General features: G+C 72.0%; 46 protein-coding genes (2 of these 46 running past the window's edge). 18 read left to right on the forward strand and 28 right to left on the reverse strand.

Annotated features, from left to right (window positions below):
• From ACWEPX_RS24550 to ACWEPX_RS24570, 5 genes are all read right to left on the reverse strand, one after another.
• Window positions 1-1079, reverse strand: the 5' portion of a protein-coding gene (locus ACWEPX_RS24550) for an FAD-dependent oxidoreductase (RefSeq protein WP_451899578.1). It extends 583 nt beyond the left edge of the window; only the first 1079 of its 1662 coding nucleotides appear in the window; it begins with the start codon at window positions 1077-1079; the stop codon falls past the left edge of the window.
• Entirely contained in the window at window positions 1076-1633 is a 558-nt protein-coding gene (locus ACWEPX_RS24555) for a DUF5987 family protein (protein ID WP_451899579.1), read from the reverse strand. The genes ACWEPX_RS24550 and ACWEPX_RS24555 overlap by 4 nt, the downstream gene beginning before the upstream one ends.
• Before the next feature lie 121 nt (window positions 1634-1754).
• On the reverse strand, window positions 1755-2405 hold the full coding sequence (locus ACWEPX_RS24560; protein WP_451899580.1) for a winged helix-turn-helix transcriptional regulator: 651 nt from the start codon (window positions 2403-2405) through the stop codon (window positions 1755-1757).
• On the reverse strand, window positions 2402-3754 hold the full coding sequence (locus tag ACWEPX_RS24565) for a sensor histidine kinase (RefSeq protein WP_451899581.1): 1353 nt from the start codon (window positions 3752-3754) through the stop codon (window positions 2402-2404). Before ACWEPX_RS24565 ends, ACWEPX_RS24560 begins: the two co-directional genes overlap by 4 nt.
• Complete coding sequence (locus ACWEPX_RS24570) at window positions 3744-4451, reverse strand: response regulator (RefSeq protein WP_451899582.1); 708 nt, start codon at window positions 4449-4451, stop codon at window positions 3744-3746. The genes ACWEPX_RS24565 and ACWEPX_RS24570 overlap by 11 nt, the downstream gene beginning before the upstream one ends.
• 104 nt (window positions 4452-4555) lie before the next feature.
• Here ACWEPX_RS24570 and ACWEPX_RS24575 point away from each other — a divergent pair, with 104 nt between their 5' ends.
• The 5 genes from ACWEPX_RS24575 to ACWEPX_RS24595 all read left to right on the forward strand — a co-directional run bounded on the left by ACWEPX_RS24575 (window position 4556) and on the right by ACWEPX_RS24595 (window position 7685).
• Window positions 4556-5050 (forward strand): hypothetical protein, encoded by a 495-nt coding sequence (locus ACWEPX_RS24575; RefSeq protein ID WP_451899583.1) that lies wholly within the window; start codon window positions 4556-4558, stop codon window positions 5048-5050.
• Window positions 5047-5430 (forward strand): SPW repeat domain-containing protein, encoded by a 384-nt coding sequence (locus tag ACWEPX_RS24580; protein WP_451899584.1) that lies wholly within the window; start codon window positions 5047-5049, stop codon window positions 5428-5430. Before ACWEPX_RS24575 ends, ACWEPX_RS24580 begins: the two co-directional genes overlap by 4 nt.
• 67 nt (window positions 5431-5497) lie before the next feature.
• Window positions 5498-5821: an STAS domain-containing protein gene (locus ACWEPX_RS24585; protein WP_451899585.1), complete on the forward strand. Its 324-nt coding sequence runs from the start codon at window positions 5498-5500 to the stop codon at window positions 5819-5821.
• Window positions 5822-5874: 53 nt separating this feature from the next.
• Complete coding sequence (locus ACWEPX_RS24590) at window positions 5875-6114, forward strand: hypothetical protein (protein WP_451899586.1); 240 nt, start codon at window positions 5875-5877, stop codon at window positions 6112-6114.
• Window positions 6115-6164: 50 nt separating this feature from the next.
• Complete coding sequence (locus ACWEPX_RS24595; protein ID WP_451899587.1) at window positions 6165-7685, forward strand: ATP-binding protein; 1521 nt, start codon at window positions 6165-6167, stop codon at window positions 7683-7685.
• 35 nt (window positions 7686-7720) lie between these two features.
• Here ACWEPX_RS24595 and ACWEPX_RS24600 read toward each other — a convergent pair whose 3' ends face one another.
• Window positions 7721-8107, reverse strand: coding sequence for a VOC family protein (locus tag ACWEPX_RS24600; RefSeq protein WP_451899588.1), 387 nt, complete (start codon window positions 8105-8107; stop codon window positions 7721-7723).
• Between the two features lie 188 nt (window positions 8108-8295).
• On the opposite strand from ACWEPX_RS24600, the gene ACWEPX_RS24605 reads away from it, so the two are divergent.
• The 8 genes from ACWEPX_RS24605 to ACWEPX_RS24640 are packed head-to-tail and all read left to right on the forward strand — an operon-like array spanning window position 8296 to window position 17586.
• A complete protein-coding gene (locus ACWEPX_RS24605; protein ID WP_451899589.1) occupies window positions 8296-9399 on the forward strand; it encodes an ROK family protein in 1104 nt (367 codons plus the stop codon).
• Window positions 9400-9422: 23 nt separating this feature from the next.
• Window positions 9423-10829 carry an N-acetylglucosamine/diacetylchitobiose ABC transporter substrate-binding protein gene (gene ngcE / locus ACWEPX_RS24610; protein WP_451899590.1) on the forward strand — a complete coding sequence of 469 codons (1407 nt, stop codon included), beginning with the start codon at window positions 9423-9425 and terminating at the stop codon, window positions 10827-10829.
• Between the two features lie 3 nt (window positions 10830-10832).
• The gene (locus ACWEPX_RS24615; RefSeq protein ID WP_451899591.1) at window positions 10833-11738 is read left to right on the forward strand and encodes a carbohydrate ABC transporter permease; all 906 of its coding nucleotides are present in this window, start codon (window positions 10833-10835) and stop codon (window positions 11736-11738) included.
• Window positions 11735-12574: a carbohydrate ABC transporter permease gene (locus ACWEPX_RS24620; protein WP_451899592.1), complete on the forward strand. Its 840-nt coding sequence runs from the start codon at window positions 11735-11737 to the stop codon at window positions 12572-12574. The genes ACWEPX_RS24615 and ACWEPX_RS24620 overlap by 4 nt, the downstream gene beginning before the upstream one ends.
• Window positions 12571-13824 (forward strand): family 4 glycosyl hydrolase, encoded by a 1254-nt coding sequence (locus ACWEPX_RS24625; RefSeq protein ID WP_451899593.1) that lies wholly within the window; start codon window positions 12571-12573, stop codon window positions 13822-13824. Before ACWEPX_RS24620 ends, ACWEPX_RS24625 begins: the two co-directional genes overlap by 4 nt.
• On the forward strand, window positions 13821-14768 hold the full coding sequence (locus tag ACWEPX_RS24630; protein ID WP_451899594.1) for an N-acetylglucosamine kinase: 948 nt from the start codon (window positions 13821-13823) through the stop codon (window positions 14766-14768). Before ACWEPX_RS24625 ends, ACWEPX_RS24630 begins: the two co-directional genes overlap by 4 nt.
• Window positions 14769-14825: 57 nt before the next feature.
• Window positions 14826-16025 (forward strand): sugar efflux transporter, encoded by a 1200-nt coding sequence (locus ACWEPX_RS24635; RefSeq protein WP_451899595.1) that lies wholly within the window; start codon window positions 14826-14828, stop codon window positions 16023-16025.
• Window positions 16018-17586 carry an alkaline phosphatase D family protein gene (locus ACWEPX_RS24640; protein ID WP_451899596.1) on the forward strand — a complete coding sequence of 523 codons (1569 nt, stop codon included), beginning with the start codon at window positions 16018-16020 and terminating at the stop codon, window positions 17584-17586. The genes ACWEPX_RS24635 and ACWEPX_RS24640 overlap by 8 nt, the downstream gene beginning before the upstream one ends.
• Here ACWEPX_RS24640 and ACWEPX_RS24645 read toward each other — a convergent pair.
• From ACWEPX_RS24645 to ACWEPX_RS24655, 3 genes are all read right to left on the reverse strand, one after another.
• Window positions 17583-17849, reverse strand: coding sequence for a hypothetical protein (locus tag ACWEPX_RS24645; RefSeq protein ID WP_451899597.1), 267 nt, complete (start codon window positions 17847-17849; stop codon window positions 17583-17585). The genes ACWEPX_RS24640 and ACWEPX_RS24645 overlap by 4 nt on opposite strands.
• Window positions 17850-17954: 105 nt before the next feature.
• Window positions 17955-18986 carry a LacI family DNA-binding transcriptional regulator gene (locus tag ACWEPX_RS24650; protein WP_451899598.1) on the reverse strand — a complete coding sequence of 344 codons (1032 nt, stop codon included), beginning with the start codon at window positions 18984-18986 and terminating at the stop codon, window positions 17955-17957.
• Window positions 18986-20533 (reverse strand): glycoside hydrolase family 13 protein, encoded by a 1548-nt coding sequence (locus ACWEPX_RS24655; protein ID WP_451899599.1) that lies wholly within the window; start codon window positions 20531-20533, stop codon window positions 18986-18988. The genes ACWEPX_RS24650 and ACWEPX_RS24655 overlap by 1 nt, the downstream gene beginning before the upstream one ends.
• Window positions 20534-20738: 205 nt before the next feature.
• Between ACWEPX_RS24655 and ACWEPX_RS24660 the strand changes: the two genes are divergently transcribed.
• From ACWEPX_RS24660 to ACWEPX_RS24675, 4 genes are all read left to right on the forward strand, one after another.
• A complete protein-coding gene (locus ACWEPX_RS24660; protein WP_451899600.1) occupies window positions 20739-22442 on the forward strand; it encodes a carbohydrate-binding module family 20 domain-containing protein in 1704 nt (567 codons plus the stop codon).
• A gap of 218 nt (window positions 22443-22660) precedes the next feature.
• Window positions 22661-23032: a hypothetical protein gene (locus ACWEPX_RS24665; RefSeq protein WP_451899601.1), complete on the forward strand. Its 372-nt coding sequence runs from the start codon at window positions 22661-22663 to the stop codon at window positions 23030-23032.
• A gap of 86 nt (window positions 23033-23118) precedes the next feature.
• Window positions 23119-23454: an immunity protein TriTu family protein gene (locus ACWEPX_RS24670; protein WP_451899602.1), complete on the forward strand. Its 336-nt coding sequence runs from the start codon at window positions 23119-23121 to the stop codon at window positions 23452-23454.
• A gap of 126 nt (window positions 23455-23580) precedes the next feature.
• A complete protein-coding gene (locus tag ACWEPX_RS24675) occupies window positions 23581-26607 on the forward strand; it encodes an ATP-binding protein (protein WP_451899603.1) in 3027 nt (1008 codons plus the stop codon).
• A 44-nt stretch (window positions 26608-26651) separates the two neighbouring features.
• On the opposite strand, the gene ACWEPX_RS24680 is transcribed toward ACWEPX_RS24675, so the two are convergent.
• From ACWEPX_RS24680 to ACWEPX_RS24695, 4 genes are all read right to left on the reverse strand, one after another.
• Window positions 26652-27500 (reverse strand): ABC transporter permease, encoded by an 849-nt coding sequence (locus ACWEPX_RS24680; RefSeq protein WP_451899604.1) that lies wholly within the window; start codon window positions 27498-27500, stop codon window positions 26652-26654.
• Window positions 27497-28471 (reverse strand): ATP-binding cassette domain-containing protein, encoded by a 975-nt coding sequence (locus ACWEPX_RS24685; RefSeq protein ID WP_451899605.1) that lies wholly within the window; start codon window positions 28469-28471, stop codon window positions 27497-27499. The genes ACWEPX_RS24680 and ACWEPX_RS24685 overlap by 4 nt, the downstream gene beginning before the upstream one ends.
• A 119-nt stretch (window positions 28472-28590) precedes the next feature.
• Complete coding sequence (locus ACWEPX_RS24690) at window positions 28591-29766, reverse strand: cytochrome P450 (protein ID WP_451899606.1); 1176 nt, start codon at window positions 29764-29766, stop codon at window positions 28591-28593.
• 110 nt (window positions 29767-29876) lie between these two features.
• Window positions 29877-30431: a TetR family transcriptional regulator gene (locus ACWEPX_RS24695; RefSeq protein WP_451899607.1), complete on the reverse strand. Its 555-nt coding sequence runs from the start codon at window positions 30429-30431 to the stop codon at window positions 29877-29879.
• A gap of 45 nt (window positions 30432-30476) precedes the next feature.
• On the opposite strand from ACWEPX_RS24695, the gene ACWEPX_RS24700 reads away from it, so the two are divergent.
• The gene (locus tag ACWEPX_RS24700) at window positions 30477-31013 is read left to right on the forward strand and encodes a DinB family protein (RefSeq protein ID WP_451899661.1); all 537 of its coding nucleotides are present in this window, start codon (window positions 30477-30479) and stop codon (window positions 31011-31013) included.
• Between the two features lie 15 nt (window positions 31014-31028).
• Here ACWEPX_RS24700 and dpdD read toward each other — a convergent pair whose 3' ends face one another.
• From dpdD to ACWEPX_RS24775, 15 genes are all read right to left on the reverse strand, one after another.
• On the reverse strand, window positions 31029-33230 hold the full coding sequence (dpdD, locus tag ACWEPX_RS24705; protein ID WP_451899608.1) for a protein DpdD: 2202 nt from the start codon (window positions 33228-33230) through the stop codon (window positions 31029-31031).
• Entirely contained in the window at window positions 33227-33763 is a 537-nt protein-coding gene (gene dpdK, locus ACWEPX_RS24710; protein ID WP_451899609.1) for a phospholipase D-like domain-containing protein DpdK, read from the reverse strand. The genes dpdD and dpdK overlap by 4 nt, the downstream gene beginning before the upstream one ends.
• Window positions 33760-38181 carry a protein DpdJ gene (gene dpdJ, locus ACWEPX_RS24715; protein WP_451899610.1) on the reverse strand — a complete coding sequence of 1474 codons (4422 nt, stop codon included), beginning with the start codon at window positions 38179-38181 and terminating at the stop codon, window positions 33760-33762. Before dpdJ ends, dpdK begins: the two co-directional genes overlap by 4 nt.
• A complete protein-coding gene (locus tag ACWEPX_RS24720) occupies window positions 38178-38933 on the reverse strand; it encodes a hypothetical protein (RefSeq protein ID WP_451899611.1) in 756 nt (251 codons plus the stop codon). Before ACWEPX_RS24720 ends, dpdJ begins: the two co-directional genes overlap by 4 nt.
• A gap of 2 nt (window positions 38934-38935) precedes the next feature.
• Window positions 38936-41899 (reverse strand): AAA family ATPase, encoded by a 2964-nt coding sequence (locus ACWEPX_RS24725; RefSeq protein WP_451899612.1) that lies wholly within the window; start codon window positions 41897-41899, stop codon window positions 38936-38938.
• On the reverse strand, window positions 41896-42891 hold the full coding sequence (locus ACWEPX_RS24730; protein WP_451899613.1) for a hypothetical protein: 996 nt from the start codon (window positions 42889-42891) through the stop codon (window positions 41896-41898). The genes ACWEPX_RS24725 and ACWEPX_RS24730 overlap by 4 nt, the downstream gene beginning before the upstream one ends.
• Before the next feature lie 3 nt (window positions 42892-42894).
• Window positions 42895-45336 carry a protein DpdF gene (gene dpdF, locus ACWEPX_RS24735; protein WP_451899614.1) on the reverse strand — a complete coding sequence of 814 codons (2442 nt, stop codon included), beginning with the start codon at window positions 45334-45336 and terminating at the stop codon, window positions 42895-42897.
• Window positions 45333-48596 carry a protein DpdE gene (gene dpdE / locus ACWEPX_RS24740; protein WP_451899615.1) on the reverse strand — a complete coding sequence of 1088 codons (3264 nt, stop codon included), beginning with the start codon at window positions 48594-48596 and terminating at the stop codon, window positions 45333-45335. Before dpdE ends, dpdF begins: the two co-directional genes overlap by 4 nt.
• Before the next feature lie 456 nt (window positions 48597-49052).
• Window positions 49053-51350 (reverse strand): chitinase C-terminal domain-containing protein, encoded by a 2298-nt coding sequence (locus ACWEPX_RS24745; protein ID WP_451899616.1) that lies wholly within the window; start codon window positions 51348-51350, stop codon window positions 49053-49055.
• Between the two features lie 1263 nt (window positions 51351-52613).
• Window positions 52614-53456 carry an aldo/keto reductase gene (locus tag ACWEPX_RS24750; protein WP_451899617.1) on the reverse strand — a complete coding sequence of 281 codons (843 nt, stop codon included), beginning with the start codon at window positions 53454-53456 and terminating at the stop codon, window positions 52614-52616.
• Window positions 53457-53476: 20 nt separating this feature from the next.
• Complete coding sequence (locus ACWEPX_RS24755; protein WP_451899618.1) at window positions 53477-53842, reverse strand: hypothetical protein; 366 nt, start codon at window positions 53840-53842, stop codon at window positions 53477-53479.
• Window positions 53839-56532, reverse strand: coding sequence for an FtsK/SpoIIIE domain-containing protein (locus ACWEPX_RS24760; protein WP_451899619.1), 2694 nt, complete (start codon window positions 56530-56532; stop codon window positions 53839-53841). The genes ACWEPX_RS24755 and ACWEPX_RS24760 overlap by 4 nt, the downstream gene beginning before the upstream one ends.
• Complete coding sequence (locus ACWEPX_RS24765; RefSeq protein WP_451899620.1) at window positions 56533-56778, reverse strand: hypothetical protein; 246 nt, start codon at window positions 56776-56778, stop codon at window positions 56533-56535.
• A gap of 93 nt (window positions 56779-56871) precedes the next feature.
• A complete protein-coding gene (locus tag ACWEPX_RS24770) occupies window positions 56872-57132 on the reverse strand; it encodes a hypothetical protein (RefSeq protein ID WP_451899621.1) in 261 nt (86 codons plus the stop codon).
• A 109-nt stretch (window positions 57133-57241) separates the two neighbouring features.
• Window positions 57242-57671 carry the 3' end of a precorrin-2 C(20)-methyltransferase gene (locus ACWEPX_RS24775; protein WP_451899622.1) on the reverse strand. It continues 1091 nt past the right edge of the window, so only the last 430 of its 1521 coding nucleotides appear in the window; its start codon lies beyond the right edge, outside the window; the stop codon is at window positions 57242-57244.

Consider the following 57671-nt stretch of genomic DNA (forward strand, 5'->3'; position numbering starts at 1 on the left):
CCGTGCGCCTGGGCGAGGAAGGTGCCCAGGCCGACCGGGAAGTACAGCTGCTCGAGGGAGAACCGGCTGTACTCCGGCAGCGAGCCGTCCAGCTTGTCCCAGCTGGCCACGACCGGGCCGCGGCCGATCTGGTAGGCGTCGTAGGCCGGGTTGCCCGGGCCGCGGTCGATGCCGAGCACCTCGCGGACGCGGTCGTCGTTGATGATCGCGGTGTTGAGCCGCTCGCCGTTGCCGGAGAAGTAGCGGCCCACCGCGTGCGGCATCGTGCCCAGCTCGGGCTCCGAGCGCTGCAGGATGCACGGCGTCGCTCCCGCGCCCGCGGCCAGCACGACGATCTTGGCCTCGATCTGCCCGCCGCCGCGGGTGATCCGGTAGTCCTCTTCGTCGATGTGCAGGTAGTGCACGACGTAGTTGCCCTCGTCGGTGCGCGAGATGCGCTGCACCTCGTGCAGCGGCCGGATCTCCGCGCCGTGGGCGACCGCGCCGGGCAGGTAGTTCAGCAGCATCGACTGCTTGGCGTCGAAGCGGCAACCCGCCATCATCCAGTTGCAGTTGGTGCACTTGGCGGTGTCGATGCCCACCGGGACCGGGTTGGCGGTGCGGCCCGCGTGGTTGCACGCCGCCGCCCACAGCCCGCCCGCGTAGGTCACGTCGTCCCAGGTCTGCTGCTCGACCGGGAACACCTGGGAAACCCGGTCGTACCACGGGTCGAGCGTCTCGCGGCTGATGCTCTTGGGCCACATCCGGCGGCCGATGCTGCCCTGGCGCTCGAAGACGAACCACGGCGCCCGCGGCAGCGCGGCGAAGTAGACGACGCTGCCGCCGCCGACGCAGTTGCCGCCGAGCACGCTCATCCCGTCGCCGGAGACGAAGTCGAAGATCCTGGTGTAGCTCGACCCGAGCAGGTAGTCGTGGTCGAAGCCCTTGGCGTCCAGCCACGGGCCGCGCTCCAGCACGGTCACCTTCGCCCCGCCTGCGGCGAGGTGGTAGGCGGCGATCGAGCCGCCGAAGCCGCTGCCGACGACGAGGACGTCGGTCTTCTCGATGGCGGCCGAGCCGCCGTTGGCCGCAGTGGTCACGCCGGGCTCCCGGATTCGGTGGTGTCGGGGTGGGTCTTGGCCAGCTCCTGGTGGTACCCGTAGTCCTTGAACCGCCAGATGCCGTCGCTGTCGGGCTTCTTGAAGCCCAGGGTGATCAGGCCGGGGTGGCCTTCCTTGAGCGCCTTGACGGTGCTCTTGTGCGGGGCCGAGTCGAAGGCCATGTTGCTGAACAGGGCCAGCATGACCCAGCCCGCCTGCTCGGGGTGGCCCAGCGCGGTCAGCCTGCCGACGAGGGCGTACCGGTGGTCGTAGTCCAAGGCGACGAAGGGCGGGACCGTGTCGTCGAGTTCGAGCCCGTGCTCTTCGGCGTAGTTGGTGGCGTGCTGGTTGAGCATGGCGACCAGCGACGGCAGGCCCGCGGCGATGCCCGGCGCGGAGTGGTGCATCAGCTCCAGCGCTCCCGCTTGGACGCTGCCCGGCCCATCGACGATCCCCGCGATCGCGCGGTCGTCCGGAGACCGCTTCTCGCCCGGGACGATGGTGTCGGCGTACGCCTCCAGCGTCAGCGTGTAGACCGGGTCTTCGGAGTCCACAGTGGTCCCTCCCTTGGCTCGCCTGCGAACCATGGTCGGGTCGGGCGCGCCGGCGCGGCATCTCCGCCGATGCCGCGGTGGCGGGGGCAGCACGCGCGGAGACGGCCCGTCTCCGGTGTTGCTACGCCTGGGCGGCGTAGCGGCTGACGCCGATCCAGGAGACCGCCGAGCGCACCGCGGAGCGCTCGCCGATGAGCTGCAGGCTCTCGTCGGCCAGCGCGTCCAGCCACTTGCGGTGGCCCAGCCAGATGCCCGCCAGCGTCGCGGGGGAGCAGCGGATCGTCACCGCGATCGGCAGGCCGGGGTCGCGGTCGCCCGCGGAGGCCCGCGGCTTGCTCAGGGTCAGCCACCAGCGCCGCGGCGGCGGCCCGTCGGTGAACTCCACCAGCAGCGCGACCGGCCGCGGCGGCAGCGCCTCGGGGTCGATGTTGCGCCCGATGTCGTAGAGCAGCAGGCCGGGGTCGAGGTCGCGCGGGCCCGGCGCGGGCAGCCACCGGCCGCTCCACGAGCCCAGCAGGTCGACCACCGCGCGCAGCTCCCGGCCCGCCTCGGTCAGCCGGAACCGGCCGGACTCCCGCGCCACCAGCCCGGCCGAGCGCAGCGCCCGCAGCCGGGTGAGCAGCGTCGAGACCGTCAGCCCGGGCAGGCCCCTGGCCACGGTGTCGATGTCGGCGGGCCCGTGCAGCAGCTCGCGGACGATCAGCAGCGTCCACGGCTGGGTGACGACCTCGGCGGCGCGGGCGACGGGGCAGTGCTGTTCGTAGCGTTTCACCGGGGCTCCCCCACGGGGAGGGTCACGGTGAACCGCGCCCCTCCGGTCGGACTCTCTCCACAGTGGACGTTCCCGCCGTGCGCGGCCACCGTCTCGGCGACCAGGGCCAGGCCCAGGCCGGTGCCCGCCGACGAGCCGCGCGCGCCGCGGCCGGTGGCGAAGCGGGCGAAGACCCGGTCGCGCTCCTCCGGCGGCACGCCGGGGCCGTCGTCGTCGACCTCGATGGCGGCGCGGTTGCCGGTCGCGTGCAGGCGCAGCGCGGTGGCCCCGCCGCCGTGGCGGTCGGCGTTGTCCAGCAGGTTCGTCATGGCGCGGACGATGGCCAGCTTGCGGCCGGGCACGACCACCTCGGCCGGGGCGTCGAGCAGCTCGGCCGGGCGGCCGGTGGCGGCCAGCACGTTGGCCAGCAGCTCGCGCAGCCGCAGCTCCTCCACCTCGCCCGCGTGCAGCCCGGCCTCGGCCCTGGCCAGGTCCAGCAGGTCCTCCAGCATGCCGCGCAGGTGGTCCAGCTCGCTGGTGACCAGCGCCAGCGCCCGCCGGGACCGCTCGGGCAGCTCGTCGGCGTGCCGCTGCATCACCTGCACGCTGGTCACCAGCGTCGTCAGCGGGGTCCGCAGCTCGTGGGTCACGTCGCCGACGAAGCGGCGCTCGCGGGCGATGCGGCTCTGCAGGGAGTCGACCATCGCGTTGAACGAGCGGACCATCGGGCTCAGGTCGCGGTCCTCGCCCTCGGGCAGCCGCGAGCCCAGGTTGCCCGAGGCGATGCTCGACGCCGTGCCCGACAGCGCCCGCAGTGGGGCCAGCACCCGCCCGCTGGCCCACCGGCCGAGCAGGGCGGCCCCGCCCGTGGCCGCCAGCGCGCTCAGGATCAGCACCGTGCCCAGCACCCGGATCGTGGCCTGCAATTCGGCGGCGGGGGTGAACTCGTAGTAGGCCGACCCGTCGGGCATCGGCACGCCCGCGACCAGGTACGGGCGGTCCTGCACGGTCACCGGCAGCACCCCGGACTCCCCGGCAGCGACCAGCTTGCGCAGCGAGTCCGGCGGCAGGTCGGGCGGCTCGTCGCCGGAGGCGCTGAGCCAGCGGCCGCCGTGCTCCAGCACCAGGCTGGTGCCCTTGGGCGGGTCGACGTAGGCCAGCGCCTGCTCGGGCGTGGCCCCGGGCACGGCCAGCCTGCTGGCCACGAAGTCGGCGTCGGCGGCGGCCAGCCGCTCGGCCGAGCGCTCCCGCTGCTCGGTCAGGTAGCCGCGGCTGATGGCGAACACCGCCACCGCCATCAGCAGCGACAGCAGCGCGCCGCCCACCGCGAAGGTGAGCATGACCCGGCCGCGCAGTCCGCTAACGGACATCAAGCCGGTACCCCAGGCCGCGGACGGTGACCACCGTGCGCGGCTCGGACGGGTCGCGCTCGATCTTGGTGCGCAGCCTGCGCACGTGCACGTCGACGATGCGCTCGTCGCCGAAGAAGCCGCGGTCCCACACCCGCGCCAGCAGCGCCTGCCTGCTCAGCACCCGGCCCGGCTCCTCGGCCAGCTCGCAGAGCAGCCGGAACTCCGTCAGCGTCAGGTGCACGTCGTCGGACCCGCGCCGGACGGTGCCCGCGTGCGGGGACAGCACCAGCCCCGCCTCGGCGTCGAGGACCACCTCGGGCACCCCGGCGGGCGCGGCGTTGGCCGCCCGCCGCCGCAGGGCGCGCAGCCGCGCGGTGATCTCCTTGATCTCGAACGGCTTGGTCACGTAGTCGTCGGCGCCCGCCTCCAGCGCGGCCACCACGTCGTGGGTGTCGGCCCTGGCGCTGACCACGATGATGGGCAGGTCGCTGGTCCGGCGCACCTGCCGGATGCAGCCGAAGCCGTCCATGCCGCCGAGCATGAGGTCCACGACCATCACCTCCGGCGGCCCCAGCCGGTCGATCGCGTCCAGCGCGGTCTCCGCGTCCGGCGCCTCGGTGATCGTGTAGCCCTCGTCCTCCAGCGCCAGCCGCAGGGACGCGCGGACCCGGTCGTCGTCCTCGACGATCAGCAGTCGCACACCCACCGGGCCCATGCTGCCAAAACGTCCGGCCAGGACCACCACCGAGACCCGGTCGTCACAGAACCGCAAAGATCCCGACCGGGCGATCTCAACACGGCCGGACGACGCTGGGGGCCATGACGGGGACGATCGACGCCCGCACCACCGTGGTGCTCGCCCGGGAGGCGCTGCTGCTGTGGCCGCGGGGCGGCAGGCAGGACGTCGACCCGGCCGTCGCCGACCTGTGGCCGGTGTTCGCCGTGGTCGTCGACGACCGGCAGCTGCGCCGCGCCCCCGGCGGGCGCGCCCTGATGGGCCGCATCGACGGGCGCAGCGCCTTCACCCTGCTCGACGGCGTGGCGCGCTGGCAGGTGCTGGCCGCCGACGCCCCGCTGCTGGCCCTGAACGTGCGCGCCGAGGCGCCGGTGCCGGTGGGCATCGATCTGGTGCTGCCCGCCCGGTCGCTGGTGGGCGAGCTGGACCGGCTGGCGGCCGGGCCGACGGTGGGCATCACCACCACCAGCCGCGCCGCGGGCCTGACCGCGGGGGCGGACGTGCGCACCGCCCTGCGCGCGCTCGCCCTGGCCCGCAGCGCGCCGTGCCCGCAGCTCGGCGCGCTGGCGGCCCGGTGACCAGGCGGGTGCCCGCAGCCGCGATCCAGGTGCCCGGGCTGGTCAGCGGCGTCCTGCTGGTGCTCGGCGCGTGGCTGGTGGTGTTCTCGGTGACCGGCGTCTACGGCGTCGACCGCGGCTTCGACGCGCCCTGGAACGACCGCGTCGCCGGGCTCTGCGCGCTGGGGCTGGGCATCGTCCGCATCGCCCGGCGGGTGCGCCTGAGCACCGCGTCCGGCCTGGGCATCCTGCTGGGGCTGTGGCTGCTGGTCTCGCCGTTCGTCGTCGACTACGGGTTCGGCGCCGACACCGCGATGGCCATCCTGGTCGACGTCGCCGCGGGCACGGCGTTCGCCGTGCTGGCGCTGGTGGAGTCCTTCGGCGCGAAACCGGCGGTGTGAGCGGGGTCGCGCGCGGGTACCAAGGTCGGGTCGGGTCGCAAACGGCAGAGGGAGTTGAACGGACGCGGTGAGCGCTGAACCGGCTCGGCTCGTGGTGAGCCATCTCGCGTCGGACGGTGGGCACACGGTCGTGCTCGACGGCGAGCTCGATTACCTCACGGCCCCCGACTTCGTCGCGGTCCTGGACGAGATCCCCGTGGAGACGGGGGCGTCGGTGGACCTCGACCTGGGCGCGGTGCCGTTCTGCGACTCCGCGGGCATCGCCGCCCTGGTCCGCGCGTACCAGCGGGTCACCCGCGGGAAGGGCACCCTGCGCGTGGTGGCGATGGACCCGCGGGTGCGGCGCACGCTGGAGCTGACCGGTCTGGCGCAATTGTTCAATCCGCGCTAGATGGGGAACCCTCATCTCCGTTCCATCCGCGGGACCGGGGAATCGGGGGGAACATGGCTCGCAAGGCGTCGAGGGGCCCCCGCACGGCCGTGCTGCTCGCGGTCGTGGCGCTGCCCCTGCTCGCCGCCGCGGCCAGCTACGCCCTCGCCGACGACCCGGCCCCGCAGGTCCCCACCGAGGTCCGGATCAACGAGGTCGGCGACGCGCCGGCCCCTGCGCCCGGATCGATCACCAGCACCACCTGTCCCCTGGTGGTGACGCCCGCCCCGCCCCTCGGCGGCGGCGGGGGATGACGACGGTGACGACCACGGTGAGGTGGCCGCGATGACGACGACGATTGACCATGACCGCGACTGACGGCAGCCCCGCCGCGGGCCCGGCACACCAGAGCGCCCCGCTGCCGGTCGTCGGCACGGACCGGCCGCCCCCGTCCGGTCCGCTGCCGACCGCGCCCGTCCGCCGGGCGGTGCCCGCGCGCGCCCGGATCATGGGCTGGATCCTCCTGCTCATGGCCGTGGTGTCGCTGGCCGTGGGGGTGATGACCCGCAACCTGCTCATGCAGCAGGTCGACACCAAGGTGAGCGCGGTGCTCCAGCAGGAGGTCCAGGAGTTGCAGGAGGTCGCCGACGGCGGGGTGGACCCGGCCACCCAGGTCCCGTTCGGCGACGTCGAGGAGCTGCTCCTCGACCACCTCCAGCGCCGCTTCCCCGACGACGACGAGGTGCTCGTCGGCTGGCTGGGAACCCCCGATGACGGCGTGGCCCTGCGGCAGAACCGCGTCGAGCCGTTCCCGCTGGCCGACCGGCTCGACGTGCTGGAGCCGATCCTGGCCGACCCGGGCGCCAGCGGCTCGGTGGCCACCGACGCGGGGGAGATGCGGTGGGTGAAGGCCCCGGTGGTGCACTCGGCCCAGCCGGGCGACCGCGGCGCGTTCGTCGTGGGCTACCTCGTCGACCGCGACCGCGCCGAGGTCGACCACGCGATCCAGACGCTCGGGCTGGTGGGCCTGCTGGGCCTGCTGTTCGCCGGGGTGGCCGCCTGGGCGGTGGCGGGCCGCATCCTGGCCCCGGTCCGGCTGGTGCGCCAGAGCGCGGCCGAGGTCGCCGAGCACGACCTGACCCGGCGCCTGCCGGTCCGCGGCAACGACGACATCGCCGCGCTGTCCGAGCAGTTCAACGCCCTGCTCGACCGGCTGGAGCAGGCGTTCGCCACCCAGCGGCAGTTCGTCGACGACGCCAGCGCCGAGCTGCGCGCGCCCATCTCGATCGTGCGGGGGCATCTGGAGCTGATGGGCGACGACCCGCGCGAGCGGGAGGCCGTCGTGCAGCTGTGCACCGACGAGCTGGACCGGATGAACCGCATCGTCGGCGACCTGCTGGTGCTGGCCAACGCCGAGCGCCCCGACTTCGTGCGGCCCCGCCCGGTCGAGGTGGCCGAGCTGACCGCCGACGTCTACGGCAAGGTCCGCGCCGTCGCCCAGCGCCGCTGGCTGCTGGAGGCGATCGGCGAGGGCGTCGCCGACCTCGACCCCGAGCGGGTGACCCAGGCGATGGTGCACCTGGCGCACAACGCCGTGCAGCACACCGGCGACGGCGACGACGTGCTGATCGGCTCGTCCATGCTGGAGGGCCGGGTCGCCTTCTGGGTGACCGACCGCGGCCCCGGGGTCCCGCCCGAGGAGCAGGCCAGGATCTTCGACCGGTTCAGCCGCGGCCCCGGCGCCGCCCCCGGCCAGGGGGCGGGGCTGGGCCTGTCCATCGTCCGCGCCATCGCCGAAGCCCACGGCGGCAGCGTCCGCCTGGTGTCCATCCCGGGCCAGGGCTCGTCCTTCGGCATCGATCTGCCCGCCGAGGCGAGCCGCTGAGCCGCGCCCCGGCGCCGGGCGGTCGCCGACCGGGGTCAGGGGTGGCGGCCCGCGAGCACGCAGAACTCGTTGCCCTCCGGGTCGGCGAGCACGACCCAGGGCTGGTCGCCCTGGCCGACGTCCGCGCGGCGGGCGCCCAGGGCGATCAGGCGCTCGACCTCCGCCGCCTGGTCGCGGTCGGTCGGGTTGAGGTCGATATGCAGGCGGTTCTTGGTGGTCTTGCCCTCCGGCACCGCCGCGAAGGTGAGCACCGGCGGCACCGGGCCGGGGGTGCGCTTGGCGTCGGGGACCGCCGGTGACCCGATCGTGACCACCCCGTCCTCCTCGTCCTGCACCTGGTAGTCCAGGACCGCGCACCAGAACCGCGCGAGGGCGCGCGGGTCGGCGCAGTCGATCGCCAACTCGGTGAACCTGCTGGCCATGGGACCTCCCCGTTGCGCTGCGTCAGCGCCGACATCCTAGGGGTGGCGGTCGTTCCATACCGGCCGAATCATGGTCTAGACCTATGCCGCCGATTGGTCCAACCACTTGCGCCGGACGTTCGCTTGTGAGTGGTCTAGGCCACCCCGATAGTTAGGAAAGTTTCCTACCGCCCCCTAGGAGGTGCCCAGTGGCAGTGCCGGGCACCCTCCGCACGCTCAACGACCAGGCGGTGCTGGAGCTGCTGCTCGACCGCGGCCCGCTCACCCGACCGGAGATCGCCGCCGCCACCGGGCTTTCCAAGCCGACGGTGTCCCAAGTGCTCACCCGGCTCAACGGCATCGTTACCGCCGACGGACCCCGCACCGGCCTGCCGGGGCGGACCGCCGAGGTGTACCGCGTCGACCCGACCGCGGCCACCGCGGCCGCCGTCGACGTCACCCCGCGGCGGATCGCCGCGCGGGTGGTCCGGGCGACCGGGGAGGTGGTCGGGGAGTACCGGCTGCCCACCCCCGGGCGCCAGGGCGGGGATGTCGTCGAACGGCTCCGCACCGCGATCACCAACGCGGGCGCGGCCCCGGAAGCCCTCGACCACGTCGTCATCGGCGTGCCCGGCGCGGTCAACCCGCGCACCGGGAAGCTCGCCTTCGCCGCGCACCTGCCGGGCTGGCACCAGCCGCACCTGCTGGACTGGCTCACCGACGGCCTGGGCGCCGACATCGCCGTGGAGAACGACGTCAACCTCGCCGCCGAGGCCGAGCGGGCCGCGACCGGCGAGCGCGACTTCGCGCTCTACTGGGGGGCCGAGGGCATCGGCACCGCGCTCGTGCTCGACGGCCGCCTGCACCGCGGCGCGGGCGGCGGCGCGGGGGAGATCGGCTACCTGCCGGTGCCCGGCGCCCCCACCGCCCGCGACACCGGGCGGACCTCCGTGCACGGCCTGCAATCGATCGCGGGCGGGGCCGCGATCGGCAGGCTGCTGCACACCCGCAACCCCGCTGCGGCCATGCGGTCCGCCAGCGACGGCGCCATCGACGAGATCGCCCACCGCATCGCCTTGGGGATCGCCGCCGTGGTGGCCGTGGTCGACCCGGGCGTGGTCGTGCTCAGCGGCCACGTCGTGCTCGCGGGCGGCGAGCGGCTGCGCGCCCGCGTCGAACGCGCACTGCACGCACTCACCCTGCCGCAGCCCCCGGTGCGCGGCACCGCGGTCTGCGACGACCCGGTGCTGGCGGGCGCGGTCGTCCTCGCCCGGGCCAAGACCCGGGACACCCTGCTGACCAGGGTCTGCTGACCCCGCACCCACAAGGAGATCGCATGACGTTCAACCGCCGCCGGATGCTGCACGGCTTAGGCGGCCTCGCCGTCCTCACCGCCGTTCCCGCGTGCGCGTTCGGTGGGAACGAGACCGACACCCCCACCGGCCCGACCGGCGACGGCGGCGCGGAGAACCCGTTCGGGGTGAAGGCGGACACCGCCCTTGAGGTGGTCATCTTCAAGGGCGGCCTCGGCGACAAGTACGCCACCGAGGTGCACGAGCCGATGTACGCCCAGAAGTACCCGGGCGCCAAGGTCGAGCACGTCGCCACCCAGCAGATCGCCCAGACCCTGCAGCCGCGGTTCGCAGGCGGGGACGTGCCCGACGTCATCGCCAACTCCGGCACCGACCTGATGGACCTCGGCGCGCTGGTCGACGCCAACCAGCTGCTCGACCTCACCCCGCTGTTCGACGCCCCCGCCATCGACGACCCCAACGTCAAGGTGCGCGACCGGGTGGTCAACGGCTCGATCGAGGCCGGTTTCGTCGGCGGCAAGCCGCACGCGCTGATGTACGTCTACACCGCCTACGGCCTGTGGTACGACGCCAAGCTGTTCGAGGCCAACGGCTGGGAGCCCGCCAAGACCTGGGCCGACTTCGACGCCCTGTGCGCCAAGATCAAGGCCAAGGGCCTGCACCCGTTCGCCTACCCGGGCAAGAACGCCGCCTACTACCAGTACTGGTCGATCCTGATCTCGGCGGCCAAGATCGCGGGCAACAAGGTGCTCATCGACGTCGACAACCTCGTCGACGGCATCTGGACCTCCGACCCGATCCGCCAGTCGGCCGCCGCGTGGGCCGAGATCGGCGCGAAGTACCTCGACAAGTCCTACGAGGGCCTGACCCACACCGAGGTGCAGACCGCGCAGAACCAGGGCCGCATCGGCTTCTTCCCCTGCGGCTCCTGGCTGGAGAACGAGCAGAAGGACCAGACCCCGGCGGGCTTCGAGTACGCCATGTGCCCGCTGCCCAGCGTCACCGGCAACGACGCGATGCCCTACGAGTCGATCCGCACCGCGGCGGGCGAGGGCTACATCGTCCCGGCGCAGGCCAAGAACTCCGCGGGCGGCCTGGAGTACCTGCGGATCATGCTCTCGCACGAGGGCGCCCGCGGGTTCACCGAGAAGACCGGCAGCATCACCATCGTCAAGGGCGCGGCCGACGGGCTGCCGCTCTCGCCGGGCAACAAGAGCGTCGCCGCCGCGCAGTCCGCGGCCGGGGACAACATCGTCACCTACAACTCGTTCGAGAACTGGTACAAGGAGCTGGAGACCGAGCTGCGCGCCAAGACCAACGCGCTGATGTTCGGCCGCATCACCGCAGACCAGTTCTGCACCGACATGCAGGCCAAGGCGGACTCGGTCAAGGCCGACTCCTCCATTCCGAAGCAGCAGCGGAACGGCTGAGCCATGCGGCGTGGCAGCGGCAAGTTCGTCATCGGGTTCCTGGCCCTACCGGTGCTGGTGTACCTGGTGTTCGTCATCGGCCCGTACCTGCAGGCGTTCTACCTCGCGCTGACCGACTGGCGCGGTGTGTCGGGGTCGCCGAGCTTCATCGGCCTCGGCAACTTCGAGCGCCTGCTCGGCGACGACACGTTCTGGAAGGCGGTCTCCCACCACGCGATCCTGCTGGTCGTGCTGCCGCTGGCCACGCTGGGCATCGCCTTGTTCTTCGCCTTCCTCATCAACGCGGGCGCCCGCTCGGGCACCAAGGGCGTCTGGGGATCGCGGTTCTACCAGGCGGTGTTCTTCTTCCCGCAGGTGCTGGCCGTGGCCGCGGTCGGCGTGCTGTTCCAGGCGGTGTACCGGCCCGACTCCGGCGGCATCCTCAACGGGCTGCTCAACGCGGTCGGGCTGGACAACGTCGGTTGGCTCACCGAGCCCGACCTCGCGCTGTGGTCGATCATCGGCGTCCTGGTGTGGCAGGCCGTCGGGTTCTACGTGGTGCTGTTCTCCGCGGGGATGGCCGCCATCCCCAAGGAGATCCACGAGGCCGCCGCGCTGGACGGGGCGGGCCGGGGGCGCATGTTCTTCAGCGTCACCCTGCCCCTGCTCTGGGACAGCCTGCAGGCCGCCTGGGTGTACCTGGGCATCGCGGCCTTCGACGGGTTCGCCCTGGTCGCCGTGCTCTCGGTGAACCGGGGCGGCCCCGACGGGGCCACCACCGTGCTGCCGCTGGAGATCTGGCGCACGGCCTTCACCTTCTCCAAGTTCGGCTACGCCGCGGCGATGGGCGTGGCCCTGTTCTTCCTCACCCTCACCTTCGCGCTGCTCGCCCTGCGCGTCACCCGGCGGGAACGGATCGATCTGGCATGAAGGCGACCCAACGTGTCCTCAGCGGGCTGTCCCACGTCGCCCTGGCCGTCTGGGCGATCACGGTCATCCTGCCGATCGTCTGGACGTTCCTGGCCTCGTTCAAGACCAACACCGAGATCTTCACCGACCCGCTCGGCCTGCCAGCCACCCCGTCGATCGACTCGTGGGGCCGGGCGTGGGAGACCGCGCACGTGGGCCGCTACCTGTTCAACAGCGTGCTCGTGGTGACGTGCGCGACCGCGGGCACGATGCTGCTGGGCAGCATGGCGGCCTACGTGCTGGCCAGGTACGCCTTCCGGGGCAACCGGTTCATCTACTACCTGTTCGTCTCCGGCCTGGTCTTCCCGGTGTTCCTCGCCCTGGTCCCGCTGTTCTTCGTCGTGCGCAACCTCGGCCTGCTCGACACCCACCTGGGCCTGATCCTGGTCTACATCGCCTACTCGCTGCCGTTCACGGTGTTCTTCCTGGCCGCGTTCTTCCGCACGCTGCCCGACCAGATCGCCGAGTCCGCCCTGCTCGACGGCGCCTCGCACACCCGGATCTTCTTCAGCGTCATGCTGCCGATGGCCAAGCCGGGGCTGGTCAGCATCACGATCTTCAACGTGATCGGCCAGTGGAACCAGTACCTGCTGCCGATCGTGCTGCTCTCCGGGGCGGTCGAGGACAAGTGGGTGCTGACCCAGGGCATCGCCAACATCTCCACCAGCGCCGGCTACCAGGCCGACTGGCCCGCCCTGTTCGCCGCGCTGAGCCTGACCATCCTGCCCGCGCTGGCGGTCTACCTGGTCTTCCAGCGCCAGATCCAAGCCGGACTCACCACGGGAGCGCTGAAGTGAAACTCGCCGTAGTCGGCGGTGCCTCGACCTACACCCCGGAGTTGGTCGACGGCTTGGCCCGCCTGCGCGAGGATCTGCCGATCACCGAGCTGGCCCTGCTCGACCCGGACAAGCAGCGGCTGGCCCTGGTGGCCGGGGTGTCCGCGCGCATCCTGGCCAAGGCGGGCCACCCGGCGGTCGTGTCCACCCCGGACACCATCGAGGACGCCGCCGCGGGCGCTTCCGCGGTGCTGTTCCAGCTGCGGGTGGGCGGCCAGGCCGCCCGCCACGTGGACGAGACGCTGCCGCTGGAGTGCGGCTGCGTCGGCCAGGAGACCGTCGGGGCTGGCGGGCTGGCGATGGCGCTGCGCACCGTCCCGGTGGTGCTGGAGCTGGCCGCGCGGGTCGCCGCGGTGGCGCCGTCGGCGTGGATCGTGGACTTCACCAACCCGGTGGGCATCGTGACCCGCGCCCTGCTCGACGCCGGTCACCGGGCGCTCGGGCTGTGCAACGTGGCCATCGGCTTCCAGCGCCGCTTCGCCGCCCTGCTGGGCGTCGCCCCGGAGCGGGTGGCCCTCGACCACGTGGGGCTCAACCACCTGACCTGGGAGCGGGCGGTCTACCTCGGCGGCGAGGACGTGCTGCCCGCGCTGCTGGAGAAGTTCGGCGACGAGATCGCCGCCCAGGTCGGCCTCCCGGCCGCGCTGCTGCGGCGGCTGGGCGTCGTGCCCTCCTACTACCTGCGCTACTACTACGAGCACGACACCGTGGTGAAGGAGCAGCTCGCCGGGGAGTCGCGGGCGCACGCGGTGGCCGCGATCGAGGAGGAGCTGCTGCGCATCTACGCCGACCCGGCCGTGGACACCAAGCCGGAGCTGCTGGGCAAGCGCGGGGGAGCGTTCTACTCCGAGGCCGCGGTCGCCCTGCTGGCCTCGCTGCTGGGCGACGCGCCCGCCGTGCACGTGGTCAACATGCGCAACAACGGCGCGCTGCCGTTCCTGCCCGACCAGGCCGTGGTGGAGGTGCCCGCGACGATCAGCGCGTCGGGGGCGCAGAGCTGGCCGGTGCGCTCGGTGCCGCCGCTGTACTCCGGGCTGATCTCGCACGTCGCCGCCTACGAGGCGCTGGCCGCCCGGGCCGCCGCGCTCGGCGGCGTCGAGCGGGTGGCCGACGCGCTGCTGGCCCACCCGCTGGTCGGGCAGGCGTCGCTGGCCGAGGACCTGGCCGCGCGCCTGGTCGCGGCCAACCGCGAGCACCTGAGGTGGGTGTGAACGCGGTCCTCGCGGTCGACGGCGGCAACAGCAAGACCGACATCGCCCTGGTCTCCGCGGACGGGACGGTGCTGGCGCGCGGGCGCGGCCCCGGCTTCACCCCGCACTCCGTCGGTCCCCGCGCCGCCGTCGACACCCTGGCCCGCGCCGTCGCCGAGCTGGGCGTCGCGCTGCCGCCGGGCACGCACACCTCGGCGTGCCTGGCGGGCGCCGACCTGGCCGCCGACGAGCTGACCCTGACCGCGGAGATCCTGCGCCGCGGCCTGGGCACGACCGTCCACGTCGCCAACGACACCTTCGCCGTGCTGCGGGCGGGCGCGACCCGGCCGTGGGGCGTCGCGGTGGTCTGCGGGGCGGGGGTCAACGCCGCGGGCATCGCCCCGGACGGCCGCACCGCGCGGTTCCCGTCGCTGGGCAGGCTGACCGGCGACTGGGGCGGCGGCGAGCACCTGGGCGAGGAGGTGCTGTGGCACGCCGTGCGCGCCGAGGACGGCCGCGGCCCCGGCACCGCGCTGGCCGCTGCGGCGGCGGCCCACTTCGGCCGCGACCGGGCCACCGACGTCGCCATCGCCATCCACTGTGGACGCATCCCGCGGCTGGACCTGCACGGCCTGGTCCCGGTGCTGATCGCCACCGCGGAGTACGACGCGGTGGCGGCCTCGATCGTGACCCGGCTCGCCGACGAGATCCACGCCCTGGGCTCGGTGATCCTCGACCGGCTCGGCCTGGTGGAGGCCGAGGTGGTGCTCGGCGGCGGGATCCTCACCGCCGGGCACCGGTCGCTCTCCGCCGCCATCCACGAGCGCTACGCGAGCACCCACCCCCGCGCCCGCCTGGTGGTGCTGGACATCCCGCCCATCGTCGGCGCGGTCCGGCTTGGTCTGGACCACATCAAGGCCACTGAGAGCGCGCACGCGCGGGTGGCCGAGGCGCTGGCGCCGTGAGCACGCCCACAGCCAATCCGTTTGGAGGCTGAACCAAACGGCGACGACGATGGGCGGGTGGTTCTCGCGTCCGGGCGCACCGCGTCCAAGCCGCTCCCCGCGGCCATGCTCCCCCTGGGGACCGTCAGCCTCCTCACCGGCATCGGCTACGCGCTCGCCGGTCCGTTCCTCTCCCTGTTCCTCGTCACCGAGCTGCACGCCGGTCCGGTCGCGGTCGGCGCGTTCCTGCTCATCAGCCAGCTGGCCGCCATCATCGCCAGCACGCTCATCGGCCGCTTCTCCGACACCCGCGCGGTGCGCAGGCAGCTGCTGGTCATCGGCGGGCTGACCGGCGCCCTCGGCTACGGGGTCTTCGCCGTCGCCCAGTCGTACTGGGTGCTGCTGGCCGCGTCGATCACGCTGCTGGCGGTGGCGTCCTCGCAGATGCCGCAGATGTTCGCCTACGCAAAGCAATCCCTCGAGCACAGCCCGAAGGCGCCGCTGGCGATCAGCGGGCTGCGCACCGTCTTCTCGATCGCCTGGGTGGCGGGCACGCCGCTGGCCGCGTGGCTCATCGCGGGCTCGGGGTTCACCCTGCTGTTCGCCGTCAGCGCCGCGATCTACGTCGGCGCGGCGCTGACCGCGGGCGCCTGGCTGCCGCCGCTGGGCCGCGCGCCCGCGCAGACCGCGGCCGACCCGCTGCCGCGCGGGCAGATCGTCGTCGCCGCCGTCGCGTTCGTGCTCATGCAGGCCGCGACCGCGCTGGGCGTGCTCGCCATGCCGCTGTACGTGACCGAGGAGCTGAACGGGTCCACCGGGGACGCCGGGCTCGTGCTGAGCCTGTGCGCGGCCATCGAGATCCCGCTCATGATCGGGTTCGGCTGGCTGGCCACCCGGGTCAACCACCGCAGGCTGGTCATCATCGGCGCGATCACGGCGATCGGCTACTACGTGGCGATGTGGATGACGACCCACGTCTGGCAGGTCGCGGCGGCGCAGGCGCTCAACGCGGTGGTGATCTCGGCGGTGATGGGCGTGGGCATCTCCTACTTCCAGGACCTGGCCCCGGGCAGGCCCGGCGCGGCCACCACGCTCTACACCAACACCGCCAAGGTCAGCTCGATGGTCGCCGGGCCGCTGCTGGGCCTGGCCCAGCACCTCGGGTATCGCAGCGCGTACGCGATCGGTCTCGGGTTGAGTGTGGCGGGGTTGGCATTCCTCCTGGCCACGCGCAGGCATCGTTCGGCGGCACCGGTGGTACGTCCCGCCCGTGGCTGATCTGGTGCTGGGACCGTTGCTGAGGTATGTCGACTCGACGAGCGCGACCGTCTGGGTCGAGACGGACGCGCAGTGCGTCGTCGAGGTCGCTGGCGGGAAGTCGGCGACGTTCGAGGTCGAGGGCCACCACTACGCCTTGGTGGCCTTCGACATCGAGGGGCCGACGGAGTACGAGGTGCGGCTGGACGGCGAGGTCGTCTGGCCGCCAGCGGGTTCGCCCTTCCCGCCCAGCCGGGTGCGCCCGTTGGGCGACGGTCCGCTGCGCCTGGTGTTCGGCTCCTGCCGCAAGCCCGACGGGCGCGCGTGGGGCCCGGACGCGCTGGCCGCGTACGCCCTGCGCCTGGCCGACGGCGGCGAGTGGCCCGACGCGCTGCTCATGCTGGGCGACCAGGTCTACGCCGATGAGACCAGCGACGACATGGCCGCCTGGATCGCCGAGCGCCGCGACATCAAGGCCCCGCCGGGCAGACAGGTGGCCAACTTCCAGGAGTACGCCCACCTCTACCGCGAGGCGTGGTCGACCCCGGCGGTGCGCTGGCTGCTGTCGACCGTCCCCACGTCGATGATCTTCGACGACCACGACATGCACGACGACTGGAACACCTCGGCGTCCTGGCGCGACGACATGGCCACGACGTCGTGGTGGGCCGAGCGCGAGCGCGGCGGCCTGATCGCCTACTGGGTCTACCAGCACATCGGGAACCTGTCGCAGGCCGAGCTGGCCGCCGACGAGACCTTCCGGCGGGTGGTCGCCGCCGAGGGCGACGCCGCGCCCATCCTGCGCGACTTCGCCGACTCCGCGGTCGAGGAGATCGAGGGGCGCAAGCGCACCCGCTGGAGCTACCGCCGCGACTTCGGCCCGGCGCGCTTCCTGGCCGTGGACACCCGCTGCGGCCGCGTGCTGCGCGGGGAGCGGGGGATGGTCAGCGACGACGAGTTCGCCTGGATCGAGGAGAACGCCGAGGGCGACTACCGGCACCTGCTGGTCGGCTCGTCGCTGCCCTGGCTGATGCCGCCGGTGATCAGCCACCTCCAGTCGATGAACGAGGACGCCTGCCGCCGCCCCGGCTGGCGCGGCCGGGTGGCCGAGTGGCTGCGGCGCAAGGCGGACCTGGAGCACTGGCCCGCCTTCCGCCGCTCCTCCGAGCGGCTGGCCCGGCTGATCCACCGGGCGGCCCAGTCCGGGGCGACGGTGTGCGTGCTCTCCGGGGACGTGCACCACGTCTACATCGCCGAGGCCGAGTTCGACCACCCCGTCGCCGCGCGGGTGTTCCAGCTGACCTGCTCGCCGATGCACAACGCGGCCGAGCGCTTCCTGCGCCCGCTGTTCACGATCGCCTGGTGGCGGCCGCTGGCGCGGGTGTTCCGGTGGCTGATGCTGCGGTCGTCGGCGATCTCGCCGCTGCCGGTCGACTGGCGCAAGCTGCACGGCCCCGCATTCGGCAACACCATCGCCACGCTGCGCATCGACGGCGACCACGTGGCCGTGGACCTGGAGCAGGCCCGCGGCGACTGGCGGGCGCCGCGGCTGGCGCCCCTGCCCCGGATCCGGCTGACCTAGGCGGCGGCGAGCACGCATGCCTGCACGGCCGCGTCCTCGCTCAGCCCGTTCTGCGCGAGGATGTTGAAGCAGCTCTCCAGGTCGCCGCGCTCGCTCTCCTCGCAGGCGGTGGTGAACTCCTCGCCGGTGTGGCCCTGCCCGGCGAGGTAGGCGGCGCAGGCGTCGGCGGTCGCGCCTGCCGGTTCCGCCGCGGTCACCATCGCCGCGGAGATGCTGGCCGCCGCGAACAACCCCGCCATCACCCTGCTGATGCTCCCGGTCATCGAACGGACTCCCTTCCCACTTGCGGGTTTCGGACCCGCGGGGTGTGCCCGCTCCCGCCCGCCCCATGCGCGGCCGCACGGGCGCCCCGCTTGTGGGTGACCGGCTCAGGCGGGCTTGGGCGCCGCCCCCGTCGACCCGCGCACCACCAGCTCCGGCAGGAAGACGTACTCAGCGTGCGGGGTCGGGTTGCCGGTGATCTCCTCCAGCAGCGCCCGCACCGCGGCCTGCCCCATCGCCTCCACCGGCTGGCGCAGCGTCGTCAGCGGCGGGTCGGCGAAGACGATCAGGGGGGAGTCGTCGAAGCCGACCACCGAGATGTCCTTCGGCACGGCCAGCCCCCGCTGGCGGGCCGCCCGGATCGCGCCGAAGGCCATCAGGTCGCTGCCGCAGACGATGGCCGTGCAGCCCTTGTCCATCAGGGCGTTCGCCGCGGCCTGCCCGCCCTCGACGGTGAACAGCGAGTGCTGCACCAGCGCCTCGGCGTCCTCGGCCGACATCGCCAGGGTCGCGCGCATGGTGGTCACGAAGCTCTCGATCTTGCGCAGCACCGGCACGAACCGGCGCGGGCCGACCGCCAGGCCGATGCGCTCGTGCCCCAGCTCCGCCAGGTGGTGCACCGCCAGCCGCATGGCGGCGCGGTCGTCGGTGGAGACGAACGGCGCCGACACCCGCTCGGTGTAGCCGTTGACCATCACGAACGGCACCCCGCGCCCGGCCAGCTTCACGTACCGGTCCATGTCGGCGGTGGAGTCCGCGTGCAGCCCCGAGACGTAGATGATCCCGCTGACCCCGCGCTCGACCAGCGTCTCGGTCAGCTCGTCCTCGGTCGCCCCGCCCGGGTTCTGCGTGCAGAGCACCGGGGTGTACCCCTCGCGCGTCAGCCCCTGCACCATGACCTGGGCGAACGCCGGGAAGATCGGGTTGCCCAGCTCCGGGGTGATCAGCCCGATCAGCCCGGCGCTGCGCGCCTGCAGCCGCGCCGGGCGCTCGTAGCCGAGCAGGTCCAGCGCGGCGAGGACGGCCTGCCGGGTGGTCGTGGACACCCCCGACTTGCCGTTGAGGACCCGGCTCACCGTGGCCTCGCTGACCCCCGCCTGCGCGGCGATGTCGGCCAGGCGGGCCGGGCCCCCGGCCATCAGAGCGCCTGCCACACGGCGGTGTCCGTCGGGACCAGCATGTCGTCACCCTCCACTTCGCACGGTCCGGACGCCACCAGCACCGACCCCGCGCGCACCCGGACCGGCGCGCCGAGGTTGACGGTGCAGCGCAGCGCGTCGCGGTCGAAGCACAGCACCTCGGGCCCGGCGTCGACCCAGGCGAACCCGCCTGCGGGCCGCGCGGCCAGCGCCGACCGGTACAGCTGCAGCATCGACCCCGGATCGCCCTCCTGTGCCGCCACCGACAGCGCCGCCCAGCCCGCGGGCTGCGGCAGCCACGGCCGCGACCCGTCCGGGCCGAAGCCGAGCGCGGTCCCGTCAGCCGACCAGGGTAGCGGCACCCGGCAGCCGTCGCGGCCCCGGTCGGTGCGCCCGGACCGCTCCCACACCGGGTCCTGCAGCACCTCGTCGGGCAGGTCGAGCACCTCGGGCAGCCCCAGCTCCTCGCCCTGGTACAGGTACACCGACCCGGGCAGCGCCAGCATCAGCAGGATCGCCGCCCGCGCCCGGCGCACGCCGACCTCGCCGCCGCCGTAGCGGGTCACGTGCCGGTGCACGTCGTGGTTGGACAGCACCCAGGTCGCGGGCGCGTCCACCGGGGCGACGGCGGCGAGCGTGTCGTCGATGACCCGGCGCAGCTCGGCGGCGTCCCAGTCGGCCTGCAGATAGTGGAAGTTGAACGCCTGGTGCAGCTCGTCGGGCCGCAGGTAGCGGGCCATGCGCTCGGCGCTTGAGGTCCACGCCTCGGCCACGGCGATGCGCGGCGGGGAGTAGGAGTCGAGGATCTTGCGCCACTCCCGGTAGATCTCGTGCACGCCGTCCTGGTCGAAGTACGGCAGCGGCCGGGTGTCCAGCAGCGCCCGCTGCCCGGTCGCGCCCACGTCCGGCAGGCCGTCCTGCTTGACCATGCCGTGCGCGACGTCCACCCGGAACCCGTCGACGCCCAGGTCCAGCCAGAACCGCAGGATGTCCCGGAACTCCTCGCGGACCTCCTCGTCCGCCCAGTTCAGGTCCGGCTGGCTGGCGTCGAAGATGTGCAGGTACCACTCGCCGTCGGGCACCCGCGTCCAGGCGATCCCGCCGAAGATCGACTCCCAGTCGTTGGGCGGCAGCTCGCCGTGCGCGCCGCGGCCGGGCCGGAAGATGTAGCGGTTGCGCGCGGGCGAGCCCGGACCCGCGGCCAGCGCCTCGGGGAACCAGCGGTGCGCGCTGGAGGTGTGGTTGGGGACGATGTCGAGGATGACCTTCAGCCCGAGCCGGTGGGCGTCGTCGAGCAGCGCGCGGGCGTCGTCCAGTGTGCCGAACAGCGGGTCGATGTCGCGGTAGTCGGCGACGTCGTAGCCGCCGTCGTTCATGGGGGAGGGGTAGCACGGGGTGATCCACAGCGCGTCCACGCCCAGGTCGGCCAGGTACGGCAGCCGGGAGCTGATGCCCGGCAGGTCGCCGACGCCGTCGCCGTCGGAATCGGCGAAGCTGCGCACGTACACCTGGTAGATGACGGCGTCCCGCCACCAGCGCTGGTCCATCGGCTGTCCTCCCGGTCGTTCGGTCCCGGGCGCGACCGTAGCAACTTGACGCCATCTTGCGGAAACATCTTGCACGTGTCGCCCGCTACGGCTGTGGGGCGCTAGACCGTTCGGGTGCTTGACGGGACCAGTGCGGGGCCTCCATCCTCGGCCCACCGCTTGCAACTGATTACGGCAAACTTGCGAAAGAGCTTGAGGAGACACCGTGGTCTCGTCGCGTCACCGCTGGGCCGCCCGCCTGCTGGCCGCCCTGCTCGCTGCCGTCACCCTGCCAGTTGTCGCCACCCCCGCCGCCACCGCCACCCCGCCCGGCCCCAAGGACGTGACCGCCACCCTGTTCCAGTGGCGGTTCGAGGACGTCGCGCGCGCCTGCACCGACGTCCTCGGCCCGAAGGGCTACGGCTACGTGGAGGTCTCACCCGCCACCGAGCACATCCAGGGCCCGCAGTGGTGGACGGTCTACCAGCCCGTCAGCTACCGGATCGCGGGCCGCCTCGGCGACCGCGCCGCCTTCGCCAACATGGTCACGACCTGCCACAACGCGGGCGTGAAGGTCATCGCCGACGCCGTGATCAACCACATGGCCGGGATCTCCGGCGGCGTCGGCACCGGCGGCACCCAGTTCAGCAAGTACACCTACCCCGGCCACTACCAGGACTGGGACTTCCACTCCTGCCGCCAGCCGATCACCGACTACCGCAACCGCGGCAACGTCCAGAACTGCGAGCTGGTCCACCTCTCGGACCTCGACACCGGCAGCGAGTACGTGCGCTCCGAGATCGCCGAGTACCTGGACGACCTGCGCTCCCTGGGCGTCGACGGCTTCCGCATCGACGCGGCCAAGCACATCGCCGCCGCCGACCTCGCCGCGATCAAGTCCCGCCAGCGCGACCCGGGCTACTGGGTGCAGGAGGTCATCTACGGCGCGGGCGAGGCCGTCCAGCCCGAGGAGTACCTGGGCACCGGCGACGTCGACGAGTTCCGCTACGCGACGGGCCTGAAGTCGGCCTTCACCGACGGCAGGCTCGCCGACCTGAGCCAGTTCGGCCCCGCGTGGGGCTTCGTGCCGTCGGCGCAGGCGAGGTCGTTCGTGGACAACTGGGACACCGAGCGCAACGGGTCCACGTTGAACCGCACCTACGGCTCGACCTACACCCTGGCCAACGTCTTCATGCTCGCCTGGCCCTACGGCTCGCCCAACGTCTACAGCGGCTACGAGTTCAGCGGCCACGACGACGGCCCACCCCTGGGCGGCGACGTCCGCGCCTGCTTCCAGGACGGCTGGACGTGCCAGCACGCCTGGCGCCAGATCGCCAACATGGTCGGCTTCCGCAACGCGGTGTCGGGCACGGGCGTGACGAACTGGTGGAGCAACGGCAACGACGCCATCGCCTTCGGCCGCGGCGCCAAGGGCTACGTCGTCATCAACCGCGAGCCCACCGCCCTGACCCGCACCTTCCAGACCTCCCTGCCCGCAGGCTCCTACTGCGACGTCCAACGCGCCGACCCGGGGGCGTGCGCGGGCAACACGCACACCATCGGCGCCGACGGCCGCTTCACTGCGACGGTGGGCCCCGGCGAGGCACTCGCCCTCTACACCACCAGCGCGGCCCCGACCTCCGGCGCCGACTTCGCCGTGACCGCGACGACGACGTGGGGCCAGAACATCTTCGTGGTGGGCAACCACCCGGCTCTGGGCAACTGGTCCCCCTCCGCCGCCATCCCCCTGTCCCCCGCCACCTACCCGACCTGGCGCGGCTCCATCACCCTGCCCGCGGGGACGACGTTCGAGTACAAGTACCTCCGCAAGGCGGACAACGGAACCGTCACCTGGGAATCCGGCCCCAACCGAACCGCCACCGTCCCCACCACCTCCCGCGCCACCCTCACCGACACCTGGCGCCCCTAAACCGCGGACCGCCCGGCGACAGGGACCTACCCGGGCGGTCCGCCTCCACTCAAGCCAGGTCTTGCCGCGCCCACCCGGCGCAGGGGAAGATCCCGGCACGCCCTCCCGCCGCCCCCACGCTGCGAATGGCTTCCCCCGGGCCGCATCCGGATCGTGGCCGCAGACCGGTGCGCGGAGCGGGCAACACGAGCCAGACCAAGCGGACGGGCGGACCACTCGTGAACGACCAGGGCGACCGCCTCCGCGCGGACTGGGACGGAGCGGCAGAAGGCGCCCCGTACCAGCATGATGGCCGAGGCGTCCCGACGACGCTGATGGTGGATCTCGTCCGCCTCGCGCGGGAGGACAGCGTCCTGCGGCGGTGGCACCCGTACTTCGCGCACTTCACCTTCGGCCTCTGCGCCAGGGCATGGCACGTGCAACGCGCCAAGCACCTGGCCCCGTTGGGCATCACGGCCTGGCATGGGGAGTACCTGGTCTGGGACTTCGCCCCCTACGTCTACCAGGGCCACGAAGACCCCATCCTGGTCACGCAAGACCCCGCCGCCGCTGTACGGGCCGCATCGGAGTTGCTTGCGAAGCTGAGGTGACGCCGCAGCTGGACGTCGTGCTGGCCCTGCTGCGTCGCCCGACAGCCTGGCGCGGGACAGCGACTACGAGGAGGAGGTGCGGCCCCGTGCTGACCGGGCCCGACTTGTTGAGTGAAGCCAAGGTGTGGATTGCCGACCACATGCGCGCTCTAGGCGATGACGGATTCATCTCCACTGTCAACGAGTCTCCGCCTGACCGTGATTTGATCGCGATGTGGTGGATGCTGGAACGCGGGAGGTATCTCGCGCAGGTGATCGTCTGGGAGGACGGGCAAGCCGAGCTGGATTTCGCGGATGTCCGGTCAGACCTCATGCGGGCCGAGCATCGGCAGATCGACAGCAGGGACGAGTTGATCTCGGCGCTGCGGGCCGTCTACGACTGGGCGACCGGTGGACCTGGCGAGGCGACGTCGCAGCTCTAGCTGGTCACCAGCTGTAGCCACCGGTCGACGACGCAGCCTGTCGACTCTTGCCCCGAGCTGGTCACCTCCAAGCGTCTCCACGGACTCACGTGCGTCTTGTCGGTGCATCGCTCTACTCTCGACGGGGTGAACTCCGCGTTTATCGGGCGCGACCATCCCGCAGGTGTGCTGCGTGGGGAGATTGGTCGTGTCCGCGACAGTCATGGGGGGCTGGTGCTCGTCACCGGGGAGGCGGGGATCGGCAAGACGACGCTGGTCACGACGGCGGCGGATGAGGCGCGCAGGCAGGGGGCGCTGGTGCTCTCCGGGTCGTGCTGGGATTCCGACAGCGTGCCGGGGCTGTGGCCGTGGGTGCAGGTCGTGCGGGCGTTGCGGCGGGGGGCGGCGGAGGGGGAGTGGGCGCGGGCGGAGGAGGCGGCCGGGGACGCGCTGCCGGTGCTGCTGGGGGAGCGGCCCGCCGAGTCCAGCGGGGAGTTCCCGCTGTTCGACGCCGTGACCAGCGCGCTGGTCGCCGTCTCCCAGACGCGCCCGGTCGTGGTCGTGCTGGACGACCTGCACTGGGCCGACGCCGCGTCCGTGCGGCTGCTGGCATTCGCCGCGCAGCACGCCTGGTTCGAGCGGCTGCTGCTCGTCGGGACCTACCGCGACGTCGACATCGCCGGGACCGGGCACCCGCTGGACTCGCTGGTGCTGTCCAAGGCCACCACGCTCACCCTCACCGGGCTGACCGTCGACGAGGTCGGCGACCTCATCGCCCTCACCGGTGTTGACCGGCCCGACCCCGGGCTCGTCGCCGAGGTCCACCGGCGCACCGGCGGCAACCCCTTCTTCGTCGAGCAGATCGCCCGGCTCTGGCACGGCGCGCGGACCGGCGCGGTGCCGCCGGGGGTGCGCGAGGCGGTCCGGCGCAGGCTCGACGCCCTGCCCGCCGACACCCACCGCCTGCTGGCCTGGGCCGCCGTGCTCGGCCGGGAGTTCGACGCCGCCCTGCTCGCCGCCGCCACCGGCCGCACCGACGTGGGCCGCGTGCTCAACCGCGCCATCGCCGCCCGCCTGATCACCCCGATCGGCCCCGGCCGCTACGGCTTCGTCCACGACCTGGTCCGCGAGACGCTGGAAGACGACCAGGACCGCCGCGCCGCCCACGCCGCCGTCGCGCGGGCCCTGGACGACAACCCGGTGCTGGCCGCCTCCGTCTTCCCCGCCGACCGCGCCCGCCACGCCCACGCGGGCGTCCCCGACTACCCCGCCGAGCGCGCGATCGACCTGCTCGTCGCCGCCGCCCGCGACGCCACCAGCCGGATGGCCATCGACGAGTCCGTCGGCCACCTGCGCAAGGCCGTCGCCCTGGCCGGGCCGGAGCGCCGGGTGTTCCTGCTGGTGCAGCTCAGCGAGTCGCTGACCCACGGCAACGAGCGCGAGCGGGCCTGGGTGCACCTGCGCGAGGCCGCCGAGATCGCCCGCGGCCTGGACTCGGCCCGCCCGCTGATCCGCGTCGCGGTCACCCTGCGCCGCTACGGCCCGCCCGCGACCTCCCGGCTGACCGACGAGGTCGTCCGCGAGGCCCACCGCAGGCTGACCGGCCGCGCCGAGGCCGACACGACCAGCCCGCTCGACGCCGTGTTCAGCGAGCTGGTCCTGCAGGCGGCCGCCCAGGCCAGGAGGGGCGCGGACGACGAGTCCCTCGCCGCGACCCTGTGGGCCCAGCACGACATCGCGCTCACCCTGGGCTCGGCGGCGGAGCGGGTGCGGCTGACCGGGGAGCTGGCCGAGCTGGCCGCGGCCGCCCAGGACCAGGACACCGAGTGGTTCGCCGCGTCCATGCGCTGGGTCGCGCTGCTGGAGCTGGGCGATCCCGCCTACCTCGACCAGTTCCGCGAGACCATCGCCCTGACCAACCTCTCCCCGCGCAACGAGGTCTCCGCGCGCATCGACACGATCATCATCGACACCCTCGCGGGCCGCTTCGCCAAGGCGGGCGCGCTGCTCGACAGCTTCGCAGGCCAGGAAGCCACCGGCTGCTACCAGATGATCGCGTTCATGCGCTGGCTGTGGCTGCTGCGCCAGGGCCGCTTCGCCGAGATCCCGGCCGTGCTCGCCGAGCCGATGGACGACTTCGACCACCCGGAGCTGCTGCGCGCCATCACCGACGCCGAGCAGGGCCGCACCGAGGCCGCCCTGCGCTACATCCGGGCCAACGCCGCCCGCGCCGCCGACACCTTCGTCGACCACCTGCTGCCGCTGTGGCTGCGCCTGCTCGCCCACACCGCCGCCCTCGCCCGCGACACCGAGCTGATCAAGCAGGCCCGCAAGGAGCTGGCCGACCACTCCGGCGGCTGGCTGGTCGGGCTCTACGGCTTCGCCGTCTGCGGGCCGGTCGACCTCTGGCTGGGCGTGCTCGACATCGGCGAGCGCAAGTGGGACGACGCCGTCGGCCACCTCACCGCCGCGGCCGAGTCCGCCGAGCTGCTCGACGCCCGCCCGTGGGCCGTCGACGCCCGGGCCTGGCTGGTCAAGGCGCACGTGGGCCGCGGCGACGACCCGGCGGCGCTGGTCGCCCAGGTCGCCGCCGACGCCGCCCGGCTGGGCATGACCCAGCACGCGGCCGAGCGCGCCGACACCGCGAAGTTCCGCCGCGAGGGTCCGGTGTGGTCGCTGGCCTACGCCGGGATCGAGGTCCACGTCCCCGACGCCAAGGGCCTGCGCGACCTGCACACCCTGCTGGCCAACCCGGGCACCGACATCCCGGCGGCCGACCTGCTCGGCGCCCCGGTGAAGGCCGCCGTGGCGACCGCGGGCGCCGACGACGTGCTCGACGAGCGCGCCAAGGCCGAGTTCCGCCGCCGCCTCGACCGCCTCGACGCCGAGATCGACAGCCACACCGCCCGCGGCGACGACGCCCGCGCCGCCGCGCTGGACCGCGAGCGCGCCGCCCTGCTGGAGCACCTGCGCCGGGCGGCGGGCCTGTCCGGCCGCACCCGCAGGCTCGGCGACGAGGCCGAGCGCGCCCGCAAGGCCGTCACCGCCCGCATCCGCGACACGCTCCGCAAGCTCGACGAGCGCCACCCGCCGCTGGCCGCGCACCTGCGCGAGGCGGTGACCACCGGCACCGCGTGCCGCTACGACGGCGGCCTGTCCTGGCGGCTGACCTGAGGGGACGGTGCCGTCGCATGTGGACGGCACCGCCCCGGGCGCGGTCAGAGCCGGTTGTACCGCCGCATGGTCAGCCAGCCGAACACCACCGTCATCGCCGCGGAGGCGATCAGCACCCAGGTGATCGCGCCCATGTCCCAGTCACCGGCCATCATCGACCGCACCGCGGCGACCAGCTTGGTGATCGGGTTGACCTCGACCGCGGCCTGGAGCCAGCCGGGCATCGTCGTCGGCGAGACGAACACATTGGACAGGAACGTCAGCGGGAACAGCACCAGCATGCTGACGCCCATGACCGCCTTCTCCGTGCGCATGATCAGGCCGAACATCGTCCAGATCCAGGAGAACGCGAAGGAGAACACGATCAGCAGCCCCACGCCCGCGAGCACGCCGAGCGCGCCGCCGCCGGGCCGGAAGCCCAGGATCAGGCCGACGGTGATGATCACCACCGAGGCGATCACGTAGCGCAGCAGGTCGCCGAGCAGGTAGCCGACCATCGGCGCGGGCCGCCAGATCGGCAGCGTCCGGAACCGGTCGAACACGCCCTTGGCGATGTCGGTGTTGACCGCGACGCCGGTGTACATGGTGATCATCACGACGCTCATCACCAGGATGCCCGGCAGCAGGAACTGCAGGTACTCCGTCACCGATCCGGCGAGCGCGCCGCCGAAGAGGTAGGTGAACATCAGGGTCATGATGATCGGGAACGCGGTCACGTCGAACAGCTGCTCGGGCACGTGCTTGATCTTGCGCACGGCCCGCCAGCCGAAGGCCGTCGCCGCCGCCCACGCCGTCGGCCGCGGCGGCCGCTCGCCGTCGGAGACCAGCAGCGCGGCCAGCTCCTCGGTGCGCGGCGCGGTCAGGACCTCGGGGGTCTCGGTGGTGGTGGTCATGCCGGAACCTCCTGGTTCGCCGGGCGGTCGGTGAGGGCGAGGAAGACCTCGTCGAGGGTGGGCTGGCCGAGGGAGAAGGTGTCCACATGCACCCCTGCCCTGGCCAGCTCGCCGAGCAGCGCGCCAGCGCGGTCGGCGGCGCCCTCCTCGCTCACCTCGCTGGACAGCCGCGCCGACAGCGCGACCGGGTCCGCCTCCAGCGTCACCGGGGCGCCCAGCACGCGGGAGAGCACCTCCTGCGCCTGCGGCCGCTGGGCGGCCTCGCGCAGCCGCAGGTGCACCGCGCCCGCGCCGACGGACGCCTTCAGCTCGCCCTTGGTCCCCTCGGCGATGACCCGGCCGTGGTCGATCACGGCGATCCGCGAGGCCAGCTGGTCGGCCTCGTCGAGGTACTGCGTGGTCAGCAGGACGGTCGTGCCCTGGTTGACGATGGCCCGCACGATGTCCCACACCTGGTTGCGGCTGCGCGGGTCCAGGCCCGTCGTCGGCTCGTCCAGGAACAGCAGGTCCGGGGTGTTGAGGATGCTCGCGGCGATGTCCAGGCGCCGCCGCATGCCGCCGGAGTAGGTCTTGACCTGGCGGTCGGCGGCCTCGGTCAGCCCGAACGCGGCCAGCAGCGCCGCGCCGCGCTCGCGCGCCTGCGGCTTGCGGTGGCCGAGCAGCCTGCCCAGCAGGAAGAGGTTCTCCGCGCCGGTCAGGTCCTCGTCGACCGAGGCGTACTGCCCGGTCAGGCTGACCCGGCCGCGCACGGCGTCGGCGTCGCGGATGACGTCGCGGCCGAAGACCCTGGCCTCACCCGCGTCCGGCCGCAGCAGCGTGGCCAGCACCTTCACCGCGGTCGTCTTCCCCGCGCCGTTGGGGCCGAGCACCCCGTACACGGTGCCCGCGGGCACCGCCAGGTCCAGTCCGTCGAGGGCGCGCTTCTCCCCGAACACCTTGACCAGACCCGAAGTCTCGATCGCTGTCGTCACCTCGGTCCTCCCTGTCGTGCTTGCTCGTCAGGAAGGCGCGAGACGGTCCGCTAGATCCGATCTGGCACCCCCTCACCGGGCGCGAGGGTACCCGCCAGCCCGGTGCGGGGCGACTAGAATTACCAGCTCACGACCATGGAGCGGGGGCCGCGCACGAGCATGGCGGTCTTCCACCGCGGCTCGCCGACCACGTGCAGGCCGGGCAGCCGCGCGGTCAGCTCGCGCATGGCCTCCTGCAGCTCCAGCCGGGCCAGCGGCGCGCCGAGGCAGTGGTGGGCGCCGTGGCCGAACCCCATGTGCGAGTTCTGCGGCCGGTCGAAGTGGAGCGTCTCGGGGTCGGCGAAGCGGGTCTGGTCCCGGTTGGCCGATCCGACCGCGACCAGCACCGGCTCGCCCGCGCGCACCAGCTGGCCGCCCACCTCGACGTCCTCGGTGGCGTAGCGGGGGAACGCGCCGCCGACACCGAGCGGGATGTAGCGCAGCAGCTCCTCCACCGCGCCGGGGATGCGGTCGGGGTGCTCGCCGAGCTCGGCCCAGCGGTCGTGGGCCAGCAGGACGTGCACGAAGTTGGGGATCTGCGTGGCGGTGGTCTCGTGGCCCGCGATGAGGATGCCGTTGCACAGCTGCACCAGCTCATCGGCGCTGAGCCGCTCCACGTCCTGCTCGCGCGCGGCGATGAGCGCGCTGATCAGGTCGTCCTTCGGCTCGGCGGTGCGCAGGGCGACCAGGTCCGCCATGTACTCGCTCATCTGCACGAAGTTGTCGAGGAACTCCTCGGCGGTGAGCGAGCTGGTCGACAGGGCCGCGTCGCTCCACACCCGGAACCGGTCGCGGTCCTCGACGGGCACGCCCAGCATCTCGCAGATGACCTGCACGGGCAGCGGCAGCGCGAAGGCCTCCACCAGGTCGACCGGCGGCCCGGCCTCGACCATCGCGTCGACCAGGCCCGCGGTGATCTCCCGGACCCGCGGCCGCAGCGCCTCCACCCGCCGCACGGTGAACGCCGTGGCGACCAGCTTGCGCAGCCGGGTGTGGTCGGGCGGGTCCATCCCCAGGATGCCGGTCGGCCGCCGCCCCTCGTGCGGGCGCGGCTCGTCCCGGGTGGCGCCCATCGCGCGGCTGAAGCGCCGGTCGCCGAGCACCATCCGGGCGTCCTCGTAGCGGGTGGCCAGCCACGCGGGCTCGCCGTAGGGCAGGCGCACCCGGATCATGCCGGGGGTCTCGCGGAGCGTGCGGTAGGCCGGGTCCAGCTCCAGACCTTCGTCCTGGTTGAACGGGTAGGCCTGCGGTTCCATGCGTCCCCCTCGTAGTCAGCACCCGCTGACCGAAGCTACTGACCCGCGCGCGCACGGTCAACGGATGACCGCGCAGCGTCACCTCATCGGGGGTGTGGGCGGCCCGCTGGTCAGCCCTGGCGGGTCTCGGTGTCGGTGAGCAGGCCGCGGGCGGCGCGGGCGACGAGCTCCCTGGCCCGGTCGCGGTCGGCCGAGCCCACCGGGCCGTCCGGGCGCACCTGGCGCAGCAGCGCGATGCCGAGCAGCCAGGCCAGCACCAGGTCGGCGCGCAGCAGGGCGTCGGCGTCGGCGTCCGGACCCGCGAACGCCGCGCGGTAGGGCTGGGCGACCTCGGTCTCCAGCGCCTCGGCGACCTTGCCGCGCTGCGGTCCGCTGAGGGCCATCAGCAGGAGGTTGGCGGTCTGGTCGCCGTTGGCGAAGACCTCGCGCAGGACGGTGCCGAGCAGGTCGTCGCCCTCGGCGGTCAGCGCGCGCCCCGGGGCGGTCAGCACGGCGGCGAGCAGGTCCTCCTTGGTGCCGAAGTACCGGAAGACCAGCGCCTGGTCGACGCCCACCGCGGCGGCGACCTCCCGCACCGAGGTGCGGTCGAACCCGCGCTCGGTGAACAGCCCGGCGGCCGCAGCCAGCAGGGCGGCCCTGGTCGCCTCAGCGTCCCGCCTGCGCATACCGGTAGAGAGTACGTGTCGGTGGGCTGGGGCAGCATGAGCGACATGGCCGACACCCCGCAGTTCTTCTCCCCGGACCTCGACGTCGAGCGCACCGAGCGCCCCTTGGTCGCCGACGAGCGCACGATGCTGACGTCCTTCCTGGACTGGCACCGCGAAACCTTCCGCCACAAGTGCGCGGGCCTGACGGCCGAGCAGCTGTCCCTGCGCTCGGTCGAGCCCTCGTCGATGTCCCTGCACGGCCTGATCCGCCACCTGGCGGGCACCGAGCGCTGGTGGTTCCGCATGCAGTTCGCAGGCGAGGACGTCGACCACCTCTACTACGCCGACGACGACCCGGACATGGACTTCGACCGCCTCGACGGCGACCCCTTCGCCGCCCTGGCCGTCTGGGAGGCCGAGTGCGCACGCTCCCGCGAGATCGCCGCCGCCGCCGACTTCGACGCCACCGGCCGCTCTTGGCGCACCGACCAGCCGATCTCCCTGCGCCGCATCATGGTCCACATGCTCGCCGAGTACGCCCGCCACAACGGCCACGCCGACCTCATCCGCGAGCGCATCGACGGCGCTACGGGCCACTGACCAGCCGAGGGCGCATCAACCGGAGTAGAGCGCCTCCAGTCCTGAGTTGACCGCCTGGAGCAGGGATGCGGTGCCCTTGCCGCGCGCGTAGACCAGCGGCTTGCCCGCCCTGGCCGCCTTCACGGCGTCGGTGGCCGCGTGGGCGGCGGCCTTGTCGGCGATGACCACCAGGTCTGCGTTCTTCGCGGCGGACCGGAGGGGGTCCGTCGCCACCTTGGTTGCGAAGGTATCGATGCGGATGCTCCCGTATCGCTGCGCGAGGATCGACGCCGCTCGTCGAGCGGCCGGCTCCATCCGCGAGTAGATGGCGACGAACGTGCCCTGGGGCAGTCGCAGGGTCGCCGCCCCGCCCTGGGCCCCGTCGCGGTCTGCGGCGATGCCGGTGAGGTCGAGGCCGAACTCATCGGCCAGGGCGATCGCCGTGTCGAGCCATGCCGAGTCGATGCGCCGGGCGTTGTGGTGGCCGATGCGGCTGAGGGTGCGAGCGGCGAAGGCCCGCAGGCCGGTGTCGGTGTCCGGCTTGCTCGCCGCGAGCACCTCGATGGTTTCCAGGCACATCGGCAGGTCGGCGTCGGTGAGGAACGGCGACCAACCGGCGTCGAGCGCGTCGACCAGGTCGCCGTACGCCTTCGGCGACATCCCACAGTCGAGCGCGCGGGCCACGGCGTCCAGCAGTCGGGTGGCACGACGGCGGTCGCCGGACTGGTCCCCGGCGGCCCACACGTCGACGGTGAGCAGACGCAACTCCTGGATGCCAGGTATGTCCTGCGCCGCGCTGAAGAGGTCCCGCTCGATGTCCAGCAGGAGGTCGACGAGTTCGGACACGGAGTCGTCGCTGAGGTCCTGGCTGGTCGCCCGCACCGGACCGATCGCATCCAGCAACGCGCCCGGGCGCATCAAGCGGGGGATGATCTGCGAGCGGACGGTGTCGAGGGCGTGTGCCCGTTCCCGTGCCGTGGACAGCGAGAAGGCGTGCGCGACGGCCTCGCCGAAGCCGTCGGCGCTCTCCTCGATGATCCGCTTGTCACCGACGACCCGATCGGCCAACGCCCCCTCGACCGGCAGTTCGCCGAGCGCCTGCTTCCACTGCTTGAACAGGTCGATGACCTGGGGGTGGAACGTCTCCACCAGCAGGTTGACCAGGTCCGGCACCAGGTCGGCGGCAGGCGCCATTGCGGCGAGCATGTCGACCGCCGCGTCGAACCGCCGCTCGGCGACGGCGGCGCGCAGCGCGGCGGGGTCGGCCTCGACGTCCTCGGAGCGGGGCCGGTGGGGGTCGACGACGAGGAGGGATCGCAACCCCTCCCGGTCCCGGGCGTGCTCCAACCAGCCCGCGTCGAGCAACCGGGTGACGAGGTCGTTGACCGGGGCTCCGGAAGCCAACGACCAGTAGGCGTAGTACTGGGCCCCCGCTGCGGACCTGATCGCCGTGACCGACGGGACGAGGCTGCCGAACCGGCCCATCAGACCGGTGAACGCCGCCACGTCGGCCGTGGCGGGCAGCCGCGCCATCGCGAGGCGGGCCAGCGCGTCGGAGGCCAGCACCGGGCGGTCCAAGCGGACCAGGTCGGGCAGTTGCTCCAGGCGCTCCAGCTCATCCCACTGCTCGAACGCCGCGTGGAACTGCAGGCGGAGGAACAGGCGGTTCGCCCGGGATAGCCGGTGGTCCTGCTCGAGTTGCTCGATCCCCTCCCGGGCGAGGTCCTCCGCGCCGGATGCGCAGGCGTCCCAGAAGTCCCCGACGACGGCGCCCAGGGGAGGGGTCAAGCGCACCTTGCGGTGCGGGCGGGCCGCCAGCATGCGGGTCAGCCGCTGGATGCCCTCGTTCACCTCCGCCGAGGCGCTTCTGGCGCTGAAGAACCGGTACGCGCAGCCGCGCGGGCCGAGCAGGTCGAGCACCGGCCCGTCCACGGCCGTCGTGGAATCGCCGGGGAGCGGTTGGCCGTCGAACCGGATCCAGGAGCCGACGTGGGCGCGGATCAGGTCGCGGACCCAGATGCGCTGGTCCTTGTCCGGGCAGAGCGCGTACCAGTACGTCCAGCCCTGCGCCTTCATCGGCAGGAAGAACGGCGCCGGGGGTTCCCGCAGCCACGAGCGCTGCGCCAGCGCGACCACCTCCGCGGTCTCGCCTGTGCCGTCCAGCCGGCATTCGTTGGGCGTGGAGAAGAACGAAGCCAGGAAGGTGTCCCACGCCTCTGCGCGGTCGTGCTCGGTCATTCGAACAAGCTCACGAGTTCGGTCGCCACCTTGGCGACGGAGGCGCTGTCGGACGTCACGGTGATCAGCTCCCCGTTCATCGAGACGCCGCTGTAGGTCAGGTTCATCGAACCGTAAACCGCCCAGGTGTCGGCGACGAGTGCTTTCTCATGGCTGAAGAGCCGGTGGTCCCGGGGGAGCCGGTGCACCGAGAGGTTGGCCGATGTCCCGTCGAGGTCGGCGCCGCGTTCGATCCGAGTCACCAGTTCGCTCTCGCGCTCTCCCGGCCCGCACGCCAGCCGGACCACGACCCCGCGCACCAGGAGCGCGCGGAGGACCGCCGAGAAGTTGATCATTCCCGGCGGCCAGTCCGGCACCAGCGCGACGTAGGAGCCCTGCCGGTTGTCGATGGCCGGGAAGTCCGACATCCAGGGCGACACGACGAACAACCGGGTGCCCGGGTCGAGCAACTCGGAGAGGAACAGGCCCTCCAAGCACTCCGCGATGTCCCGGGCGGGTGATGCGGCCGAACGGTGGATGAGCCTCGTCGTCATTGCGGCGCCTCGTGAAGGGTCAGTGCGATGGAGTAGCGGCCGTTCTCCCGGACGACCCCGTCGACGTGGGGGTAGACCTGCAGCCAGTCGATCTCCAACGGGGTGATCATGAGGTCGCGCAGGCAGCGGGCCAACTCCGCCTGCCGCCCCGAGGAGCTGAAGATCCGCGCGCTGCCCCACGTGCGCAGCACGACGACCAGGGTTTCCCGCCAGTCATCGGTATCGATGTCCACACCGCGGGGGCCCTCCGGGAGGATGTCTCGCAGCAGCGTCCGCTCCGTAGGAGGGCTGTTGTAGGCGAACCTGTTGCTCGCGCGCAGGGTCTCCGCCCGACGTGCCGTGGCGCGGGTCCACAGGAGGCTGAGCAGGACGGATTGGGCGCGGGTCCCGCCATCGTCGGTCGAAGCAGGCGCGATGCTGCGCAGACGGGCGACGATGTCGTCGTCAACGGCGAGGAAGGCGCACACCGCCCGGTAGTCCACAGCGAATCCCGCCGCCGCGTCGATCTCGTCCCACCGCCGCAGCAGCGACCGCAGCAGTTCGTCGCTCTCGGTGCTCGAACCCGGCCGGAAGATCCGGGTCGAGAGCGCGGAGAGGTTGACGTGGCTGCGGGCGACCCCCTTCTCGACGATGCGGTTGACCAGCGCCTGCCATTCGGCGAGGCGGTCGCCGGTTTCGCCGCGGAACTGCGCGGCGGCGGCCCTGACGTCGGAGTCCTCGGCCAGCAGGTCGAGCACCCGGCGCAGCGACGGATCGACCTCCTCGGTGTCGGTCGGGTCCACCGCGGCGGCGACCAGCGCGTCGAACCGGCGGGGGTCGTCGGAGATCCGGCGGGTCAGCGCCTCGACCAGGCCGCCGCCGCCGGGCACCGCGTCGGAGAGCACGATCCGGCTGTACGGGCCTTCCTCGTAGATCGCGTCGACCAGGGCGTCGGTGTCGAGGTTGAAGTCCAGGCACACCTGCTGGGCGGCTGCCTGCCAGGCAGCGGCGACGGTCTGCAGGAAGCGGGAGCGCAGCCACGGCAACCAGGTCTCGTCGGGATCCTGGTTGAGCGCCGGGATGGCCTTCTCGACGACCTGGATGACCGCGGGGTCCTCGAGCGCGGCGAGCACCAGGTCCCGCAGCGGGGCCTCCTCCACGTCCGTGTACGTCGTGGCGAGCAGGACGCCGTCGATCACCTCCTCGGCGAGTTCGTGCCACCGCATCGGCGGCAACCCGACGAGCTGCGCGGGTCGTTCGCCGCGCAGCACCGCCGCCGTGGCGATCGAGATGACCACCTCGGTGGCCCACCCCGCGGTGAACGGGTTGAACCCCGCCGCCTCGATGCCCTCCTTGGCCAAAGCCGCGAACCGGTCGGTCCGCAGTTGGCGGAGGCGGTGCGGGTCGACCTTCAGGTCGAACTCCTCGATGGACTGCGGCATGGTGACCGTGACGACGAGGGCGTCGACCGTGTTGGCGAACCCGACAGCCGCAGGCTCGCCGTTGCGCTGGAACGTGTACGCCCGGCGGTCGCGCCCGGTCCGGGTGACGATCTCCGCCACCCCGTCCAGCGCGTAGCGCCAGGTGCGCAGCGGGCCGCGATCGACGTTGAGGAACGCCTGGACGTCGTTGACCAGGTCGCCGAGCGGGCTGTTCCGCGGCCGGGCGACGGGCGTTCCCTTCGCTCCCGCTTCCACCAGATAACGCCAGCGAAGCCGCCCGTTCGAGGTCGGTCGGATCTCCGGCGGCGGCACGCTCGGCTTGATGCGAACAGGGCGGACGACGGGGATGGGACCGCTGGGCGAGGACACGTGGGCGACGATCTCCCCGCCGGGTGCGAGGCCCTCGTCGAGGTCCACGACCCCGGATTGCGGCACCTCGACCCAGAGCCCCCGCACCTTGCGCACCGCCCAGCGGAGGGTGACCTTGCCCGGGGTCAGCTCGTTGATCCCCATCCCCACCGGGATCGAGGTCTCCGCCGCCGGGTCGTAGTCCTCCGGTGGGTCGACTTCGACCTCGGGCAGTTCGAGATCGCTGAAGAGCGTCGGCGGGATGTACTCGGGAAGCGGTTGCCGCGCGACGACGTCGGTCTTCCGCACGACAGCGTTGGCGGGCACCGTCGCCCACTCGCTGCGCAACCGCCGATAAGCGGTGGGGACGACCTCGAGGAGGAGCGAACGGGGATGCTCCCAGCACACCGAGTCGATCTCATCGGCGTCCAGGCCCAAACTCGTCCGGACGAACGCGATCAGCCGCGCTTGGGCTGGTCCGCCGTCGAGCACCTCCCTGAGCAGGTCGAGGCACGCCTGGGCCTCTCCCCGGCCGCCCGGCTTGGCCATTACCTGCCGGGGGCTCCAGCGCCCGCTTCCGGTTGCGCCCAGCAACTCGACCGAAAGCCACTCGATCAAGCACATCGCGGCCTGCATCTTGCGCACCGCTTGATTGCCGAGCGGCAGGCTCTTCGCCGGAACGGACGGGTCGAGGATCGTTTCGTAGGACTGGAAGGCCACCCGGTCCCGGCCGTAGTCGGACAGCACGACCACGGTCCACGGTCGTTGGCTCTGCAACCGGCCTGCCCGACCACGTCGTTGCAAGAACTGCGCGACATCCCGCGGTGCCTTGTGCTGCAGGACCGCGCCGACCTTCGGGTCGTCGTACCCGACCTCGAGCGAGGAGGTGGCGACCACGATGTCGGCGTCGGCGTCGACCCCGCTGTCCTGCGAGGAGGTCCGGGAGACGTCGAGGGAGCGGGCGTCGAATCCGAGCCGTTCGACGAGCCACCAGTGCTGCCCGTCCCGGTCCCACTCCTTGTGGTCGGTGATGGGGGGAAGGAGTTCCTCGACTTTGTCGGCTCTGCGGAGGTTGGCCAGGGCGGTGAGCTTGGGATCGATGTCGCCGAAGGGGTCGCGGCCCTCAGCGCTGAGGAGTTGGCGGTAGAGCCGGTTGACCAGGTCGAGGTTCTCGAGGAAGGCGAAGACCTTCGTCCCGTAGGGCTTGCGCAGGTCGGCGCCCTTCTCCTCCAGCACCCGCCGGAGGAGCATGAGGCTCTGGATGGTCGTGGACAGCAGGGCTGACTGCGATGCCGGATCACCGCGCAGCAGCAGCTGGTACTCGCTGCCCTGCGGCCGCAGATCCTCCGCAGCCGGGCGGATGTCGGCCACCGCGTCGGCCGGGAGCCCGCAGAGGTCGGCGAAGAAGGTCTTCGCATTGGCCAAGGTCGCGCTCAGGCCCACCCAGGTGACCGGCCGCCCGATCAGGTGCCGCCAGCGGCGCAGCAGATAGGCCACCTGAGCCCCGCTCGTGCCCGCGTAGGTGTGGATCTCATCCAGCAGCACCAGGCCCGGGGCCCGGCTGGCGTTCCCCACGCCGAACACGTGCCGCGACCAGCCGTCGCTCATCTGCTGGTTCAGCATCTCGGTCGTGGTGAACAGGATGTCGGGCGGCTGCTTCTGCATGCCGACGCGGGTCAGCACCAGTTCGTCGGCGGTGACCTTGTCACGGCACCGGACGCACTGCAGTTCGCCCCACTTGTCCGTGGCGAAGTCGCGGGGGCGGATCCAGGCGAGGGAACCACCGCAGGTGGCGCCGTCCTCGACCACGTCCGGCGATGGGCACTTCAGGAACGGGCAGATCCAGCGCCGGTTCGAGAACCGCCAGCCGGACCGGCGGTCGGGGTCGCCCGCGGCGTTGAACGGCGTCGGACCGAAGTAGGCCCCGACCTTGAGCGCGCGGCCGCCCGCGGCGCGCAGGGCGCGGATCTCGGTGATCGCTGTGGTGAACTGGTCCTTCAGCAGTTCGTTCCGCGGGTAGATCGCCACGACCGGGGGAGCCCCGGCGCCCGCCGCCGAGAGTTGGGCGAGCGCGGGGAGGTAGAAGGCGAGGGTCTTGCCGCTGCCCGTCCCCGCGCTGACGACCACCCCGCGATCCCGTCCGGACTGGCTGGCCGCGACGACGGCGGCAGTGGCGTCGAGTTGGAACCGGGACAGCTTCCGCCCGGACAGCAGCCGATCGACCTCCTGGATGACCGGGGCGGGAACCGCCATCGCGCTGAGCCGGTCGACGCAGTCCGCAGCCGGGATGTCGCGGACGGAGAAGGTCCGCGGCCTCCGGAGGAAGCGGAGGTCCGACACCAGGCGGCTGCCGGTCTGCCAGGGGCGGTTCGGGAAGAGTTGGCGGAGGCGGCTGAAGAGCCGCACCGTCTCCGACATCCTGGTGCGGTACCGGTTGGGCCACTCGCGCGGCAACTCGACGAGCAGCCGTTCTGCCTTGAGGTGCTCCACGCACGCCTCGACGTCCCCATCCCAGCGCTGCCGGAGGAAGTCGAGGAGTTCGTCCTCGGACCAGGATTCGTCGAGCAGGCCCCATGCCAGCCGCTTGGCCTCGTGCTCCTCGATCAGGTCGAGCGCGTGCAGGGCAGCGGTGCGGGTGCTATCAGTCACGGTCGGATGACAACCTTCAAGCTGGAGGAGTTTTCCGGATTCGCGAGCCACTGCTGCACCCGAGGGGTGATCAGGTCCCAGGGCGCCCCGGCCTCGCTGGCCGCGCGCCGGATGAACTCCCTGATCTCGGGGTGGTGGTTCGCCAGTTCCTCGGCCAGTCGCGGGTGGTCCCGCCGCCACCGTTCGACGTCGGCGAGGATTTCGTCGTACTGGGCGGGCAGGCTGGCGATCTCGTTCGGCACGACCTTCCGGGTCAGCCTCCGCTGCACCGACTTCAACCCGACGACCAGCGACTCGCTCACCCCGGGGTACGACGCGATCGTCGCCTCGATCCCCTCCGGCAGCAGTTCCACCCGCTTCTGGTCAACCGCGGCAGCCAGTTGCCGGGAGATCCGGGCAGCCGTGCTCTCGGCGGTCGATAGTGCCTCGTCTGCCGGTTTGGAACTGATCCGCCGGGAGATGTCCTTCGAGTTCTGCCCGACGACGCCCGTGGCGACGGTTCGGAGGTTCCGCTTGGCAGCGGCGACCTTGCTCACCTCAGCTTCCGGAAGAGGAGCCAGGCTGATTCCTCGATCGAGGAGGGCTTGCTTGACGCCCACGGCGGCGATCAGCGCCTCGCGCGCCGTTCGCGCCCTCATCTTGGACCGCTCGACGTCGCTGCGCACCTGAGCGTCGGCTTGCTGCTCGGCGAGTTGGGCCAAGCGGTTCCGGAGCGCGTCGGCACGTGCGTTGAGTGATCTGGCGGTCGGCACGCTCAGCCCTCCCTGGTGACGATCTGGTCCAAGGCGTCGGCGAGCCCGCGGAACTCGGTCACCAACCCGTCGACATCGGCGGCCTCCGCCTGGTGGCCATGCGCCGCGGTTGCCGATTCCAAGCCGCTGAGCAACCTGTCCGCCTCTTCGGCATACGCGAGGAGGGGCTGCAGGTCCGGCGTCGGATCCGCGATCACGTCCCAGAGTTCCCCTCTGCCTGCCGACCTGTGGATGGTGGCGCGCAGCTTCCGGTACAGCGCCACCACCGAGGGAGTGATCTTAACCGCCAACGATTCGTATCGTTCGTAGGAGTCGCGACTCGGCAACCGCCCTGCCGCTCTGCACTGCTCGAGCAGTTGCCCGACGGACTTCATGGCCGTCGGCAGATCCTCATCCGGATCGATGAGGCCATCGATCCGCGCCATCAACCGTCCGATCTCGGTCCAGACCCTGGTCGCGGCCTGGTCCAACCTGCTCTGGAGGCTGCGCAGCGACTCATCCGCGGTCGAGTCGGAGTACGCGGTGAAGGAACGTGTTGCGAGGGTGGCTCGGATCGCCTTGTGCAACGGGCCGATGTCGAAGATGGAAAGGCTGCCGGTTCCCTTGGCCGCGGTCGCGTGGTCGCGGATCGTCAGGAGGGCCTGTTCCCGCGCCCCCGCGCTCGCCCGCAGGAAGGACTGGGCGGCCTGCGCGGCGCCCGCGACGGGCGGTTCGCCGAACAGCGCGGGAAGCGCCTCCCGCACGGTGGCCCCCGGGGTGGGCATGGCATTCCGGAAGATCGTCAGCAACGACGCGGCCCTGGTGAGGTCTGCGGTGTCGGCCACCCGTCCCGCCTCGACGATCCGATCCGCGTACCTGGAGATCTTGCTACGGATGGCGAAGTACCAGGCGCCTTGGTCGACGACGTCCAGCGGACGCCCTTCGGCCGCGGCGTTGATGCCGCGCAGGATCAGTGCGTTCTCGTCCGTGACGGCGATGGAGAACGGGATCTTCGGTGTGATCGCCGAGTTCCCTTGGGCCTTGTCGATCACCACGTCCGTCGTGCGCATCAGGTGGCTGCCGATACGCCAGGTCGGGAACTTGCCGCCCTTCTTCCGCACCGTTACGCCGTACGGGCCCTCGTTGATGTAGGACGCCACGGTCTCGCAGATCCACACGCGGAGGGGGTGGGCTGTCCCGGCGTTCATGGTTTCGCCGGACGCCCACAACTCGAACGCATCGGCCTTCGGGCCGCGCACCTCGACGGGTTTGGCTGGAGTGGATGCGGGCGTGACGGTTGCGACTTCGGGCGTCGCTTCCCCGTCGACCTCGAGGTCGCTCACGGTCACGCCGAAGTACTCGGCGACCCGCCGGGCCGCGGGATCGAGCTCCGGGGGGGTGGCGGAGTAGAACGCTCGTACGCTCAGCTCCGCAGGGGCGTGCTGATGGTTCTGCTTGCGGACCGCGTTGCGCACCTCGACAGGGACGTTGATGCGCCTTCCGTCCAACACCTTGGCGAAGGCGTCGGATGGGAAGGTGCCCCGTTCGGGGAGCTCCTCCTGCGCAACTTCCAAGGGGGCGCGGATGACGTGCCGGAGGATGTTGCGCGGGTGGAAGTCACGCGGGTTGGCCAGCCGGATGAGGCGGTCCAGAGCAGGGGCGTTGAACGGGTACAACCCGTGGCCATTGGATGTGCTGCCAAAGGTGTCGTGGCACGGTTGGCGATCCGGGCAACGGAGGCAGGCGTTGGGCACTCGGTGCTCGGTGCCGTCCGAGCGCGCCCCTGCGACGAGTTCTTCAACGGACAACCGACCGACGTTGAGGTACCGCCCCACCATGTCACGCAGGTCGGATGCCTCGATCTGAGGCAGCTCGAAATTGATGCTGAAGTGCAGGCCGCGGTCGGCGAAGGTGTCGACCGACGTCAGGTAACCGTCGGTCACCGCGATCACCGCGCGGAGCTTGCACAGTTCGGAGTTGGCCGGGATCGTCAGCGCCTGCGCCAGCTGCTTGTCGATGCCGTGGAGGAGGACGAGGTCCTCGACGAAGAGGCAGAGCTCCTGCCCGCGGGCGGCGATCTCACGGCGCACGTCCTCGAACACCTCGAGCAGGTCGGTGCTGGGGCCGGTGAACACCTCCGCCTTCGCCCGTTCGAGGTAGCTGTTGCACAGGGCCGCGATCTCGGTGCGCAACTGGCTGTTGCCGAGCCTGCGGACCAGCCGCATGATGCCGGGTCCCGCCTCCTCGAAGAGCGCGACGTCCACCCGGAAGTCGTCCTCGGTGAGGTGCAGGTCTGCTTCGTCCACATCGGTGTCCCCGGAGGCGCCCCTGGCCAGCCGGACCATCCGGTGGATCGGCCCATTCTCCGCGCTGAGCACGGCCCGGAACGTGAAGTCGCCGAGCAGTCGGTGCGCGACCTGGCGGAGGTTGGCGATCTCAGCGGCGGTGGCCTGCGGCAGGGTCCTCAGCTCGGTTGCCTGGTCGAAGGTCACCAGGTGGTCCAAGCGGGAGAGGAGCGCGTGCATGGCCTCCTCGTCGCTGGTGATGGCGGTGCCCGCCTTCGCCAACTCGTCGCGCAGGTGGGCGGAGCGGGGCGTGTCGATGCCGTCGAGGATGCGTTCGATGACCCGGCGGAGATCGGTGTTGCGCTTCTCGATGTAGACGACGTTCCAGGTCGGTCGGCTGCCGATCCGCGAGTGCAGCCAGCGGACCAGATGGCTCTTGCCGGTGCCCTTCTGCCCGGTGATGAAGAGCAGGAGCGGCTCGTTCGACCGGATCGGCCTGGTCAGCTCCCGCAGCACGTCGAGTTCGTGCGCGGTCGAGTCCGAGCCGCCTGCGACACCGCGGGTCTGCTTGATCGGCAGCGGTTGGTGGATTGCGGCGAAGGTGGCGTCGGCCGCCACGTCGCCCACCTCCAAGCCACCGACATCCACCTGCGTCGCGTTCGCGATCACGTCGGGATACCAGCAGACGCGGTTGCCGGTCATGCGACACCTCCATCGCGTGCGCCCTGGGTGAACTCGATCGTGGTGATGGGGACGTCGGCCGAGCGGTCCGAGCGCAGGCGCAGCACCCGGACGTCGGTGTCGCTTTGCTTGTCGAACTTGACGGTCCCGTCCGCCTCCATCTGCCGCAGCGTCATCGACATCGCCGGGGAGAGCACCTCGGTCGACCCCGAGCGCTCCGGCGCGAAGCGCGTCTGCAGCACGCCGCCGTCGAGCAGGGGGACCGCCGCGGCGCATCGGGCGACGAACTCGGCGGCGGCGTAGGTCCCGCTGGGGCAGTGCGCCAGCCGGTGGGCGAGCGCGTCGCTGGCGTCCGCCACCACGCCGTTGTCGGCGACGAGCTTGACCAGCCCCAAGTACGAGGCCCAGCGCCGGAAAGGAAGCCAACGTTCCTTGTTCCCCAAGGGCCAGCGGTCTTTCGGGCCGCACCGCTCGTCCTGGAACGGCAGGAACGCCCGGCCCTTCGTCCCGGACTCGAACCGATCGAAGGGCGTCAAGGGGTTGTCGGCTGTGTACAGCAGTTCCAGCGTGCGTGCCAAGTCCATCACACCGTCGCTCCTACCTGCAGGCACTTCGGGTTGCAGCGACGCGATGAAGCAGTCCAGCAGGAAGTTGCGGAACGAACGCGCTGTCACGTCCTCCGGGCGCGCCCAGCGCTGCGCTGCCTCCCGGGCCAGCTTGACCCGCTTTCCGTCGAGGTCCACCACGACCCCGAGCGTCCGCAGGCCGTCGAGCGAGTTCGTCGCGATGATCAAGCCACCGGTCGACGCGCCGCCCCGCTGCTCCGGCCTACCGCCGTCGTCCTCGATGGCGATGTCCGCTTCCAGGTTCTTCATCGCCTCGGCAAGCCCCGGTGGAGCGACGAGTGCGAGGAGTTCGTCCCGGTCCGCCTCGTGGCCCTTCAGCGCCAGCAGCGCTCGAACGAGGAACCGCATCGCCTCCGGCAGGATGTCCGGTGACATGAGCAGTGCCATCTACTACAACCTCCGCAACAGTCGGTCGACGCGGTATCCGGGGCCCCACACCTCGCGGAGCAGTTCGCGATCGTCGAACGGACTGGGCTGATCAGCAGTCGTCAGCACGACGGTCAGCGGCCCGCGCGCCAGCCGGTCGAGCAGCAGGGCGGTGCGAGCCGGGTCCAGGTCGTCACCCTGGATCCGGACCAGGGTGGGGACGTGCAAGGCGTCTTCGTCGTCCAGCCTGTCCACCGCGCGGTCCGCCCACCACAGTTGGTCGGCTTTGGGCTCGGGGGACCACGCGCGGGGGGAGATCAGGCTGACGACGCCGTGGGCGATCAGCCTCCTGACCACTTCCCGTTCCGCGTCCGGCTGGGGTTCGTCCGTCCAGACGCAGAGCTTGCCGGTGGGCGCGAGGTGGCGCAGCGCCGCTTTCGGCTGGCTCGTGAGAAACCCGCTGAACATCGGCTTCACGGCCCATCCGGCCGTGTGGGGCTTCTTGGCGTGCTTGCGGCAGGCCGGGCATCCCCCGCACTGGCGCACGGCCGCGATCTCGCCGTCCTCGGTCCGCAGGTTGTAGTGCTTGGCCAGCAGGGTGTTGACGCATGTGTCATCGCCTGCGGTGAGGATGGACGTGGCGGAGTTGAGCGCCGCGGCGCTGGCGGCGGTGCTCGATCTCCGGCCAGCGACGAACTTCTCCCGGAAGGCGGGCTCCTCGGCGAAGTCGTAGCCGACGACTTCGACCGCCATCGAGTTCCGGTGCCTGTCGAAGATCTCCTGGACGTCCTGCTCGGTGGCCTCGGCCGGGATGTCCGGGCGTTCTGCCCAATGCAACCTGATCATCCCGGCGCGGTCCATCGCGCTCAAGGTCTGCAGGTTCCAATACCGGTTGCCGTCGCTCCACGGGTACCGCACGTCGTCGGTTCCCGCGGTGAGGTCGACGGTGGTGATCCTTCCGCGGCTGCTGCTCACCTGCATGCTCTGCCAGCGCTTCCACGCCTTCTCCGGCCCGATCAGCCGCGCTCGGGAGAGGTCGTCAGCGACTTCGACGTCGGCGTCCGTCCACAACGCAACCGCGGTGGAAGCGTTTCCGTCCCGGCCTCCCCGGCCCACCTCCTGGTACAGCCGATCGACCGATTCGGGGACGCACAGGTGGATGACCCCTCGGACATCGGGGATGTCGATCCCCAGGCCGAAGGCCGAGGTCGCGACGACGATGTCGATGTCCTCGCTCGCGTCGCCGTCGAGGGCCATGCCTCGCACCACCCGGCTGCGCTGCTGGGTATCGGCGCTGCCCGTGACGCCTTCGACCGCGCGCATCCCCGCGTCCCGCAGCCACGAGACCGCGTCGGAGACCGTCGTCGATCGGCTGGAGGTGTGCAGGGTCGTGTAGACGATGAGCGGCCGGGGGAGGTGCCTGCAGACCTCCAGGAACCGCTCGCGCTTCTCCGCCTCCGACTCGCACTTGCGCATCCACCAAGCGGGTTCGGGCCGGGTCACCTGCGCCGACACCAGCAGGTCGCGTTCCCCGGGGAAGAGCCTGCGCAGGGTCTCGAGCCCGTAGTCGTCCAAGGTGGCGGTCAGCATCGCCGTGACCGGTCGCCGGTCGACCGGCGACTTGTCCACCAGGTGCCGCCGCAGCCCGGCCAGCTGGTGGAAGGCGGGGCGGAAGTCGTCTCCCCATTCGGCGATGATGTGCGCTTCATCGATGGCCAGCAGGTCGAGGCGCCCGTTGCGCGCGGCCTCCAGGAGCGGAGCGGACAGGCCGACGCAGGCGGCCTCGGGTGAGGAGATGACCAGCCACTGCGACCCGTCCTTCACGCGGCCCGCGATCTCGGACTTGGTGTCCGCAGGCAGGCCACCGTGGTAGGCGAACCGGGTCGGCTCGGCGGTGAGCTCGCGGACGCGCCGCTCCAGGTCCAACGCCAACGCGACGGTCGGCACGATGAGGCAGGACTGCCGGGGCCGGTTGCCGATCGCCCGGGTCAGCACCGCGTCGGTCTTCCCGGACCCGGTCGGCAAGACGCAGATGACCGAATCTCCCGGCTGGGCCGCGCTGACGGCGCGGACCGCGGCCTTCTGGCCTGGGCTCAGGTACTGGTCCCGTCGAATTGCGCGCGTGTAGAAGGTGTCCGCGGGCACCCGCCAGTCCGGCCGCCGGGGCCTGCGCTGCGCGCTCGCCTCATCGGGCGCCCGGCCGTGGTGGTCCAGCCAAGCGGGGAGCCAGGGAGCCGCCTTCCAGCCGCGGCCGCCGACCTCGACGAAGCCGTGCGATCGCCATCGGCTGTCCGGGATGTCCGCCAGCTCCGCGGCGTCGGCGGAGATGGTGCCGTACCCGCGTGCGACCAGGGCGGACCGGATCAAGGGGAGCAGTTCGACGTCCCTGGGCCTGCCCGGGGTGGAGAGCCTGCGGGCGAGGCGGGGATGGTGCTCGAGGAGTTCGGCGAGGGCGATTCCGGTCATCGGTCGGGCGTCCGGGTGATGAAGACCGCTCCGCAGCTCTCCAGTGTGAACAGCGGGTCGGCCAACGCCCGGTCCACGGCATCGGCCACCTGCTGGTCCGCACTGCCCGCCGGCGGTTCCGCCGAGCGAGCCCTGAGGATGGCGTCCTCCCTCGCGCGGGTGGTCGCCGCGCGCCGCCGCGCGTCGGCGAGCCTGCGCACGATCCCGGGCATCCGGCGCAACTCGGCGAGCGCGTCGGCGTAGGCCGTCTCGCAGGTGAGCTTCCAGTCGTAGGGGGCGGTGAGCTCGTGGAACCGCTCGGGCCTGCTGCCCAGGTTGGTCCCCGCCGTGTGTTCGAGCTTCTGGGCCAGTCGCGGATCGCAGCGGCCGCGGCCCGGCTGCCACCAGATCCGCTCGATGGTGCTGGGGAGCAGGGCGGCGGTCCTGGCGTGGACTGCGCGCCGGTGGGCGGCGCTTTCGGCGGTGTCCCCGGCGGCCAGGCTGTTCGGACCGACTGCGATGTCGAAGCAGAAGAAGATCAGCGGCTGGGTGTCCGGGCCGCCTGCCGAAGTCGGCACCTCCACCGCGAAGGCACGTCCCCGGTCGTCCTGCTCCGCGAGCCGGGCGAAGGCGTCGACCAGGGGCTCGCCCCACCGGAGGAACCCGGCCCCTTCGATGGCGGTGAGCCGGTCGGCGGTGTACTTCGCCTCGAAGGTCCGTTCGGCGATCTGCCCGATCGCCCGGTCGGTCAGCAGCGGCGGGTTCTTCCGGTCCACCCGGAAGTGCAGCAGGCCGTCGTCGTCGAAGCTCGCCTTGATCCGCAGGACATCGCCCAGGTACTCGCGAATCGCGGTCTCGAACTCGGGCGCTTTCGCATCGACCTCGCTCAACCGGTCGGCCAGTTCCTCGTCCTCGACGCGGTCCTCGATGCTGTCGAGCAGGTCCTGGCCCGCGATGCGCCGCCGGTGCTGGTCCAGGGTCGCCGCGCGGGCCGACACCCGCTCGCCTGCGCCCGCCAGGGTGCTGGTGAGCGCCATCTCGAAGAACTCCGCCTCCACGTCCGACAGCACGTACTGCAACGTCGAGGTGGAGGAGGTGAAGGCCCCGAAGACGTTGTCGAGGACCCTGGTCCAGGCGCTCAGTTGGTGGTCGACGTCGGGGTCGGCCTCGGCGAACACCACGGATCGGACCGGGTGCTTCTCCTCGCTCCACCGGTCGAACCGGCCGAGGCGCTGCTCGATGCGCGAGGTCGTCGTGGGCAGGTCGAGGTGGAGGACCTCCACGATGAACTGCAGGTTCGTGCCCTCTTCCGCGGAGCGGTCGACGACGAGGAACGACTTCTCCGGGTTCCGGGCGAACTCCGCGGTCTGCTTGGTCCGCTCGGCGTCGTCCTGGGTCTCCAGGAGGGCGGACACCCGGTGCGCGCCGAGTTCGTGGACCAACCGGCGGGTGGCGGCCGCGGCCGTGTTCGGGTGGCTGCAGGCGATGGCGAACTTGCCCCGTCCGACGTGCTTGCGCGCCCAGGTGGTCATGGCCTTGAACCGGTCGACGGCGACGTCCGCGGCGAGCAACCGCTCCAGCTTGGCCGCCAGTTCCTCGGCCAAACCCGCCGTGCGCAGCTCGTGGACCGCCGCCTCCTCGTCAGGCGACAGGTCGTGCAGGGTCGCTCCCGCCAACGCCGCGGAGAGATCCTCGAGCGCGGGGATGGGGGCGAGGATGCGCCCGAGGACCACCTGGAGCACCCGACCCGCTCGTGGGTGGGCAGCCAGTTCGAGTTGGAGGCGCAGGTCTTCGAACACCTCCAGCAACTCGGCGCGCCGGGGGTCGGGATCGGTGATGCGCCAGTCCTCCGCATGGGTCCGCCCGCGGGCGGGGAAGTACTTCTTGAGCACCGCGGACCGCCGGTTGCGGATCATCCTGCGGTGCAGGCGGTACATCTCCGCGACATGGAGCTTGACGCGGTCCAGTTCACCTCTGGCCCGGTCCTCCTGGTTGGCCGAGATCGCCGTCAGCGCCCTGTCGACGGCGGCTCGCACCACCTGGTCGTCGGGCAGGAGGTCGGCGATCTGCTCCAAGGGGTCCACGAGGTAGCGCACCGGGGTGTCCTCGTCGCCGTCGAGTTCGGCCATCACCTCGGCGAGTTCGTCGCGCATCTCCACCCGCCTGCGGAAGGCGGCGATGTCGGAGAGCGAGTAGTTGGCGGGGTCGAGGAGGTGGAGCAGCCCGAGGAAGCCGATTTCGTTGCTGCGGACCGGCGTGGCGCTCAGCAGGAGGAGCGCTTTGGATTGGTGGGCGATGGCGCACAGGGCCGCGTAGCGCTCGTCCCGCTCGCCTGAGGCGCTGTGCTTGACGGCGTCGGTGAGCCGGTGCGCCTCGTCGACGATCGTCAGCAGCCTCGGCGCGGGCTTGATGCGGTCGACCACCGAATGCCCCGCGATGCGGACCCGTCGCGGGAACTGCTGGATGCGGAATTTCTGCCGCAGTTCCGATTTCCACTGCCCGATCATCTTGTCCGGCACGATGATCAGGGCTTCGCCAGGGCTGTCCAGGAGGAGTTGGCGCAGGACCATGCCTGCTTCGATGGTCTTGCCCAGTCCGACCTCATCGGCCAGCAGGTAGCGCGGGACGGGATCGGACAGCACCCGCCTCGCGGCGCCGATCTGGTGGTCGTGGATCTCCACCGCCGACGAGAGCAGGCCGCCCAGGTTGCGCGAGTGGCTGCGCTGCTGCTTGACGCGGTTGACCAGGGCGGTGCGCCGCTGGTGGAAGTACCGGGTCTCGACCGTTCCCGCCACCAGGAGCGCGATCGGGTCGGAGATGGGCTTCGACCACCGGACCCGCAGTTCCGCCGAGGGGACGACGGTCGTGTACCCATTCGGGAAGTGGACGTGGTAGGCGCTCGCCGCGACGTCCTGCGGCGAATCGATCCGGCCCACCAGCCAACGCTGGCCGTTGAACCACCACACGCGCTCCTGGGACGAAAGCGTGCCCGGCTGACACGTCCGCCCGAGGAGCGGGAACTCGACCTCAGGTGTGACCGGCGAATCGAAGAACCTGATGACTCCCCTGCCGGTGTCGACGCGCCCCCATCCGAGTTCGGAGTCCCACGCGAATGGCGCGTCGTCGGTATCCGGCCCGACCAGGTCGTCCAGCGACAGGAGGCAGTGCTGGTCCAGGTCTTCCTGCGGCCATGAAATCTGCTCACCTCCAGTCGGCGCGAAGCCCGTGGCAGTGCCGCTCCGGCCGCGTCGGTCGGTCATGTTCCCCGCCTTCCATGCCATCGGTCCGTCGGCGCACCCCCTCCGGTTGTTACATGAGGGGACCGACAGATCGGCCCCACGGCCTTGTCCGACGGTCGACGCAGTGCCTCACGTTCACTCGATCAAGCGATCTTAACGACCGTGATTCACCGTTCCGTGCCGGGGTCGCGGTTAACGCCGAGTTGTCCTTGACGGTTGTGATCGCGCTGCGCGGGATGCCGACAGGACAAATTCTGGACAGAAACTGGACATGGCTGGGCTCGGTCTCCGGATATCGAGTCGCGCGCCGACCGTCGCTTCGACTGGCTGAATTCGTGTCGAAATAGAATCGGTGCGGCCATGAATTGGCCGCACCGGGGTTGGAGCGCATTGATCTGGAAAGAGCCGGCCGCCCCTTCCGAGGAGGGGGCGGCCGGGTCGTGGTGTGCGGTGCGGCGGGCGGGATGGGCGTCCGCCAGCCGCACCGCGGTCAGCGGGTCAGCAGGGGCCGAGGTCCTGCCAGACTCCCCATTGGCCGGACAGCTCCGGCCGGTCGCCCTGGGTCCACCACTTCGCGCGGTACTGCTTGCCGAGGTGGGAGACCGTCGCGCCGCCGTGGTAGACCGCGGCGGCGTCCCACGCCGGGGCGGAGCAGGTCGGCGGGGTGGTGGTCGTGGTGGTCGGGTCGGTGGTGCCGCCGCCGGTGGTCGTGGTGGTGGTCGGCGGGGTGTCGGTGGTGCCGCGGGCGTGGTCCTGCACGACCGCGTACGACTTGCCGCCGAAGGTGACCGTGATGTTGGCCAGCTGCGTGATCGGCAGGTAGTACACCAGCTGCACCTCGGCGCTCGCGCCCGGCGCCAGCGTCTGCCACGACGGCGTCTTCAGCGACAGCCGGTGCAGGTCGCCCCGGATGCCGCCGATGTTCGGGCCGGAGTGCCCGGTCGAGACCACCGACAGGCTCCAGCCGGACTGCTGGCCCATCGTCGGCGGGGCCGAGGTGCCGTAGTCGAACTGGATCTCCGTGCCGCCGGGCAGCGGCGTGGTGGAGTTGTTGGTGACGCGCAGCTTCGGGCTGATCGGGTAGTTCGAGTCGCCGACCGGGAAGCCGTGCAGCTCCAGCTTCACGTCCAGCGCCTGGGTCGGCATCGTGATCTTGGCCTTGGTGTTGCCGTACGGCGCCGCGGTCCGGAAGGTGTCGTACATCAGGCTGGTGAGGGTGTCACCCATGAAGTACTCGTTGCGGGTGGTGTCGAAGTCGTAGTCACCCGCCAGCTCCCAGATCATGATGCCGCCGATGCCCTTGTCGGCCACGTACCGCGCCTTGGCCGCGATCGACGTCTCGTCCTCGGTGGACAGGAACACCTTCTTGTCGTTGTTCCACAGCCACGGGGCCACGAGGGTCGAGTCGTAGTGGCGGGTGTAGGTGCCGGTGAGGCGGTTCTCCGGCTTGGCCGGGTCGAGGCCGTAGTCGTCGAGGTAGCTCGGCGTGCGCCCTTCCTGCAGGTTCTTGGCGTGCCACATGGGGTTGCTGCCCGCGGGCACCTCGCCGCCGACCTTGTCCTGGTCGTGCCAGAGGTTGTCGATGCCGACCGCGCCGTTGCCGCAGGGCACGGTCGAGCCGACGGTGCCGCCGGTGCCGGGCGGGCACTTGGTCTGGTCGGGCAGCGCCGCGCGGCCCCACAGGCCGTTGGTGCCGCCGGTGACGCCCTGCCAGCCGCGGGTGTAGTACGGGACGCCGATGTTGATGCGGCCCGCGGGCATGTGGCCGCGGAAGTAGTGGTAGGCCCAGTCGGTGTTCAGGTAGCCGAGGCCGCCGTACTGGGCGGTGGAGTAGTAGTTCCAGTGCACCAGCTCGGCGTCGCGGCCGTCGTCGTACAGCGCCGCGTTCGGGCCGACGAAGTGGTTCCAGCCGCCGTGCAGGTCGTAGGACATGATGTTGACGTAGTCCAGGTACTGGGTGACCTGGTAGTTCTCCATGCCCCGCAGCATGTAGCCGGACGAGGGCGCGGCCACGGTCAGCATGTAGTACTTGTTGTCGGCGACGCTGGCGACGTCGAGCTTCTCGCGCAGCGTCTTCATCAGCGTGACGTACCCGGCCATCAGGCGGGCGCGGCGCGGGTTGGAGAAGGAGAAGTCGTCGGGGTTGCCGGAGTTGTTCATCGACGTGGCGTACTCGTAGTCGATGTCGACGCCGTTGAACCCGTACTTGCGGATGAACTCCACGGCGGAGTCGGCGAAGGCGTTGATCTTGGCGGTGGAGTCGGTGAGCGTGTAGAAGCCGCCGTCGGCCACGCGGGAGCCGTCGGGGGCGAGGTGGCCGCCGGTCTCGGCCCAGCCGCCCACGGAGATCAGCGTCTTCACCTCGGGGTGCAGCTTCTTGTACTTCGTCAGCTGGTTGAAGTGGCCCTTGTACGGCAGGGTCGGGTCCATCTCGGCGCCGGGCACGCCGGGCCACTCCATGCCGGTGGCGGCGTTGTTCGGGCCGTCGGGGCCGACGCTGAGCTTGCCAGCGGAGTCGATGTGGCCGAAGGCGTAGTTGATGTGGGTGATCTTGGTCCAGGGGATGTCCTTGGGCAGGTACGCGGGCTGGCCGTTCTTGCCGGTGCGCCAGCTGGTGAAGTACCCGATCACCCGGCGCGGGTGGTCCGCGCCCATCTTCTCCCGGCCGTCGGTGTCGTAGGCCAGGCAGTAGGGGACGTTGAGCGTCCCCGTGCGCGCGAGCCCGTCCGGGCGGCATGCCGCGTGCTCTGCCGCGTGGGACGTCGCGGGCAGGAGAACGCCGATACCGGTTAGCACTGCGAGCAGAAATGCCAGGGGGAGGCTCTTTCTGGCCACGTGCACCTCCAAGGTTGCAGGGTTGAGGAGGAGCGTATTGGTCTAAACCAATGGTCGTCAATGTTCGTGCGCCGGACGGGGCCATACTCCCCGGCTATGGCCAACTGGGATGAGCGCCCCGCGCCCCCGGTGCGGGAATCTACGAACCGACCCGATCGGCGACGCGGCGGGATGCCGGAGGACGCGCAGGTCCGTGCCGCGGTTGCGAGCAGGAGTGGCTCAGGGAGCGGCCGTCGCCGGGGTCGCGGTGGCGCCGTGCGCCGCCGGTGGCCGCGCGGCATGGCGCCCGTCCGCGGCCGCCGGCGCCTCCCGTCACGGCACCGCCGGGTGGCGGGCCGGGGGCAGGGGCGGACGTCACCAAGCGTGCGCCGGGTGGGCGAGCACCTGGCGGGCGCGCCGTTGGAGGGCGGGGCCGGATGATCCTCACGCATCCGGCCCCGCTAACGCATTCGGCCACGCTAACGGTGGTCTCTTTCAAGGGTTGGGCCTATTCGCCTGCGGCGGATCGGCTCGCCTTCGGCGTTGCGTTTGATTAAAAGAGCCCTCGCCGGGCGGGCAGGTCTCCAGGATGGTGGCCGGACTTGCCTGCCATCCCGTCGACCTCCCGGAGGGTTACCACAGCCAAGGCGGGGGTGCGGAGCTTGCGTTTTCGCGGTCAGGGTCCTTGGGGGACCCTGACCTGCAAGTTCCTGTTCTGTTGAGGGCCGCACCCCCGCCTTGGCTGTGGTAAGGCTGCGCCAGGTCGACGGGATGGCAGGCAAGTCCTGCTTTGGGGGTGCGGGGGAGGGGAGTGGTTAGCCGCTACGGGGTCCGGAAACTGCTCGGTGGAGCATTCCGGCTGCCGTGACCAAATGGTGGAGGTGGGCCTTTCGCATTGTTTCTTCGTCTGCGTTGCGGACTAGGACTCTGAGGTCTCGGTGGGTGGTTGTGCAGTGGGTGTTGGCTTCGGTGAGGACTTGGAGGCAGTGGGGGGTGATCTCGGAGATGCCGGTCAGGTCGATGACGATCATGCCTGCCCGGGTGCGGGAGAGGCAGGCGGCGGTGACCAGGTCGGCCCAGGCGGATTCGTCTGTTCGGGTCAGTTCGCCTGCTGCGGTGACGACGAGGGCGTAGCCGAGTCTGCGGACGCTGAGGCGGGTGGTGGTGTCTGCCCAGGTCCGTCGTCCGCGCTGCGCTGCCATACCCCCGAGACCCCGTCGGGGATCAAAAGGTTGCTTGCGCGTTCTATGCCACAGCGGCGTCGAGGGTGGCGATGTGGGCCGGGGTCAGCTCGACGGTGGGGGCGGCGGCGGAGTCGATGATGCTCTGCGGGCGGGAGGCGCCGGGGATCGGGATGATCGCGGGGGACTTGGCCAGCATCCACGCCAGGCAGACCCGCTGGGGGCTGATGCCCAGCTCCGCGCCTACGCCGGCGAACGCGCCGCCCAGGGCGCCCGCGGCGCTGATGCCGCCGAGGGGGCTCCACGGCAGGAACGCCACGCCCAGCTCCTCGCACAGCGCCAGCTCCGGCGCGCTGCTCTGGAACGTCGGTGAGTACTGGTTCTGCACCGCCGCCAGGCGTCCGCCGAGGACCTTGTGCGCGGTGCGGATCTCGTCGGGGTTGAAGTTCGAGACCCCCGCCATCCGGATCTTGCCCTCGTCCAGCAGCTCGGCCAGCGCGCCGACCGACTCGGCCACCGGGACCGCCGGGTCGGGGCGGTGGAACTGGTAGAGGTCGATGCGCTCCACGCCGAGGCGGCGCAGGGAGGCGTCGCAGGCGCGGCGCAGGTACTCCGGGCGGCCGTCGAGGCCCCAGCCGCCGCCGGGGGTGCGGGTGTGGCCGCCCTTGGTGGCGACCAGCACGTCCGCGCCGCGGGTGGCCTCGGCGATCAGCTCCTCGTTGTGGCCGAAGTCGGTCTCGTCCAGCGAGTAGGCGTCGGCGGTGTCGATGAGGGTCACGCCCGCGTCGACCGCGGCGCGGATGGTGGCGATGGCGCGGGCGCGGTCCGGCCTGCCCTCGATGGACATGGGCATGCCGCCGAGGCCGATCGCGCCGACCCGGGTGTCGCCCAGCTGTCGCAGCTGCATACCGCCGATGGTGCCAAAGCTCAGCCGAGCTTGCGCGGCCACAGCGCCCGGCGCAGGGCGGCGCGGAAGGCCGCGGTCGCGGGCTCGATCTCGGCCAGGTGGGCGTTCAGCCTGCGCGGATCGGTCGACGGGTCGGGCGCGGGCGGGGTCAGGTCCAGCCAGACCAGGCCCGTCACCCGACCGGTGACGTTCGACCACCAGCCGGTGATCTCCCGCGTCACGTCCGCCTCCCGGGCGGCGGCCGCGGTGATCGCCCTGCTCACCTCGCGCAGGTGCTCGGCCAGCTCCTGCGCCCGGCGCTGCTCGTGCTTGCGGTGCCGGTCGGCGGCCTGGTGGGCGGTGTCCAGCAGGCGCTTGTACTCGGCCACGGGGTCGTCGTCGGTCATGCCGTGTCCACCGCCGTCGGGATGCCCAGGGCTGTCGAGGTGTCGAACGGGATCAGCACGTCCGGGTGGGTGTGCGTGGTGCGGTCGAAGAAGATCGCCCGCTGCGGGCGCGGCGACCAGTCCACCACCTGGCCCGCGGCCAGCGTGGTCAGCTCGCTGCCCTGCACGTCCAGCGCGACCCAGGCGCCGATGTCGTCGAAGCCGCCGAAGCCCATCGTCTCCTTCAGCCGGGCCACGCCGCGCCACCAGCCCAGCACGTGCACGCCGTGCGCCGGGCCGTCGCGCAGCAGGGCGCGCAGCCGGTCGAGGCCGCTGGTCATGCTCGGCGGCTCCTTGGCCTCCAGCCAGCGGTGCGCGCCGTCCACGCACGGGAAGACGACGTAGCGCGGGCGCTCGGCGGTGCTCGGGGTCAGCTCGGCGATCGACTTGTCCAGCCGCAGCTCCACCGCGTGGCCCATCGCCCGCAGCCGCTCGGCGAGGGCGTCGGCGCGCTGGCCGAGCGCGGGCACCGGGCACCACACGCTGAAGTCGCACTCGCCGGGGTTGTGCTTCCTGGCCAGCGACAGCGCCGCGCTCTCCAGCACGGCGAACGCATCGGCGACCGCGGTGCCCAGCACCGCGAGGTTGCGCCCCGGCGCGGCCTCCAGCCGCAGCACGGCCGCCCGGTCGTTGACGTCGATGATCTGCCCGAGCAGCGGTCCCGACGGCGTGGCGAAGTCGGCCGCGTGCACCAGGTCCGGCTGGTGGGCGCCGTCGAACAGCCGCGGCGGCGCGGTCGGCATGGTCGCGTGCAGCTCGCGCTGCAGGGCGTCGAAGGTGCCCCGGCTCGACGCATCCGGCACGTGGGCGACCTCGTTGCCGTGCCCGACGCCGGAGTCGTGGTTGACCACCACGTGCCAGCGCGGCAGCGACATCGCGGCCAGGTTCTGCTCGGCGAGCACCCGCTTGGCCTTGGGCATGGCGATGCGCAGCGTGCACTGCTCGAACACCGCGGGCTTGCCCCAGAACGCCTCGATGCCCGCGATGTCCTGGCTGGCCAGCACCAGGTGGATGCCCTGCGAACGGCCGCGCCGGGCCACGTCCTCCAGCAGCGCCGCGGCCTGCTGGGTGATCCGGTCGCGGCCTGCGAACAGCGCCTGGAACTCGTCGATCACCGCCACGATCCGCGGCCAGTGCCCGTCGGGGTCGGCGTCGCGCAGCTCGGCCAGCTTGGTCACCTCGTGCCGCTTGGCCGCCTCGGCCCGGCGGGCCAGCTCGGCGGTCAGGAACCGCAGCAGCGCCAGGCCGAACTCCCGGTCGGTGTTGACGTTCACGCCGACCAGGCGCGCCTGCGGCAGGAAGCTGGGGTCCTTGCTGCCCGGGGTCAGCCCGGCGAAGGACACCCCCTCCTTGAAGTCCAGCAGGTACAGCTCCAGCTCCATCGGCGAGTACCGCGACGCCAGGCCGCCGATGAGCGCGTAGAGGAAGTTCGTCTTGCCCGACCCGCTCGGCCCGGCGATCAGCGCGTGCGGGGTCGCGTCGCCGAGCACGACGTCGACCGGCTCGCCCTCGGCGAAGCCGATCGGCGTGCGCAGCTCGTCGCGCGCGGAGCGGACCGGCGCGGGGGCCAGCAGGTCGGCGAAGGAGCGCGGGCCGCCGCGGAACTCGCGCACCCGCTCGTGCACCGCCGCGGCCAGCGCGGCGACCTCGGCCGCGGGCAGCGGCGGGTCCGGCCGCACCACCACGCCGCGCCCGGTCATGCTGGAGGTGGCCAGGTCCGGCTCGGTGAACGTGATGGTCTCCAGTGGACTGTTCACCGACACCGGCACGTCCACGAGGATCAGGTGCACGCCCGCGTCCGGGCCGGTGCGGGCGACCCGGCTCAGCTCGTGGGTCAGCTCGTCGGGCAGCCGCTCGCCGTTGCCGAAGAGCACCGCGACCCGCCACGGGTCGCCCGGCCCGTGCGCGCTGCGGCGGCCGTCGCGCAGGGCGCTGTCGTGCGCGCGGCGGATGTGCCCGGCCAGCGTCGCCAGCAGGTCGCCGAGCAGGGTGGGGTCGTGCACGGTGAGCAGCCGCTCCGCGCTGAGCGGGTGCAGGTTGGGCAGCGGGCCGGTGAGGTGGCCGATGTCCCAGATGTGCACGCGCAGCAGGCCGGGGGCCAGCGTGGCCAGCATCCGGGCCAGCAGGGTCTCGACGATGCCGTCCACCGCGGCGCGCCCGCCGGGGGCGGAGTTGATCCGCAGGTGGCCGCGGCCCAGCAGCGGCACGGCCAGCGGGAACTCCTCGGCGGAGTGCTCGACGGCGGCGCGGCCCACCCGCCACAGCCGCGGCACCGGGCCGCCCGCGCCGGGGGTGCGCAGCCAGTCGTGCCCCTCCGCGCCCGCGGCGCCGGGGGCGGCGCGCTCGACCAGCGCGCGCACCGCGGGCAGCGCCTCGGTCTGCCAGGTGGTGTAGCTGGCGTCGCGCTCGGCCTCCAGCCTGCGCCACACCCCGGTCAGCGCGGGGTCGCCGTCGACCCTGGCCATCAGCTCGGCGGAGCGGGCCGCCGTGCCGAACCCCATGCTGTGCACCGAGTGCTCGAACTCCGCGCGCGCCCGCTCGGCCTCGGCGGCGATGCGGGCGGCGGCGGCCGCGCCCAGCGCCCGGCCGAGCACGCCGCGCAGGGTGGCCAGCGCGGCGTTCGCGCGCCGCTTGCGTTCGGCCTTGCCCATCTACAGCCTCGTCAGGTAGTCGGCGATGGTCTCCCTGGCCGCGGCGGCCAGCCCGGCCACCCTGGTCAGCTCGGCGATCGCCAGGTCGAGCTCGGCCGGGGACCAGCCGGTGCCGTCGGGGGAGAGCCTGGTCAGGATGGCCCGCGCGGCGGTGAGCTCGCGCAGGGCCGTGTCGGTGCTGGCCGCGGCGGCGGCCAGCGTGGCCAGGACCTGGCCCAGCGCGGCCGCGTACTCCCTGATGCTCACCACCGCAACATAGCGCCGGGGTTGGCCCGCGGCGAGGGCGCTGCTCCATCAGGGCGAACGGCCGCCACAGTGGACGACGGCGGTCTACTGTGGTCAGATCTGGGCGTTCCAGGTCTCCATCGCGGTGATCGAGGCCTGGGCGCTGCCCTGGATGTCGGTCAGCCCCTGCAGGGCCTGGGCGAGCATGCCGAGCGCCTGGGGGGCCTCCGGGCGCGACGTGCCTTGCGAGGCGTTGGCCAGCAGCGTGCGCGCCTCGTCCCACTGCATGGCCGCCTGGGTGAGCGCCTGGATACCCGCCTGCACCTTCTCGGTGGCCGCGGCGACGCCCGCCTTGGACTCCTCAATACCGCCCATGCCCGGTTAACCTACCCGGTCTTGATCTCCCGCGCCGTCGGCAGGGTGGGCGGTTTCCGCTGGCGAACGGATTAGTAGGATCTTCGCTCGCGGTGATGCAGGACAACCGTCACGTTTGCTTTCCGCCGTAGGTGCGCGGGGTGAACACGGCCAGCGTCCCGTCGGGCCGCCGGGTCGTGCGGGTGTGCGAGCTGCCGACGAGCAGCAGGCACCGCATGTCGACCGTGGCCGGGTCCAGGTCCGCCAACCGGGTGATCCGCAGCGCCTCCTCCGGCCCGCCGACGTCGCGGCCGATCACCACCGGGGTGTCCGGGGAGCGGTGCTCCAGCAGCAGATCCCGGGCCTGGCCGAGCTGCCAGGTCCGGCTGCGCGAGGCCGGGTTGTAGATGGCGATGGCGAAATCCGCCTCCGCCGCCGCGGCCAGCCGCTTGGTGATGACCTCCCACGGCTTGAGGCGGTCGGACAGCGAGATGGTGCAGTAGTCGTGCCCGAGCGGCGCGCCCGCCCTGGCGGCGACGGCGTGGGCCGCGGTCACCCCG

This window comes from Actinokineospora sp. NPDC004072, from assembly GCF_053604195.1.

What these genes read in the sequence shown, in the direction of transcription:
- ACWEPX_RS24680 (WP_451899604.1), bottom strand. Translation starts at nt 27,500, where the DNA reads ATGACCACCACCACCGAGACCCCCGAGGTCCTGACCGCGCCGCGCACC.
- ACWEPX_RS24690 (WP_451899606.1), bottom strand. Translation starts at nt 29,766, where the DNA reads ATGGAACCGCAGGCCTACCCGTTCAACCAGGACGAAGGTCTGGAGCTG.
- ACWEPX_RS24570 (WP_451899582.1), bottom strand. Translation starts at nt 4,451, where the DNA reads ATGGGCCCGGTGGGTGTGCGACTGCTGATCGTCGAGGACGACGACCGG.
- ACWEPX_RS24770 (WP_451899621.1), bottom strand. Translation starts at nt 57,132, where the DNA reads ATGGGCGGTATTGAGGAGTCCAAGGCGGGCGTCGCCGCGGCCACCGAG.
- ACWEPX_RS24725 (WP_451899612.1), bottom strand. Translation starts at nt 41,899, where the DNA reads ATGACCGGCAACCGCGTCTGCTGGTATCCCGACGTGATCGCGAACGCG.
- ACWEPX_RS24595 (WP_451899587.1), top strand. Translation starts at nt 6,165, where the DNA reads ATGACCGCGACTGACGGCAGCCCCGCCGCGGGCCCGGCACACCAGAGC.
- ACWEPX_RS24620 (WP_451899592.1), top strand. Translation starts at nt 11,735, where the DNA reads ATGAAGGCGACCCAACGTGTCCTCAGCGGGCTGTCCCACGTCGCCCTG.
- ACWEPX_RS24755 (WP_451899618.1), bottom strand. Translation starts at nt 53,842, where the DNA reads ATGACCGACGACGACCCCGTGGCCGAGTACAAGCGCCTGCTGGACACC.
- dpdE (WP_451899615.1), bottom strand. Translation starts at nt 48,596, where the DNA reads ATGGCATGGAAGGCGGGGAACATGACCGACCGACGCGGCCGGAGCGGC.
- ACWEPX_RS24600 (WP_451899588.1), bottom strand. Translation starts at nt 8,107, where the DNA reads ATGGCCAGCAGGTTCACCGAGTTGGCGATCGACTGCGCCGACCCGCGC.
- ngcE (WP_451899590.1), top strand. Translation starts at nt 9,423, where the DNA reads ATGACGTTCAACCGCCGCCGGATGCTGCACGGCTTAGGCGGCCTCGCC.
- ACWEPX_RS24700 (WP_451899661.1), top strand. Translation starts at nt 30,477, where the DNA reads ATGGCCGACACCCCGCAGTTCTTCTCCCCGGACCTCGACGTCGAGCGC.
- ACWEPX_RS24575 (WP_451899583.1), top strand. Translation starts at nt 4,556, where the DNA reads ATGACGGGGACGATCGACGCCCGCACCACCGTGGTGCTCGCCCGGGAG.
- ACWEPX_RS24695 (WP_451899607.1), bottom strand. Translation starts at nt 30,431, where the DNA reads ATGCGCAGGCGGGACGCTGAGGCGACCAGGGCCGCCCTGCTGGCTGCG.
- dpdF (WP_451899614.1), bottom strand. Translation starts at nt 45,336, where the DNA reads ATGACCGGAATCGCCCTCGCCGAACTCCTCGAGCACCATCCCCGCCTC.
- ACWEPX_RS24590 (WP_451899586.1), top strand. Translation starts at nt 5,875, where the DNA reads ATGGCTCGCAAGGCGTCGAGGGGCCCCCGCACGGCCGTGCTGCTCGCG.
- dpdD (WP_451899608.1), bottom strand. Translation starts at nt 33,230, where the DNA reads ATGACCGAGCACGACCGCGCAGAGGCGTGGGACACCTTCCTGGCTTCG.
- ACWEPX_RS24760 (WP_451899619.1), bottom strand. Translation starts at nt 56,532, where the DNA reads ATGGGCAAGGCCGAACGCAAGCGGCGCGCGAACGCCGCGCTGGCCACC.
- ACWEPX_RS24730 (WP_451899613.1), bottom strand. Translation starts at nt 42,891, where the DNA reads ATGGCACTGCTCATGTCACCGGACATCCTGCCGGAGGCGATGCGGTTC.
- ACWEPX_RS24645 (WP_451899597.1), bottom strand. Translation starts at nt 17,849, where the DNA reads ATGACCGGGAGCATCAGCAGGGTGATGGCGGGGTTGTTCGCGGCGGCC.
- ACWEPX_RS24565 (WP_451899581.1), bottom strand. Translation starts at nt 3,754, where the DNA reads ATGTCCGTTAGCGGACTGCGCGGCCGGGTCATGCTCACCTTCGCGGTG.
- ACWEPX_RS24650 (WP_451899598.1), bottom strand. Translation starts at nt 18,986, where the DNA reads ATGGCCGGGGGCCCGGCCCGCCTGGCCGACATCGCCGCGCAGGCGGGG.
- ACWEPX_RS24615 (WP_451899591.1), top strand. Translation starts at nt 10,833, where the DNA reads ATGCGGCGTGGCAGCGGCAAGTTCGTCATCGGGTTCCTGGCCCTACCG.
- ACWEPX_RS24750 (WP_451899617.1), bottom strand. Translation starts at nt 53,456, where the DNA reads ATGCAGCTGCGACAGCTGGGCGACACCCGGGTCGGCGCGATCGGCCTC.
- ACWEPX_RS24655 (WP_451899599.1), bottom strand. Translation starts at nt 20,533, where the DNA reads ATGGACCAGCGCTGGTGGCGGGACGCCGTCATCTACCAGGTGTACGTG.
- dpdK (WP_451899609.1), bottom strand. Translation starts at nt 33,763, where the DNA reads ATGACGACGAGGCTCATCCACCGTTCGGCCGCATCACCCGCCCGGGAC.